Below are 55,422 nucleotides of genomic sequence, written 5' to 3'. Positions count from 1 at the left end.
GCGGGAGGAGCTGCTGCGGGCCGCCGTCGAGCAGATCGAGGTGCGCGGGGTCGCCGCCGTCCGGATCGCCGACGTGGCCTCGGCGCTCGGAGTGAGCAACGCCCTGGTGCTCTACCACTTCTCGTCCAAGGAACAACTGGTCGCCGCGGCCTTCGCGCACGCCGCCGAGGGCGACCTCGCCCATCTGCGCCGGCTCCTCGGGCGCCGCTCCACCGCCGTACGCCGCCTCAGGGCCGCCGTGCGCTGGTACGCGCCGACCGGGCAGGCCAAGGGCTGGCGGCTGTGGATCGAGGGCTGGGCGGCCTCCCTGCGCGACCCCGGGCTGCGCCGGGTCGCCGCCTCCCTCGACCAGGAGTGGAAGGCGGCACTGACCCGGGTGATCGCGGAGGGGGCCGAGGCCGGGGAGTTCCGCTGCGCGGACCCGGCGGCCGCCGCCTGGCGGCTCACCGCCTTCCTCGACGGCCTCGCCGTCCAGACGACGGCCTACGCCGGCTCCCTCTCCCGCACCGCGATGCTGCGCTGGGCCGACGCCGCCCTCGCCCGCGAGCTGAACCTGCCGGGCGAGGGCGAGGGCGAGAGGGCCGGCGAGGACACGGGTACGGGCCGGGGCGCCGGTGCCGGCGAAGACACGGGCCCGGTCCGGGGCGCCGGTGCCGGCGAGAGCACGGGCCCGGTCCGGGGCGGGGACGACGTGCCCTCCGGCACCTGACCACCGGCTCGGGCGACGGGCCTCCGGGCCGCCCTCACCGGGTCACACCAGCTCGAAGACGGCCGAGACGGTGACCTGCTCCTCGATCTCGCCGGGGGCCATCGGGACGCTCCCCTCGTCGTGGGCGATGCCGGGGGCGGCGCCGGGACCGGGGCGCGCGGACTCCCCCTCGCTGAGCGAGACGAGCCGGCCGAGCTGGTGGCCACTGAGGCGGGCGTGCTGTGCCGCCTTGTCGTACGCGTCCCGGTAGGCGGCCTCGCGTGCCTTCACCCGCAGGGCCGACGGGTCGGCGACGTCGAAGACGACACCGTTGATCCGGCCGGAGTCTCCGGTGGCGTCGTTGACTGCGCCGATGACCTGGCCGGCCCTGTCGATCTCGCGGACCTTCACGGAGAAGGACTGCCCGGCCTGGTAGCCGGTCACCTTGCTCTCGCCCGCGGCGTTCTGTGTGTAGACCGGGGACAGCGAGAGGCTGTCGGTACGGATGTCCCGCTCGGCGATCCTCTGCTTGTCCAGCACGGCGACGAGGGCCTCGGCGGCGGTGTTCTGCGCGGCCATCGCCTCCTTCGCGGTCTTGCGGGTGGCCTCGACCCCGACGGAGAGGATCGCCAGGTCGGGCGCCGCGGACGCGCGGCCGTGGCCGGTGACGGTGACCGTGGCGGGCGCCTCCGCCCGGACGGCACGCGGGGCCGTCCGCCCGGGCGCGGCGGCCAGGGCGGGCGCCACTGTGCCGGCGAGCAGCCCGCCGAGCACGGCGGTGGCGGCGAGCAGACGGGCGGTACGGGCGGCGCTTGGCCGACGGATCGTCACGGGCGGTCCCTTCGAGGCTGGGTGCCGGGGCTCCGACGGGCACATCCCAGCACCCGCCACCGCCGCCTCCCGTACGCCACTCCCGACCGCCGGCGCCCTTCACCTCTCCGTACCAGTCGCGCCTCCGCGCGTCCGGGCCGCCGCTGCCGGGCCGCCGCCCCGGGGCCGCGCGCTCAGGTCTGGACGAGCGGCTCGTACCCGTCGGGGTGCAGCCCGAAGGTCCAGGCGACGCCCTCCCGCGCGGTCCGGGTCGTGGGCGGGACCCGGAGCCAGTACGTGCGGTGGCTGCCGTCCGGCTCGGGCGTGGAGTTGACCACCTCGACCATCACCACGTCCTCGTCGTCGGCCAGCTCGATCCGCCACAGGACGCCGGTCTCGTCACGGTGCTCGTGCCGTGCGCCCGAGGCGGCGAGGTAGCGGTCGTAGCCGTAGTACTCCAGCATCACGCGCCGCAGTTCGGCGTTCTCCTCCTGCCGTATCCGCTCCGGGGTGAGACCGGCGAGCCCGGCGAGGAAGTCGGCGGGCACGGTCATCCCCCGCCAGGCGTACAGGGCGAAGCCGTCGGCGAAGGCCAGCGCGGGGCCGTCGCCCCGGTCGAGCCGCCCGGCCTCGTCCCGGTGCAGCTCGACGGGCCGCTCGCAGACCACGGCGACGTTCTCGTACGGCCACCACCAGCCCGCGTGCCGGGCAACGGCGGCCAGGCCGGCGAGGCGGTCGCCGTGGCCCTCGAAGGCGGCCAGCCAGGCGGCGTCGTGCTGACCGAGCACCGCGTCGAGCAGCACGAGCCGCAGGGCGGTCGCCTCCCGCGCGGTAGCGGCCGGACCGGCCGCCGTGCCGGGGCCCACGGCGGCAGCGGTCGCGGAGGCCGTCGCCTCCCCTGCTCCACCGGTGGGCACGGTCGCCGGGCCGGTCACAGGGCGGGACGCCGCCTCCGTCACTCCGGCCCGTATCCGATCGGCCAGGCCACGGGTGAGGTCCCAGAGCGGGGCCCCGGTCGCCAGCCAGTGGGCAGCCCAGCCCGCCGGGCCGAGGTCGTCGTGGAGACGGCGCCGCTCCTCCGCCCACGGCCGGGTGCGCACCTCGTCCCGTACCGAACGGCCCTGGCCGGCCAGCCCCCGTACGAGCGTGACGGCCGCGAGCGGCGAGGCCGCCCACAGCACGCGCGCGGGTTCGGCAAGCCCCGCCGTGCGGTAGGCGAGCCGGACGCCGGCCTCGGCGGCGGCGCGGTCGGCGGGCCCGGTGGCCGCGGCGACGGACCGCCACTTCTCCCGTGCGGTGGTGTGGTTCATCTCGGCGTGGTTCATCTCGGCGTGGTTCATCTCGGCGTGGTTCATGCCGGCGTGGTTCATGTGGAAGCCCCCAGGTCTCTCTCGGTCAGTCCGCGACGATCCGGTACGCGCCGGGCATGTACTCCCGCTGGCGCACCACCCGGTACCAGCCCTTGGGCAGCGGTATCGGGGCGTGCTCCTCGTGCACCACCCGGCCGCCCTCGGGCAGTTCGAGGAGCAGCGGGCCGAACGGCCCCGGCTCCCGGACCAACCGGCCGGGCCCGGGAATCGCGTGGGCGTGCCCGGTGACCTCGCCGAGCGCGAGGACCAGACGTCCCCGGGCGTCCCTCGGCTCCCCCGCCGCCGCCCTCACCCGCTCCGGAACGGCCGTCTCCGCGACGGGCGCGATCAGTACGTCTCCCTGCCGGTACATGGCTCTCCCCTCCCCGTTCGGCGCGGTACGGCCGAACACGAAACGACGCTAGAGGCCGGGTCTGACAATCGAGCCCGGACTCCGGCCCGGAGTCCGCGGTCGACTGTCGGAGCAGACCTCCGCCCTCCGGGCTCCTCGGAGACCCACCCTCCGGAGGGCGTTGTCGGTGCCGCTTGGTAGAACTCTTGGCATCAGCCGATCCACGCCGTCCGTTGTCGGGAGCGCAGTCATGACCGTTGGCCACTACCTCGAGGAATTCCACGGGCTGCCCGTGTTCCACTTCCAGGACACGGACTCGGACGCGCGGGTCGAACTTCCCGACGCCGCGGCGGTCGCCTGGCGGCTCTCGTCGCCGACCTACTGCGAGGACGACGACGAGCAGTGGGGTGCCCAGTTCGAGCGTTTCCTGAAGACGGTCGACGTCGGCCGGGTGCGCGCCCTGGTCGTCGGCGGCTGGGACGAGGCGTACGAGAACTCCTCGGCGGACATCGTCACGGCGCTCATCGCCGCCAACAACCGGCTGACCTCCCTGGAGGCGGTCTTCCTCGGCGACATGGCGGGCGAGGACTGCGAGATCTCCTGGATCATCCAGTCCGATGTGACCCCGCTGCTCGCCGCCTACCCGGCCCTGCGGGCGTTCGGGGTGCGCGGAGGCTCGGAGCTGGCCTTCCCCTCGATCCGGCACACCGGTCTGGAGAGCCTGGTCGTGGAGACCGGCGGTCTGGGCGCCGAGGTCGTGCGCGGGATCGCGGGCAGTGACCTGCCCGCCCTGGAGAAGCTGGAACTCTGGCTCGGCACCGACGAGTACGGCGGCGACAGCACCGCCGACGACCTGGCGCCGCTGCTCTCCGGAGCGGGGTTCCCCGCCCTTCGCTCGCTCGGCCTGTGCAACAGCGTCATCCAGGACGCCGTCGCCGCCGCCGTGGCGGGCGCCCCCGTCCTCGCCCGGATCGAGCGGCTCGACCTGTCGATGGGCGTCCTCACGGACGAGGGCGCGGCGGCCCTGCTCGACGGCCAGCCGCTGACCCACCTCAGCCACCTCGACCTCTCCCACCACTACCTGTCGGAGGTCATGCGGGAGCGGGTGCTCGCCGCGCTCGCCCCGCACGGCGTGGCCGTCGACCTCGACGACGCGCAGGAGGCGGAAGACGAAGGGGACGGCCGCGTCTGGCGGTACGTCGCGGTCGCCGAATGACCGCCCACCCGCGCCTCGTGGTCGTCGGGGATCCGGCGGGCCGCCGCGTCGCGTTCTTCCAGGACGCGCTGCGGTCCGCCGGGCTGCCCGGGGCGCGGGTGGTGTCCTGGCCCGAGGTGCTGCGCGGTGCGGCACGGTTCGCGGCGGGCGAGACCGTGCGCCTGGACTCGCCCGGCGAGGACCCCGAGGCCGACCGGCTGCTCCGGGAGGTCGACGATCCGGCACGGGTCGAGGGCACCGGCCGCTGGTACGCGCGGTTCGTCGCCGCCACCGCGGAGCTCGCCCGGTCCGTCGCCGAGGCGGGCGCCGTGCTCGTCGACGATCCCGCCGACCTGGCGGAGCTGTTCGACAAGCGGCTGAGCCACGGCCTGCTCCGCGCGGCCGGGGTACCGGTGCCCGAGTCGCCGACGTCCGGCCCCTCCGCCCCGGTCGTACGCGGCTGGGCGGACGTCAGGGCGCTGACCGCCGGGCCCGGACTGCGCCGGGTCTTCGTGAAGCTCGCGCACGGCTCCTCGGCCTCGGGGGTGCTCGCGGTCGAGACGAACGGCGCGGGCCGGGTCCAGGCCACCACCTCGGTGGAGCGCGGACCCGACGGACGGCTCTTCAACTCCCTGCGGGTGCGGCGCTATACGAGCGAGCACGAGGTCGCCGCGATCGTGGACGCCCTCGCCCCCGACGGGCTGCACGTCGAGCGCTGGCTGCCCAAGGCCGTCCAGGGCGGCCGGGCGGCCGACCTGCGGGTGGTGGTGATCGACGGGCGGGCCACCCACGCCGTGCTGCGCACCAGCCACTCCCCCATGACCAATCTCCATCTGGGCGGGACCCGGGGCGATCTGCACGCGGCCCGGGCCGCGATCGCCGCGGCCGGTGCGCGGTGGACGGACGCGCTCGACGTGTGCGAGCGGGCCGCCGCGGTCTTCCCCGGCACCCGGTGCGTGGGCGTCGACCTGCTGCCCGCGACGGGCTGGCGCCGCTTCGCCGTGGGCGAGGTCAACGCCTTCGGCGATCTGCTGCCGGGCCTCACGGGCCTGCCCGGCAGCGGCGCCGAGGGCCTCGACACGTACGCGGCCCAGGTCGCCGCCCAGTTCCCCCGCACCCACCGACTCACCAGCACCAGCACCAGCACCAGCACCAGCACCAGCACCACAGGAACGAGCACCGCGTGAACCAGCCCGACATGAACACGATCGTCGGGAGCCACGATCTGCTCCTGGTCACCCTCGACACGCTGCGGTACGACGTGGCGGCCGAGCTCGCGGCCGCGGGCCGCATCCCGCACCTGGCCCGTCATCTCCCCGGCGGCGTCTGGGAGCGGCGACACGCGCCCGGCAGCTTCACCTACGCCTCCCACCAGGCGATCTTCGCCGGATTCCTGCCGACCCCGGCCTCCCCCGGCCCGCACCCACGGCTGTTCGCGGCGCGCTTCGCCGGCAGTGAGACCACCTCCGACGGCACCTACGTCCACGACACCCCGGACTTCGTGTCCGCCCTCGCGGGCGCGGGCTACCGGACGGTCTGCGTCGGCGGTGTCGGCTTCTTCAATCAGCAGCCGCCGCTCGGCACCGTGCTCCCCGGCCTCTTCCAGGAGAGCCACTGGGAGCCGTCGTTCGGCGTGGCCTCCCCCACCTCCTTCGAGTCGCAGGTCGCGCGCGCGGAGGAGGTCGTCGCCGGGCTCCCGCACGAGCGGCGGCTGTTCCTCTTCGTCAACGTGTCGGCGCTGCACCAGCCCAACTGGTTCCATCTGCCGGGCGCCACCCGCGAGGCCGGCGACTCGCGGGCCACCCACGCCGCCGCCCTGGAGTACGTCGACCGGCACATCGGGCGGCTCTTCGCCGCGATGAGCAGCCGCCGACCGTGCCTCGCGATCGTCTGCTCCGACCACGGCACCGCGTACGGGGAGGACGGGTACACCGGTCACCGGCTCGGCCACGAGGTCGTGTGGACGGTCCCGTACGCGCAGTTCGAGCTCGCCGGTCCGGAGCGGGAGGGCGTGGCATGAGCGACAGCGCCGCCCCGCGTCCCTACCGGAGCTACGTCTACGCCTACCCGCACAAGACGGCGTACCGGCCGCTCCCCGATCCCGCGCCCTCGCTCGCCGCACTCTGGCGGGCCGAGCCGAAGGACGCGCTCTCCCTCTACGCGCACATACCGTTCTGCGAGGTCCGCTGCGGCTTCTGCAACCTCTTCACCCGGATCGGCGCCCCCGACGAGCTGGCCACGCGCTATCTCGACGCGCTCGACCGCCAGGCCACGGCCGTCCGCGAGGCCCTCGGCGACCGGGACCCGGTGCGGTTCGCGACGGCCGCGTTCGGCGGCGGCACACCCACTTTCCTGACCGCCGGCGAGCTGGAGCGGCTCTGCGACATCGCCGAGAAGCGGATGGGCGTGGATCTGCGGGCGGTGCCGCTGTCCGTGGAGACCTCCCCCGCGACGGCGACCGCCGACCGCCTCGCCCTGCTCGCCGAGCGGGGCGCGACCCGGCTCAGCATCGGGGTGCAGAGCTTCGTGGAGGCCGAGGCGCGGGCGGCCGTCCGGCCGCAGCGCCGCGCGGACGTCGAATCGGCCCTCGGCCGGATCCGGGACACCGGCGTCCCCGTGCTCAACATCGACCTGATCTACGGCATCGACGGCCAGACCGAGGAGTCCTGGCGCTCCTCGCTCGACGCCGCCCTCGCCTGGCGCCCGGAGGAGCTGTACCTCTATCCGCTGTACGTGCGGCCGCTCACCGGCCTCGGCCGGATCTCCCCCGCCGCCGACCGGGAGTGGGACGAGCAGCGGCTGCGCCTCTACCGGTACGGCCGGGACCATCTCCTCGCGCACGGCTACGAGCAGGTGTCGATGCGGATGTTCCGCCGCACGGACGCCGCACCGCTGGGCCCCGACGACTACGCCTGCCAGACCGACGGGATGATCGGCCTGGGCTGCGGGGCCCGCTCGTACACCTCGGACCTGCACTACTCCTTCGACTACGCCGTCGACATGCGGGAGATCCGTACGATCATCGACGCCTACACGGAGACCGCGGACTTCTCGCGGGCCGAGGTCGGCCGGTGGGTCGACGCGGGGGAGGCCAGGCGTCGCCATCTGCTCCAGTCGCTGCTCCAGGCCGAGGGCATGCCGGTCGCCGGGTACGAGGAGCGGTTCGGCGCCTCGCCGTTCGCGGACTTCCCGGTGGAGCTGGGCCGGTTCGAGGCCCTCGGCTGGCTGGACGAGGAGGCGCCGGCCGGGCTGCTCCGGCTGTCCGCGGAGGGCCTGGCCCACTCGGACGGCCTCGGCCCGGAGCTCTTCTCCCCCTCGGTGCGGGCCGCGATGGCCGCGTACGAGCCGAAGTAGGCGGCGACCGTGGACCTGACACCGTTGCCGATCCCGGGCCCGGGCACAGACCTGACACCGTCGCCGATCACGGGCCCCGGCATGGACCTGACCCTGCTCTACCGCGGGCCGCTCTCCTCCTGCGACTTCGACTGCCCGTACTGCCCGTTCGCCAAGCGCCGGGACAGCCGGGAGCAGCTGCGCGCGGACCGGGCGGCGCTCGAACGGTTCACCGGGTGGGCCGCCGGGCAGACCGAGGACCGGCTGCGCGTCCTCTTCACCCCGTGGGGCGAGGGCCTGGTCCGCTCCTGGTACCGGCGGGCGCTGGTCGAGCTGTCCCGGCTCCCCCATGTGGAGCGGGTGGCGATCCAGACGAATCTGAGCTGCCGGACCGACTGGCTGGCGGAGGCGGACCCGGAGAGCGTGGCGCTCTGGTGCACGTACCACCCGGGCCAGACGCCGTACGAGCGCTTCCTCGCCAAGTGCGGGGAGCTGGCGGAGCGGGGCGTCCGCTTCAGCGTCGGCGTCGTCGGGCTTCCCGAGCACGCGGAGCACGCCCGGCGGCTGCGGGCCGCCCTGCCGGCGCACGTCTACCTCTGGGTGAACGCCGCGGACGGGCACGCGTACACCGACGCGGAGGCCGCGGAGTGGACGCGGATCGACCCGCTCTTCCCGTACAGCCGTCATCCGCACCGCTCGGCGGGACTGCCGTGCCGGACCGGGGAGTCGGTGATCTCGGTGGACGGCGAGGGGACGGTACGGCGCTGCCATTTCGTCAAGGCCGAGCTGGGGAACCTGTACGACGGCTCGTACCGCGCCGCCCTCCGCCCCCGGGCCTGCCCCCTCGCCGTCTGCGACTGTCACATCGGCTATGTCCATCTGGAGACGCTGCCGCTGTACGACGTGTTCGCCGGCGGGGTCCTGGAGCGGATCCCCGCCGTCGCGCACCCGCCGGCGTTCCCCGGAACTACAGGGGCATGAGGTCGGGGCGCTTCGCCTCGACGTGGTCGCCGGAGCTCTCGCCGCGCAGCCGGCGGCCGATCCAGGGCACGAGGTACTCCCTGGCCCAGTGGATGTCGTCGCGGCGCACCTCGAGCGTGCCGCGCGGGGGTACCGGCGGCCACATCTGGTCCGGGTCGGCCGGCACCGGCATGCCGAGGACCTGGGCGGCGCGCAGGGCGACCCGGGTGTGGCCGTCGGACGAGAGGTGCAGCCGGTCGTCGTCCCAGGCGCGCCGGTCCTGCACGGACTTCAGTGACCAGAGGTCGAGGACCGGGCAGCCGTAGCGGTCCGCGATGGCCCGGACGTGCCCGTTGTACGTGGCGATCTTGCCGCGCAGGTGCTTGAGGAGCGTGACGCCGCGGGTGTCGAAGCCGGTGGTCACCATCACGGTGCCGACGGCGGAGGTGAGTTCGGCGACGGCGCGCTCGAAGCGCTCGGCGACCTCGTCGGGGTCGGTGCCGGGGCGGATGATGTCGTTGCCGCCGGCGCAGAAGGTCACCAGGTCGGGGGCGAGTTCCTTCGCCCGGGGGACCTGTTCCGCCACGATCTGGTCGAGGAGGCGCCCGCGTACGGCCAGGTTGGCGTAGCGGAAGGCGTCGTGCTCCGGCAGCTGGTCGGCGAGCAGGACCGCGAAGCGGTCCGCCCAGCCGACGTACGTCCCGTCGGGCCCGGGGTCTCCGACGCCCTCGGTGAAGCTGTCACCGATCGCCGCGTACGACCCGAATGCGTGCTTGTCTCTTGATCTCGAATCGTCTGCCACGGGAGCACATCCTTCCCCTTCGGATGTGACCTACGCGACCGTAAGGAGGGGTTGACGTCGGGTGACATATGCCACCGATAAAGAATTTGCCAAGCCGGAATAGACCGGGAACACGCCGGAGGCCCGGCACATGTGTGCCGGGCCTCGGGGTGACGACGGAGCGTCAGATGTTCACACCGTGCTGGCGCAGGGCGGCGATCGGGTCGATGTCGGAGCCGTAGTCCGGCCCGGTGCGGATCTCGAAGTGCAGGTGCGGGCCGGTGACGTTGCCGGTCGCGCCGGAGAGGCCGATCTGCTCTCCGCCGCTCACGGTCTGGCCGGCGGAGACGGAGATCGAGGAGAGGTGAGCGTACTGCGAGAAGGTGCCGTCGGCGTGCTGGATGACGACCTGGTTGCCGTACGCGCCACCGTCGCCGGCGGAGTAGACGGTGCCGGGGCCGACCGCGACGATCGTGGTTCCGGTGGAGGCCATGAAGTCGACACCGGTGTGGTAGCCGGAGGACCACATGGAGCCGGCGGCGCGGTACGGGGTGGACATGCCGCCGCTGACCGGGGCGAACCAGCCGGAGGCGGAGGTCGAGGCGCCGGAGGACCCCGAGGACTGCGCCGTCTTCGCGGCGGAGGCGTCCGCGGCCGGGGTGCTCGCGGCCGGGGCGGCGGAGCGCTCGCTGCTCCGGGAGGCGCGCGAGGTGTCGCCGTTCTTCTCGGAGCTCTTGGGGGCGGCGGCCTTGGGCGCGGCGCTCTTCGGCGCGGCGGCCTTGGCGGTGCTCTTGGCGCCGAGGGTGAGCTTCATGCCGGGCAGGATGAGCGAGGGGTTCTCGCCGACGACCTGACGGTTGTCCGCGTACAGCTTCTGCCAGCCACCGGTGAGGTGGTGCTCGGCGGCGATCTTCGACAGGTAGTCGCCCCGCACGACGGAGTACGTCTTGGGCGCGGCCTTCGCGGCGGTGGGCGCCGCCTTGGCGACGACGGGGGCCTTCACCTGGGCGGCGGCGGTGACGGCCTGGCCGGGAGCGGCGGCCGGGGCGGCCTGCTCGGCGGCGTGGGCGCCGGTGGCACCGAGGAGCGGGAGGGCGACGACGGCACCTCCCGTACCGGCGGCGGCGATTCCGCGGGTGAGGCGGTTGGACTTGATGCGGCGGTGCTTACCCTTCGCGGGCATGGCGAATTCCTCTCCGGCGCCTACGAGGTGAGCTGTCGGGTTCGGACTGGAGATGTCCGGCCGCGCTCTCACGCGGCTTCACCCCGAGCCGTCCTGCGTCGCGGGACCGGCGTACTTCCTGGGTCCCCCGCTCCTGCCACGCATGGGATGAGTGGAATTCCGGACGGTGGCAGGATTCGGCGGTCCGACCGGATTGACGGTGACGCTAGACGAGCGGGGTCGACGCGAACAAGCCAATGATTTCTCCCGGCTTTCCGGGTACGGCCTTTCACCTGGAATTCCGGTCACCCTCCGTGGATGACGGACCCTCGATTTCCTTTTTCCGTACGGCAATTGCTCCGGCCCGTCGGCCACGATCCGTCACTTCTATGACCCTGCTCACGCGCTGCGACTCATCTCGCCTGTAAACAGGGCGCGTTATACGCAAGGCCTCAATTCGGACAGATCACCCATTCCCGTCCAGGGGGGTGCGCCATCACGGCCCCACCTGGATGATTGCCCCTGGAACCGATCTCGCATCGGGCACCCGAACGTCGACCATCAGGAGCATCCGTGACGCAGCAGCTGCCGCAGGTCCCGCCCATCGAAGCGAACGAACCCGAGCTGGCCGAGGTCCGCAACTTCCGGGACGTGGGCGGCCTGCCGACGACGGACGGGCGTGCCGTGCACCCCGGCCGCCTCTACCGCAGCGGCCACCTCGCCCACGCCACCGAGGAGGACATCGTCTTCCTCGACTCGCTCGGACTGCACACCGTCTTCGACTTCCGGAACCTCGCCGACCGGAAGGTCGAGGGCCCGGACGTCGACCTGCCGGGTGTACGGAACGTGAACATACCCCTCAACGACCCGGCCGACGGAAAGGAGTTCTGGAAGCTGGTCCGCGACGGCGACATCGAGCAGCTGCGGGACATCCTCGGCGACGGCAAGGCCGCGACCCGAATGTCCGACTCGTACCGGAAGATGGTGGTCGAGCGGACCGAGGAGCACAGCCGGATCCTGCACGCGCTGGCCGAGGACAGCCTCCCCGCCCTGATGCACTGCGCGGCCGGCAAGGACCGCGCCGGGCTCTCCATCGCGATCACCCTGCTGGCCCTCGGGGTCGAGCGGGAGGCGATCGAGGCCGACTACGTGAAGTCGAACGACCCGCACCGCCGCTACAAGGTGCGCCGCAGCTCCACCGCCCCGGACGCGATGTCGCCCGAGGTGATGGAGCTGCTGAGCCCGCTGTTCGACGCGCGGGCGGAGTATCTGCGGGGCGCCTTCGAGACGATCGAGGCGACCTGGGGCTCGGTGGACGCCTACCTCACGGAGGGCCTGAAGCTGTCCCCGGAGACCCGCGAGCGGCTGCGCGAGCGGCTGCTCACGGAGGCGTGACCAGGACCTACTGGTTCTGCCCGCCGAGCATGAAGAGCAGGTAGAGGAAGCCGGCGAAGAGGTGCCCGGCGATCAGATAGGCGAAGAGGCGCAGGACGAGACCCTTGGGGAACTTGCCCTCGCCTCGCTCTTCGCCGGTGACAGCTCGTGACTTCTCGGACATCTCGGTCCTTTTCTGTCGAAGGAAGTACGCGGGATCAGCGTCGGTGCGGAGTTCCGTCGCCGAGACACAGCTCGGCGACGGGGCTCTGCATCAGGGTGTGGACGAAGAGCAGCTCGGCCCCGCCGGGGGTCGCCGCCCCGATCCGGTGCGGGGTCAGCGAGTCGAAGTGCGCGCTGTCCCCGGGATCGAGGACGTGGACGGCCTCGCCGAGCGCCAGCCGCACCCGGCCCTCCAGGACGTGGATCCACTCCTCGCCGGGGTGGACGCGCACGATGTCGGCCCGGGTGGCGTACGGCACGTGGACCCGCAGGCACTGCAGGGCGCGGCCGGCGCCGCCCGCCTGGCGGTAGATCCAGCCGTCGGCCTCGACGGGTTCGGAGCGCCCGGCGCGGACGACGGGGTCGCGCTCGGGGGGCGTCTCGCCGAGGAGCTCGGAGACCGTCGTACCGTAGATACGGGCCAGGGCCAGCAGCATCGGGAGCGAGGGCTGCCGGTTCCCCGTCTCCAGACGCGAGAGGTGGGCCGGCGAGAGGCCGGCCCGCTGGGCGGCTGCCTCCAGGGTGAGCCCCCGGCGGCGGCGCAGGGCCCGCAGCTGCGGGGCGACATCGGGCAGGACGTCGGGGCCGGCGGTGCCAGGGGCGCCGGGGGCCGGGGTGACGGGGTCCGGGGAGGTTTCCCCGGGGACGTGGTCCATGCGTCCATTCCGCCAGGATCGTGCCTCTGAGGCAAGTTTCTTGCCTCAGAGGCAAAAGCCCGGGGTCGTACGGTCAGCGCTGTGCGACGGCCTGTTTCACCAGGGTCTTCCCGAAGTCCCACATCAGCCCGCCGCCACCGTGGGCGTCGTCCATGACCGCGGTGAAGGCGGTGACGAACCGGTCCACGTCCGCCTCGTCGACGACCAGCGGCGGGATCAGCTTGATCACCTCCAGATGGTCCCCGGAGACCTGGGTGAGGATCTGGTGCCGCTGGAGCAGCGGGACGACGACCATCTGGGCGAAGAGACCCTTCCGGGCCGCCTGGAGCATGGTCCAGCGCCCGCGCAGCCCGAGCGAGGACGGCCGGCCGAACTCGATCCCGATCATCAGCCCGCGCCCGCGGATCTCGTGGAGCAGCTCGTACCGGGGCACGAGCTCCTTCAGCCGCCCGGAGAGCAGGTCGCCGATCCGGCGGGCGTGCGCGACCGTCCCCTCGTCCTCCATCACCGCGAGGACGGCGAGCCCGGCCGCCATGGCCTGCGCGTTCGATCCGAAGCTCGCCGAGTGGACCAGGACCCGGTCCATCGACGAGTAGACCTTCTTGAAGATCCAGTCCTTGCCGAGGGTGGCGCCGACCGGCACGTAACCGCCGGAGAGCGCCTTGGCTACACAGACCAGGTCGGGTTCGACGCCGTCCTCGTGCTGGTACGCGTAGAAGTCGCCGGTCCTGCCGAGGCCGGTCTGCACCTCGTCGGCGATGAGCAGCGCCCCGTGCCGGTGCAGCAGCTCCTGGGCGGCGCGCAGGAAGCCCGGTGGGGCCTCGTGGACCCCCTTGCCCTGGATCGGTTCGACGACGAAGGCGGCCACGTCGCCCTTGCCCAGCTCCCGCTCCAGGGCGTCGAGGTCGCCGAGCCCGATCGCCGTGTCGGGCAGCAGCGGGGCAAAGCCGTCCCGGAAGCCGTTCTCGCCGTTGACGGAGAGGGAGCCGGTGGTGAGCCCGTGGAAGGCGTGGGTGCAGTAGAGGACCCTGGGCCGCCCGGTGGCGTACCGGGCGAACTTCAGGGCGGTCTCCACGGCCTCCGTGCCGCTGTTGCCGAAGAAGACCCGGTCGAGATGCGGGCTGTGGGCGAGCAGCCGCTCGGCGAGGAGTCCGGGCAGCGGCTGGCAGTCGAAGCGGGTGAGGTCGGCGAGCTGGGCGTCCAGGACGTCGTGGAGGGCCTTGCGGACGACGGGGTGGTGCCGTCCGAGGCCCATCACGCCGAAGCCGGCGAGCATGTCGAGGTGGTCGACCCCGTCGGCGTCCCAGAAGTGGGCGCCCTCGGCCCGCTCGTACACCTTGTCGAAGCCGATGGTGTGGAGCATGCGCGGCAGCTGGTGGTTGAGGTAGCGGGCGTGCAGCTCGTACCGCTCGCCGCCGCGCTCGGCGAGCAGCGCCCGCAGGTCGAACTCACCCTTCACGGCCGCTCACCCGTTCCCTGGGCGGTCACCGGCTTCATGGTCGGTCACCCTTTCGCGTGCGCTCACCCGTTGTTCCCGGAGACGGTCTCCCTGACCGCGCGCAGGGATTCCTTGAGAGAACCCATGGTGGCGAGGACGGCGGTGGGCTCGTAGCCGCAGTGCGCCATGCAGTTGGCGCACCGCGGGTCCTTGCCGCGGCCGTACTTGTCCCAGTCGGTGTCCTCGATGAGTTCGCGGTACGTGGGGACGTATCCGTCGCTCATGAGATAGCAGGGTCGCTGCCAGCCGAAGAGCGAATAGTTCGGAATGGCCCAGGCGGTGCACGGGAAGTCCGCCTTTCCTTCCAGGAAGTCCAGGAAGAGCGGCGAGTGGTTGAGCCGCCAGCGGCGCCGGTTTCCGCCGGCGAAGGCCTTCTTGAAGAGCTCGCGGGTCTGCTCGACGCCGAGGAAGTGCTCCTGGTCGGGGGCCTTCTCGTACGCGTACGCGGGCGAGATCATCATCTCGTCGACCTGGAGGTCGTCGTTGAGGTAATTGAGCACCTCGATGATGGTCTGCGGGGTGTCGGTGTTGAAGAAGGTCGAATTGGTGGTGACGCGGAAACCGCGCCGCTTGGCCTCCTTGATGGCGGCCACCGCCTCGTCGAACACGCCCTCCTTGGCGACGGATTCGTCGTGCCGCTCGCGCAGGCCGTCGATGTGCACGGCGAAGGCGAAGTACGGCGAGGGCGTGAAGTTCTCCAGCTTCTTGCGCAGCAGCATCGCGTTGGTGCAGAGGAAGACGTACTTCCGCTTGGCCACCAACTGGCGAACGATCTCGTCGATCTGGGGGTGCATCAGGGGCTCGCCGCCCGCGATGGACACCATGGGGGCGCCGGACTCGAGGACGGCGCCGACCGCCTGGGCGACCGGCATGCGCTGCTTGAGGACACCTGCCGGGTGCTGGATCTTTCCGCAGCCCTCGCACTTGAGGTTGCAGGCGAACAGCGGCTCCAGCTCGACGATCAGCGGGAACTTCTCACGCTTGCGGAGCTTCTGTTCGATGAGATAGGTCCCGACCCGGATGGACTGACGGAGCGGCATGGCCATAACTCGCTCACCTCCTGGGGAGCAGCAAAGAACGGTGCCATTCGAAGAATGCGGGAAGGACGGCACGGAGAACACGGAAGGCCGATATTCCCCCGCGTACCGTGCCGATCCGGACCAGTTCATGTTCTGGAGCGTCCACGACCACCCGGACGGCCGCAACCGGGCGGGCATCCGGCCCCGTACCGCCGCGGGCCGTCGTGAGCGTCGCGGCGGACTCCATGTCGACGGCGATGGCGCCGGTGGCACGCAGCGCGGCGCGCTCGGGGCCGCGCACCACATGGTCGGAGCCGGTCAGCGGCCCGGTGTGGACGGCCCGCCCGGGCACAGCCCTGACCAGGGCCTTCACCAGGAGTTCGGTCCCGGTGCAGGAGATCGTGCCGTCGGGACCGCGGGTCTCGTCGGCGACGATCAGGTCCCCCGGGTGCATCCCCGGCGCGAGCCCCGCGCAGAAGCCGGAGGCGATGACGGCGGCGTCCTGCCATCCATGCGCGCCGAGGGCCCGGGAGACGGCCCGGCGGGCCCGGTCGGGCCCCATGCCCGTACGGAGCACCGTGACGGGCCCGGGGGCGCCGGCCCGGTCCCCGCTGCGCAGGGCGAGCTGCTCGATGCCGAGGGCGCAGGCGATCAGCAGCGGCGGCGGGGCGCCGGGGCCCGGCTCGCGCCCCATCAGCGGGCCTTGCCGGGCGAGGGCTCCCCGTACACGTAGCGTCCGAGCGCCGTGAGGGGGAAGACCTGACGGTAGAGGTGGTAGTTGATCGAGAAGTCCCAGGGGAAGCCCGTGCCCGTGAAGTACGGCTCGTCCCAGGAGCCGTCCTCGCGCTGGGTCTCGGTCAGCCAGGCGACGCCCCGGCGTACGGGTTCGGAGTCCCGCTCGCCGGCCGCGAGGAGGGCGAGCAGCGCCCAGGCGGTCTGGGAGGCGGTGGAGGCGCCGCGCCCGATCCACTCCTCGTCGTGGTACGAGCGGAGGTCCTCGCCCCAGCCGCCGTCCTCGTTCTGCACGGACCCGAGCCAGCGGACGGACCGGCGGATCGCCGGATGGGAGACGGGGAGCCCGGCCGCGGTGAGCGCGGGGAGCACCGAGCCCGTGCCGTACACGTGGTTGACGCCCCAGCGGCCGAACCAGGCTCCGTTCGGCTCCTGTGCGGCGAGCAGCCACTCGATTCCCCTGCGGGTACGGGGATCCTGGGCCAGTCCCTCGAAGGCGAGCATCTCCACCACATGGGCGGTGACGTCCGCGGAGGGCGGGTCGATCACCTCGCCGAAGTCGCAGAACGGCAGCTTGTTGGGGAGGGCGCTGGTGTTGTCCGCGTCGAACGCACCCCAGGCGCCCCCCTTCGACTGCATCCCGAGCGTCCACCGCGCGCCCCGGGCGACGGCCGCCTCCAGCCGGGCGGGGTCGGGGTGCCTGACCCTGCGGAAGGCGAGGAGCACCTCGGCGGTGTCGTCGATGTCGGGGTAGTTGTCGTTGTGGAACTCGAACGCCCAGCCGCCCGGGGGCAGTCCGGGCCGCCGTACGGCCCAGTCCCCGGTCCGGGTGATCTCCTCGTCGAGCATCCAGTCGACGGCCTTCACCAGGGCCGGGTGGTCGGGTTCGAGACCGGCGTCGGCGAGCGCGATGACGGCGAGACAGGTGTCCCAGACGGGCGACTGGCAGGCCTCGATCATCCGCGAGCCGTCCTCGCGCCACACGGCGAACCGGTCGAGCGAGGCGAGTCCGGCCCGCATGACGGGGTGCTGGAGGTCGTAGCCGAGGAGGTGGAGGGCGATGACCGAGTAGACGGCGGGCGGCTGGATGCCGCCCCAGCAGCCGTCGTTCTCCTGGCGCTCGATGATCCAGCGCGCCGCCTGGTTCATCGCGGTCCTGCGCAGGGCGCGCGGCGCCACCCGGTGGTAGACGTGCAGCGCCTTGTCGAGGCGCTGGAAGAGCCCGTCCCAGCCGGTGGCCGGGGCGAGCGGCCGGGGCGGGGAGGGCAGGTCCGCGTCGGTGTGCAGCTCGTCGAGCGGGAAGGGCGCGGGGCGGACCGGGCGCTTCGCGGAGACCACGGTGAGCGGCACGATGGTCTGCCGGGCCCAGCAGCCGAAGTCGTAGATGTTGAGCGGGAACCACTTGGGCAGGAAGAGCAGTTCCGGGGGCAGCTCGGGCAGGTCCTCCCAGCGCCACCAGCCGAAGAGGGCGAGCCAGATCCTGGTGAAGACCCGGGCGGAGGCGATGCCGCCGCCGGCGCGGACCCAGGCGGAGGCCCGGGCCATGTGCGGGGCCTCGGGCGGGTCTCCGGCGAGCCGCAGGGCCACATAGGCCTCGACGGTGGCGGAGAGGTCGCCGGGCCCGCCGTAGAAGGTGGCCCAGGCGCCGTCCTCGCGCTGCTCGCGGCGGATGTGGAGGGCCGCGGCGTGCGTGGTGTCGGCGTCGAGGATGCCCAGGAACTGTCGGAGGAGGAGGTCCTCGGCGTCCATGGTGACGTTGGTCTCCAGGTCGCCCTTCCACCAGCCCTCGGGGTCCTGTCGGGCGAGCAGATGCCCGGCGGCCCGTTCCGCCGCCCGCGCGGCGGCCCCGTCGAGGCCGGACGCGTCGGGCGGGGCGGTCCCGCCGAGCCCCGAGGCGGCGCCCCCACCACGCAGGGGCTCGTTCGTCGTGCTGGCCGCGGCTGCCCGGGGGCCCACGGCCCCGGCGCTTCCGTCGGTCGTCGCTGTCATGGCTTCCCCTTTGCGCAGTCGGTTACTTCTGCTTCTACGGGTCTGCCGTCGGCCGGCGCCGGGTGGCACCGGCCGGCGACCGCGAACTCATATCAGGGTGATGGTGATCATCTCTTCCGTACGACCACGAAGTCGGCCAGCTCGACGAGCTGTGCCCGCACCCGGGCGGGCATGTCCACCTCGTCGAGGGCCTCGATCGCGATCGTGTGCTGGCGGCGGGCCTCCTGGGAGGTCCACTCGCGTCCTCCTGCCTCCTCGATGAGGGCCGCGCGGGTGGCGAACTCCTCCTCGGAGAAGGTGTCGAAGTCGTTGGACTTGGCGTCCGCGGCGAGCAGTTCGCCGAGGCGCTCGGATGCGGGGCCGCCGGCGGCGAGCGCGGCGACGACCGGCAGGGACTTCTTGCGCTGGCGCAGATCGCTCCAGGTCTGCTTGCCGGTGGCCTCCGGGTCGCCCCAGATGCCGAGCAGGTCGTCGACGGCCTGGAAGGCGAGCCCGAGGTGGTACCCGTACTCCTCCAGCTTGTCGGCCGTGCGGTCGTCGGCCCCGCCGAGGACCGCGCCGATGGAGACCGCGCAGGCGAGCAGGGCGCCGGTCTTGTTGCCCTCCATCTCCAGGCACTCCTCGACGGTGACCCGCTCGCGGTGCTCGTAGGAGATGTCCTGGGCCTGGCCGTCGATGAGCTTGCGGCTCGCGGTGGTGAGCCGGCGGGTCGCCCGGCCGGCCTCCACCGTGCCGAGCTCCAGCAGGATCTCGTTGGCCAGGGCGAACAGGGCGTCGCCGACCAGGATGGCCTGCGCGGGGCCGTGCACCTTCCACACGGTGTCGCGGTGGCGGCGCTGCTCGTCCCCGTCCATCAGGTCGTCGTGCAGCAGCGAGAAGTTGTGGACGAGCTCCACGGCGACGGCACCGGGGATCCCGACCTCGGGGGCGACGCCCGCGGCCTCGGCCGACAGCAGGGCGAGCGCGGGGCGGACGGCCTTGCCGCTGTCCCCCTCCGCGGGATTGCCCTGCGCGTCGATCCAGCCGAAGTGGTAGGCGGCCACGGTGTCCATGGGTGGCGCGAGGCGGTCGACGGCCGCCCGCAGTACGGGGGTGGACAGGGTCCGCCCCCGCTCCAGCAGTGCGGACACGTCCGCGGTGTCGACGGCCGGATTACCCGGCGGCACAGTCGGCACGGTCTCTCCTCTTGTTCCGGTACTCACACTCATGCCGCCTCCTGCAGCGGATGGTCATGGCGGCGGCCGAGGGCGGAGAGCGCGGCACCCGCGGCGCTGAAACCACTGCGGACGGCACCCTCCATGGTCGCGGGCCAGCCGGTGGCGGTCCAGGCCCCGGCCAGGAAGAGCCCCGGTGCCTGGGTGCGGGCGCCGGGGCGGAGCCGGCCGACGCCCGGGGTGGGGGCGAACGTGGCCGTCCGCTCCCTGGTGACGAAGAAGTCGCGGATCCCGGCGCCGCGCGCGGCCGGCAGCAGCCGCTCCAGCTCGGGGAGGTACTTCGCGCGCAGGGCGGCGACGGGTTCGTCGATCTCGTCCTGGGCGGCGGACTGGGAGACGGCGAGGTACTGGCCGCCCACCGGTCGCCCACCACCACCCTGGCCCGAGTGCCCTTCGGGCCCGCCCCTCAGTAGCCCGGAGGAGTCCGTGCGGTCGAAGACCCACTGCACCGGGGAGCCGAGAGCGGTGAAGAACGGCCGCTTCAGCACCTTGCGGTCGTAGATCACGTGCAGGTTGAGGATGGGCGCGGTGGCGATGTCGAGGAGCCGGTCGGGGTCGTCGAGTGCGCCCTCGGGCAGCAGGCCGTGGGTCTCCTCCTGCGGTACGGCGAGGACGACGGCGTCCGCGACGAGCGTCTCGCCCGGCACGTCGACGGCCCAACGCCCGTCGTCGGTACGGGAGATCCGCTCGGCCTTGGTGCGGAGCGCCGTGCGCACCCCGAGGGCGTCGAGCTCCTTCGCGGCCCGGGTGTCGTGGAGTTCACCGAGCGGGACGTGGGCCCAGCCGATGTCGGCGGCACCGGGCTCGGAGAGGAGACCGGTCTTGAAGACCATCGCGGCCAGCCCCATGGAGGCCTGCGAGGCGGGGGCGTTGAGGGTGGGGATGCCGACCAGGTCCCAGAGGGCGTCGACGGTCCGCGGGGACTGGCCGTGCCGGCCGAGCCAGGTGGCGAAGTCGATGCCGTCGAGCGCCGGGTCGGCGGGGTCGAGCTTCCTCAGGGCGAGCGCGGCCCGGCCGACGGAGGCGCGCTCCGCGAGCGAGAGGTGCGGGTAGGTCGCGAGGCTGCGTGCCAGGTGCAGCGGTACGGGGAGGTTGTCGCGGCGGATCCGGCCGAGCCTCGGCCCGCGCGGGTGCGCGACGTCGAGGACGGGGACGTCGAGACGGTCCTGGAGGGGGGCGAGCCGGGCGCCGTCGACGCGGTCGAGGAACCAGCGGTAGGCGGTGCAGCAGCGCAGGTAGACGTGCTGGCCGTTGTCGACGGTGAGGTCGCCCCGGCGGAAGGAGAAGGCGAGGCCGCCGAGCCGGGGCCTGCCCTCCAGGAGGGTGACGCCGACGCCGGCTTCGGCGAGCTGGAGGGCGGCGGTGATTCCGGCGAGCCCGCCGCCGACGACGACGGCCTGCGGCTGCCGGGTGTGCTGCCCGGTTCCTTCGTGGGTCACACGGCCTCCGTTCGGTGCAGCGCGGTCAGGGGCGTCGCGGGCCGGGTCGTGCCGGCCCGGGCCGCCCACGGCAGGGACGCCGGTGCGGTGCCCGGGGTTGCCCGGCGGGCGGGGGCGGCGGCGTACGGAGGCATCAGGCACGCCTCCTGACGGCGCGCCGGGCGACGGTGCGGGTGTCCAGACCGGAGAGGCCGCGCACCGCGACGTACGCCTTCTCGCGGCCCGGCAGCGAGACACGGCCGCGCAGCACGGCCTCGGGGTCGCGTTCGATCCGGTCGAGGAGACGGCGGTAGATGCCGGCCATGGCGGCGACACAGGCGCCGCTGCGCCGGTCGAGCATGGGCAGCAGCCGGTAGCCCTCGGCGAACAGGGCGCGGGCGCGCCGTACTTCGAAGTGGACGAGCCCGGCGAAGTCGGCGCCGGCGGGCGGCTTCTCGCTGCCGAAGCCGTCACCGCAGCCGAACTTGGCGAGGTCGTCGGCGGGCAGATAGGTCCGCCCGTTCCCGGCGTCCTCGCGTACGTCCCTGAGGATGTTGGTGAGTTGGAGCGCGAGGCCCAGGGTGTCGGCGTACTCGGGGGCGCGGTCGGCGCCGGGGGCGCCGGGCTGGGTGCCGAAGACGCCGAGGGAGATCCGGCCGATCGCCCCTGCGACGCAGCGGCAGTAGACCTTGAGGTCGTCCCAGGTCTCGTAGGTCGCGCCGTGCACGTCCATGAGGACGCCGTCGATGAGTTCGTCGAGGCCGCCGAGCGGGATCGGGAAACGGCGGGCCGAGTCGGCGAGGGCGACGGCGACCGGGTCGGTGTCGTCCTCGTCGATCTTCCCCGCGCGGACCCGGTCGAGCAGCTCGCGGGTGGCCTCCAGGCGTTCCTGCTTGGCCTCGGGCGCGAGGGTGCCGTCGCCGATGTCGTCGACGCGCCGGGAGAACGCGTACAGCGCGGACATCGCCTGGCGCTTCTCGGTCGGCAGCAGCCGGATTCCGTAGGCGAAGTTCCGCGCCTGCTGTCCGGTGACCGCCTCGCAGTAGCTGTAGGCGGCCAGTACCGGTGCGGACGGCTGGGGCTGTGCCTCCACGGTCGCGCTCACCCCTCTCTCCGCGCCCGGAGCAGGACCGCTCCCACCTGGCGCATCAGGCTCGGCTTGGTGGCCTTCGGTGGGCCGGTCAGCACGTCGTATCCGGCGTCGGTGATCGCGTCGAGTGCCGCGAGTCCCCCGGCCGTGAAGCCCGCCAGGAGGAGACGGAGCCGGCCGTGGACGCTGCCGACGAGCGGGGCGCCCGCGTGGAGCAGGTCGCGGGCCCGCCCGGCCTCGAAGGCGATCAGGGCGCGGACGGAGGCGCCGGCGGTGGGCCGGGCCAGGTCGCTCTCGGTGACGTGGAACCGCTTGAGGTCCTCGGCGGGGAGGTAGACGCGGTCGTTGCCGAGGTCCTCGGCGACGTCCTGGAGGTGCTCGACGATCTGGAGGGCGGTGCAGATCTCGTCGGAGCGCCTGATCCGCTCGGGGGTGTCGGTGCCGGTGATGGCGAGGACGAGCCGCCCGACGGGGTTGGCGGAGAGCTCGCAGTAGGCGAGGAGGTCGTCGTACGTCTCGTAGCGGCCGACCTGCTGGTCCTGGCGGTTGGCGGCGATCAGGCCGAGGAACGGCTCGGGGGTGAGCCCGCACCGGCGCACGGTCGGCGCCAGGCCCTGGAGGAGGGGGTGGCGGGGAGTGCCGTCGAAGACGCGGCGGAGGTCGGCCTCGAAGGCGTCGAGGAAGGCGAGCCGGTCCTGTGCCGTCGCCGGGTCGAGGCCGAGGTGGCGGGCGTCGGATCCGCCGGGGGCGAGGTCGCCGTCGCCGATGTCGTCGACGAGGCGGGCGAAGCCGTAGACCGCCATCAGGTCGTCGCGCCAGGCCCGGGGCAGGAAGAAGGGGGCCACGGGGAAGTTCTCGTCCGCGGCCTTGCCGAGGGTGGCGCGCGAGGAGGCGTCGTTGCGCGCCTGCCGGGTGTCCGTCACAGGTCACTGCCCGACGGAGGGACGGCGAGACCCTCGTGGAGCTGGAGATTCTGCGTCATGGCCGTCACGTCTCCCGTTCTACACTGCCGAGTCAATCCATCCTATTTCGGACACGCCGCCGACCCCTGCCCGTAGAGCCGTCGCCCGGAGGCCCGATGGTCGTGGGGTATCGCCCTACTTGCCGCGAAACAGACCGGTCCAGCTTACGTTGTACGACGGCCGTCGCCATTCCGGGGTGCCGGGCGCCCCGCACCGCACCCGTACGAGTCGTCAACCTCCCTGCACCGCAAGGGAGTTCGGTCTCCGACGGAGGTCAGAGGGCGCGCGTACCGGAGACGACCATGGCGAGGGTGGTCTCGACGACGGCGTTCCTGCGCTGCACGGGAAGGCGCCGAAGAGGCCCTTCGAGCAGGAGAAGTGACAGCCCGTGCACGGCCGACCACGCCGCGGCACCCGCGGCGTGGCGGACGGCCGGGCGCGGGGCGCCGACACGGGCGAGGCCCTCGAGGGCGTCCCGGAGCAGGGTGAAGGCGCGGATCTCGGGTTCGGGCACCTGCCGCTCCGGCATCGGCCCGGCCGTTCCGTCCGGGCGGGGCACGCAGAACGCGGCCCGGTAGAGGCCGGGCTGGTCGACGGCGAAGCCGACGTACCCCCGGCAGAGGGCGGCGAGCCGGCGCTCCGCCGCGAGGGCGGGGTCGTCGGCCCCGGGCTCGCGGCCCGCGGCCCGTTCCATGGCGTCGGCGAGCACGCACTGGGCGTGGGTCCTGACGGTGCGGAGGAGTTCCCCGCGCCCGTCGAAGTGCCGGTAGGCGGCGGTGGGCGAGACGCCCACCCGGCGGGCCGCCTCGCGCAGGACGACCCGTTCGGGGCCGCCCTCGGTGGCGAGGTCGACGGCGGCGCAGATCAGCGCGTTGCGCAGATCGCCGTGGTGGTAGGTCTTTCCCCCCGAGATCGCTGCCATGGGCTCATCCTGCCCGATGTTGCCAGCATGAACATTCCAGGTGCCGGCACGACGCGCGGAAAGAAAGGGGCCGGTGCGCAGCACCTTCGAGCAGGGTGGTGGTGGGAGACGGGTGAGCGGAACCGCCCCCACCGGAAAAGGCGGGGGCGGCACGACGCCGGGGGGCGGGATCAGCGGGCGGTCTCCCGCTCGTACGCCCTGAGGACCTCGTCCGTGGGGCCGTCCATCAGGAGCTGCCCCTTCTCCAGCCAGAGCACCCGGTCGCAGGTGTCCCGGATGGACTTGTTGCTGTGGCTCACCAGGAAGACCGTGCCGGCCTCCTTGCGGAGTTCGCGGATGCGCTCCTCGGAGCGGATCTGGAACTTGCGGTCACCGGTCGCCAGCGCCTCGTCGATGAGGAGGACGTCGTGGTTCTTGGCGGCCGCGATGGCGAAGCGGAGCCGGGCGCCCATGCCGGAGGAGTACGTGCGCATGGGCAGGCTGATGAAGTCGCCCTTCTCGTTGATGCCGGAGAAGTCGACGATCCCGTCGTAGCGCGAGCGCACCTCCTCGCGGCTCATGCCCATGGCGAGGCCGCCCAGGATCACGTTGCGCTCACCGGTGAGGTCGTTCATGAGCGCCGCGTTGACGCCCAGGAGCGAGGGCTGACCGTCCGTGTAGACCTTGCCGCTCTCGGTGGGGAGCAGCCCGGCGACGGCGCGCAGGAGCGTGGACTTGCCGGAGCCGTTGGAGCCGATGAGGCCGATGGCCTCGCCGCGGTAGGCGGTGAAGGTGACGCCGCGGACCGCGTGGACCTTGCGGACGCCCCTGTTGACCTCGGCCTTGCCGCGGCCGACGATCCGGCTGAGCGCCGCCGTGGCGCCGCCCTTGCCGCCGCCACCGGTGTTGACCCGGTAGACGATGTGGACGTCGTCGCAGATCACGGTGGGAACGTCGGACCGGTTGGTGTTCGTGTCGATGTCAGCCACGGCCGTACCTCTCCTCGGCCTTCCAGAAGTAGACGAAACCGCCGATGCCGAAGACGAGGGCCCAGCCGAGGGCGGTCGCCCAGACGTGCGCCGGCAGGTTGTGCGAGCTGTATCCCTCGATGAGGGCGTAGCGGATCAGGTCCATGTAGACGGCCGCCGGGTTGTACATGAGGATGTCGGCGATCCACGCGGGCTTGTCGCGGAGCATCACCGGGATCGAGAACATCACGCCGGACGCGTACATCCAGGTCCGCATGACGAACGGCATCAGCTGGGCGAGGTCGGGCGTCTTGGAGCCCATCCTGGCCATGATCATGGCGAGTCCGACGTTGAACACGAACTGCAGGAACAGCGCCGGGATCACCAGCAGCCAGCGGAGCGACGGGTAGCTGCCGAAGGCGACGGCGACCGCCACGAGCACGATCATCGAGAACAGCAGCTGCTGCAGCTGCTGCAGCGAGAAGGAGATCGGCAGCGAGGCGCGCGGGAAGTGCAGGGCCCGGACCAGGCCCAGGTTCCCGGAGATCGCCCGGACGCCGGCCATGACCGAGCTCTGGGTGAAGGTGAACACGAAGATGCCGGTGACCAGGAACGGGATGTAGACGTCCTTGGACATGCCCTGACCGGCACCCAGGATGAGCCCGAAGATCAGGTAGTAGACCAGGGCGTTCAGCAGCGGGGTCGCCACCTGCCACACCTGGCCCAGCTTCGCCTGGCTGTACTGGGCGGTCAGCTTGGCCGAGGAGAAGGCCAGGATGAAGTGCCGGCGGCTCCACAGCTCGCGGACGTACTCGAACAGTCCGGGCCGGGCGCCGCTGACCGACAGCCCGTACTTCTCGGCGAGCGCGGCCGGGGCCAGGCCCTCGTCGACGGACGGGCGCGCGCTCGTCGCGACCGCCCCGCCCTGCTGTGTGTCACTCACAAGTCGAAACTTTCGTGTTCAAGATGCGCGGCACGTCGGTACCACGATGTCAGACGACCGGGGGGCGACCCAGCCGGGTCAGCCGCCACACCGTACGCCACCTCATGGGGCGGCGCGGTCCGCAGGGGGTCTTCCAGCCTTCACGGAACCCGCCGAACCATGCCTTCAGCGCGGAGAGCGAGGGCCGACGGGCCAGGGTGAGCAGAAGCCAGACGCCGAGATACGCCGGCACCAGGGGCGCGGGCAGATTGCGGCGTGCCAGCCAGACTCGGTTGCGGGCCACGTTGAAGTGGTACGAGGCGTGCCGGGAGGGTGCTGTGGTGGGGTGCAGCAGCACCATGTCCGCACGGTAGTCGATCATCCAGTCGGCGTCGAGCGCGCGCCAGGCGAGGTCGGTCTCCTCATGGGCGTAGAAGAACTCGCCCGGCAGATCGCCGACTTCGGCGAACACCTTGGTGCGCACGGCGTTGGCGCCGCCGAGGAAGGTCGTCACCCGTGAGGAGCGCAGCGGGTCGGAGGCGCGGAGCCTCGGCACGTGCCGGCGCTGGGTGACCCCGGTCTCCGGATCGGCGATCCGGAAGGTGATGATGCCGAGGTGCGGATCGGCGGTGAAGGCCTGCCGGATCAGTTCGGCGGTGTCCGTGTGCGCGAGCCGCCCGTCGTCGTCCAGGAAGAGCAGGACGTCGACGTCGGTGCCGCCGGGGCCGAAGGCCTCGATGCCGATGTTCCGGCCGGCGGGGATGCCGACGTTGTCCGGCAGGTCGACGGTCCGCACCCAGTCGGGCACCCCGGATACCGGGGTGCCCTGCCCGACGACGACGACCTCGACGCGGTCGCCCTCCTGTCCGGCGACCGAGTCGATCAGCGCGCGCAGGTCGTCGGGGCGGTTGCCCATCGTGATGACGACGGCTCCCACCCTGAGCGGCGTGCTCACGGCCGGCCTCACTTCAGCCTGCTCGAAACCATGATCGATACGAGGTGCAGCACGGTCTGGAGCAGCGCGATGCCGGCGAGGACGGCGACACCGAGACGGGTGAAGAAGAGGTCGCCCCTGACCTGGTCCGCGATGGCCAGGACCACGATGAGCAGCGAGGCCTCGATGCCGAGGACGAGCCGGTGGAACTTCAGCGCACCGGCCGCCCGGCGGGCCAGCGCCATGCCGGAGGAGCGCGGCTCGGAGGCCGACTCCTTGACCGGCGGCAGACCGCCCTGGTGCCGGGCGACGCCGACGAGGTCGGTCTCGGCCTTGATCAGGATGGCGCCGAGGGCGGCCAGGGTGCCGAGGAAGGCCCAGAGCCAGTCGATCCGGCCCGAGCCCCACAGGTCGGCGGCGCGCAGGCCGAAGCCGACGAGCACCGCCGCGTCGCACAGGTAGGCGCCGACCCGGTCCAGGTACACGCCGGCCAGCGAGAACTGCTTCTTCCAGCGGGCCACCTCGCCGTCGACGCAGTCGAGCAGCAGGTAGAGCTGGACCATGAGCGCGCCGAGCAGCGCCCCGGGGATCCCGGGCACCAGCAGGGCCGGTGCCGCGAGGACGCCCGCGAGGGTCATCACGTACGTGAGCTGGTTCGGCGTGATCCTGGTGCCGACGAGCCGCCGGGTGATCCTGAGCGAGATCTCCCGCATGTACAGGCGGCCGCCCCAGTGCTCTCCGCTGCGCCGGTCCTTCACACCCGGGGGGTGGACGACCGGGCGGAGCTCAGCTACCGATGGCTTTGGCATAGTCGGCGTACGCGTCCCTGATCTGGTCGTCGGAAAGTTCGAGGTGTTCGAGGATCGTGAAGCGGCCCGGCCGGGTCTGCGGGGCGAAGGACACCGCCTGGACGAACTCGTCCACGCTGAAGCCCATCTCCTCCGGCGTGACGGGAAGCCCGTGCCGGCGCAGCGTCTCGACCATCCGACCGGACCCCTCGTGGGCTCCGCGCAGGTGCATGGCGAAGGCCGCGCCGAGACCGCACTGCTCGCCGTGGCTGGCGGCGCGGGCCGGGAAGAGCAGGTCGAACGCGTGGCTGATCTCGTGGCAGGCGCCCGAGGAGGGGCGGCTGTCCCCGCTGATCGACATCGCGATGCCGGACATCACCAGGCCCTCGGAGAGGGTGACGAGGAAGTCGTCGTCGCCGACGCCGCCGGGGTGGCGGAGCACGGCCTCTCCGGCGCTGCGGGCCATGGCGGCCGCGAGGCCGTCGACGGGCTCGCCGGTCACCTCGTGGGAGAGCTCCCAGTCGGCGATGGCGGAGAGGTTGGAGATGGCGTCGCCGATGCCGGAGCGCACGAAGCGGACCGGGGCGTCCCTGATCACGTCCAGGTCGATGACGAGGGCGATCGGGGTGGGCACACCGTACGAACCCCGGCCGTTGTCGTTGTCCAGGGTCGAGATCGGGGAGCAGATCCCGTCGTGCGAGAGGTTGGTGGCGATGGCCACCAGCGGCAGCCCGACCCGGGCCGCCGCGTACTTCGTCACGTCGATGATCTTGCCGCCGCCGAGGGCGACCACGGCGTCGTACCGCTTGCCGCGCATGGCGTCGGCGAGCTTCACGGCCTCGTCGATGGTGCCGCCGGCGACCGGGTACCAGTCGGCGCCGGGCAGCTCGGGGGCGAAGTGGTCACGCAGCTTGAGGCCCGAGCCGCCGCTGATGGCGACGGCGATCTTGCCGTTGCTGGAGATCCGCTGGTCCGCGAGGAGCGCGGACAGGTCGTCCAGCGCTCCCCTGCGGATGTCGACGACGACCGGTGAAGGAATCAGCCGGGTCAGTACTGGCACGCGATCTCACGGCCCTTCGCGAGGTCGTCGTGGTTGTCGATCTCGACCCACTTGACGTCACCGATGGGCTCGACGTCGACGGTGAAGCCGCGGTTGACCAGCTCCTGGTAGCCGTCCTCGTAGTACAGGTCGGGGTCACGCTCGAAGGTGGCCTTGAGGGCGTCGGCGAGCTCCTCGGCGGCCTCGGCCTCGATGAGGGTGACACCGATGTACTCGCCGGTGGCGGTGGCCGGGTCCATCAGCTTGGTGATCCGCTGGACGCCCTTGCCCTCGGCGGTGATGACCTTCATCTCCTCGTCGGCGAGGTTCTTCACCGTGTCGAGGGCGAGGATGATCTTCTTGCCGTCGCCGCGGGCGGCGAGCAGGGTCTTCTCGACGGAGACCGGGTGGACGGTGTCACCGTTGGCGAGGATCACACCGCGCTTGAGGACCTCGCGGGCGCACCACAGGGAGTAGGCGTTGTTCCACTCCTCGGCCTTGTCGTTGTCGACGAGGGTGAGCTTCAGGCCGTACTTCGCCTCGAGGGCCTCCTTGCGGTCGTAGACGGCCTCCTTGCGGTAGCCGACGACGATCGCGACCTCGGTGAGGCCGATCTCGGCGAAGTTCTTCAGCGTGAGGTCGAGGACGGTGGTCTCACCGTCGACGGGCACGAGGGCCTTCGGAAGCGTGTCGGTGTAGGGGCGCAGACGCCGTCCGGCACCGGCTGCCAGTACGAGACCGATCATGCTGTTTCTCCTTCGTCATGTACGGCTGGTGCTCCGGAGGACACCCAGAAACGGATGGACTCCACGAGCACCACAAGCGCGATGGTGACCGCCAGGGCGGTGAGCGCCAGGGTGAAGTCGTTGCCACGGCTCGCCAGCAGGGCGGCGAGGACGGTCACCAGCAACGTGCGGCCCTCGTGACCGCCGATCGTGCGCACCAGCCACGTGGGCGGCGCGCCGGTGCCGCCGCGGATGCGGTACACCGTGTCGTAGTGATGGTAGGCGACGGCGGCCACCAGCCCGTAGGCCGCGGGCAAGGCCCCGTTCACCTCGGAGCGGGCCGCGAGGATCAGGATCGTGCCGTACTCGGCGGCCCGGAAGAGCGGGGGGAGCAGCCAGTCGAGGGCGCCCTTGAGGGGGCGGGCGACGGCCGCGCCGGCGAACACCACGTAGAAGACGGCGGCGACGACGGTCTGGTCGGACCCGAAGGGGCGGCCGAGGGCCGCGGCGAGCATCGCGCCCGTGGCGATCAGCGCGAGGACCAGCGGCGGCAGCATCAGGATGCCGGTGCGGCCGAGGATCCGGTTCGTCAGCGCGGCGAGCGGCCCGGAGTCCGCGAGGTCCGCCAGGGCCTGCGCGGCCCGGTCGGTGCGCTTCGCCTTGCGGGTCAGGGAGCGCAGGACGCGCCCCGCCGTGGTGTAGCAGGCCCCGAAGGCGCAGCCGATGATCAGGGCCCAGAAGACGATCCGCGGGTTGGTGACGGCGGTGAGGACCGCGATCATGGCCCAGCGCTCGCCGATCGGCAGGATGATCATCCGGCGGGCCCAGACGGTCCAGCCGAGGCTGTCGAGCCGGTCGGAGAGGGCCGCGGTGGGGCTGGTGTTGGCCGTGGCGTCGTGGTTGGCCTCGTTGAACGAGAAGTCCACGACGTGCCGGCAGGTCATGAGGACCATCGCGCCGAGGGCGAGCGCCCAGACGTCGTCGCCGTTGCGGGCCGCGCCGAGGGCGAGGCCGGCGTAGAAGGCGTACTCCTTGGCGCGGTCGAAGGTGGCGTCGAGCCAGGCGCCCATCGTCGAGTACTTCAGCGCGTACCGGGCGAGCTGCCCGTCGGTGCAGTCGAGGACGAAGGAGACGAGGAGCAGGACGCCGGCGGCGATGTATCCGCCGCGCTCGCCGGTCGCCGCGCAGCCGGCCGCGATCAGCGCCGTGAGCAGCGAGGCGGTGGTGACCTGGTTGGGGGTCAGTCCGCGGCGCGCGCACCAGCGGGCGATGTAGCGCGAGTACGGGCTGATGAAGAAGGTGGTGAAGAAGCCGTCGTGGGCCTTCACGGCGGAGCGGAGGCGTACGGCCTCGTCGTCGACGGCGTCCACGGCGGCGCGGGCCTCGTGGCGGGCCTCGGCGTCGGTGGGCACCGTGGCGACGAGGGTGCCGAGCTGCGGCCGGTGCACGGCGACGCCATCGGCGTCGAGGGCGTCGGCGAGCGTCCCGGTGAGGTCGTCGCCGTCGGTGCCGGGGGCCGCGGCGGCGGTCAGGGCGCGGGCGAGCGCGGGGCGGGCCCCGTTCTGCACGGTGAGCGCGCCGGGTGCGGCGGCCGCGGGGAACCGGGGGTCGGTGAGGGCGAGGCGCAGCGCGTGCACATGGCCGACGAACCGGGGGTCGACGAGCGCGACGCGCTCGCCCGCGGGGACCGCGGCGAGCAGGGCCCCGGTCTCATCGGGGCGGGCGGCGGTCCGGACGTCGAAGCCGAGCGACCGCAGATCTCCGTCGAGCGAGGATCCGGGTGCCGGCGGGCCGGTGAGGATGGCGGTCGACAGACGAACTCACTCCTTGGAGCTGACGGAGGGGCCGGCGGGACCATGGCGGCCCCGAGCGCGGCGGTGCGGCCCGGCGCGGGGCGGCGACACGTCGGCTGAGGCTATCGGATGAAACAGAGCGTGAGTTCACCGAGGCTTTGCGGGCCGGACTCCCCCGGGCCCACCCGCGTCCGCACCGGCACGTGTGGTCCCGTGGAGATCATCATGGGCGATCGGCGGCCCGCCTCACAAAACGGCGGCCGTGGCCTCCGGCGGGGACCCCGGCCGACGCCCCGGCGCGGTTCCCGGCGACATCTTCCCGCCACCACCGGTCCGGATTACATCGCCGCAGGTCAGAGCATATGACAACGGTGTTCAGTACCGTGTTGCACATACCCCCCACCCGTAGTTGACTTGCGACTCGGGGCACGTACGAACAGACGATCTGGAGGCCATGTCATGGGGGCTGGACACGACCACGGGCACAGTCACGGCGGCCCTGCGCCGACGGGTACGGCCGGGGCCGCGTACAAGAACCGGTTGCGCATCGCGCTCGGCATCACGCTCTCCGTGATGGTGATCGAAATCATCGGCGGCGTGCTCTCCGACTCGCTCGCGCTGATCGCCGACGCGGCGCACATGGCGACCGACGCGGTCGGCCTCGCGATGGCCCTGCTCGCGATCCACTTCGCCAACCGGCCCCCTTCGGGGAACCGCACCTTCGGCTTCGCGCGGGCCGAGATCCTCGCGGCGCTCGCCAACTGTCTGCTGCTCCTCGGCGTCGGCGGCTATGTGCTGTACGAGGCGATCCAGCGGTTCTTCGAGCCGGCCGAGACCAAGGGCGGTCTGGCGATCGCGGTCGCGGCGATCGGCCTGATCGCCAACGTGATCTCGCTGTCCCTGCTCATGCGGGGCCAGAAGGACAGCCTCAATGTGCGCGGGGCGTATCTGGAGGTGCTCGCGGACGCTCTGGGCTCGGTCACCGTGATCGTCGCGGCCGGCATCATCCTGGTCACGGGCTGGCAGTACGCCGATCCGATCGCCTCGATCCTGATCGGCCTGATGATCGTCCCCCGCACGGTCAAGCTGCTGCGCGAGACGCTTGACGTCCTCCTGGAGGCCGCGCCCAAGGGCGTCGACATGATGGAGGTACGGGCCCACATCCTGGCCCTGCCGGGCGTCGAGGACGTCCACGACCTGCACGCCTGGACGATCACCTCGGGGATGCCGGTGCTCTCGGCGCACGTGGTCGTGGACCAGGACGCGCTCGACTCGGTCGGGCACGAGAAGATGCTGCACTCCCTCCAGGGGTGCCTGGGCTCGCACTTCGACGTGGAGCACTGCACCTTCCAGCTGGAGCCGGTGGGGCACGCGGAGCACGAGGCGAAACTCTGCCTGTGAGAACCGGGCCACCTGTTAGCCTTTTCGTACGAACGCGTGGAGAGAGGAGCTGAGGTTGATGACCGTCGCGATGGAGGCTGCCCCGAGCGGCAGCACCCGGTCCTTCCTCAGCTTCCGGGTCTCCGGCTGACCTGATCCCGGTTCCCACCGGTCCGTCACGTCGTCGGCCGGAGCCCTCTCACAAAGGGTTTCCCACGTTGTCCGACAACGCTTCGCACGACTCCTTCTTCGCCCTGCACCACGGTCTTCCGCGGCAGGGCCCCGGCTCCGACGCCACCACGCGTCGGCTCCTCGCGCTCACCGGCTCGCTGCCCGAGCGTCCGCGGGTGCTCGACCTGGGTTGCGGCCCCGGCCGTTCCGCGCTGCTCCTGGCGGCCGAGACGGGCGCCGAGGTGACCGCCGTCGATCTCCACGAACCGTTCCTCGCGGAACTGCGGCAGTCCGCCGCCGACCGCGGACTCGACGGCTCGATCCACACCCACCGCGCCGACATGGGCGCACTGCCGTTCCCGGACGGCTCCTTCGACCTGGTCTGGGCCGAGAGCTCGGTCTTCGTCCTGGGCTTCGACCGGGCGCTCGCCGAGTGGCGCAGGCTGCTGGCACCCGGAGGCACCCTGGTGCTCACCGAGTGCGTCTGGACCACCGGGGAGCCCGGGCCGGCGGCCCGCGCCTTCTGGGAGGAGCACTACCCGCTCCGTACCGTCGCCGAGCTCTCGGCGGCGGCGGTCGCGGCCGGCTATCACGTCCTGGGGACCGTCCCCCAGCCCGAGAGCGACTGGGCCGAGTACTACGGTCCGCTCGCCGCGCACGCCGACGCGGCGGACACCACCGTGCCCGGTATGGCCGAGGCGGTGGCGGGGGCCCGCGCAGAGATCGCGATGCGGCGCGAGCACGGCTCCGACTACGGGTACGCGGGATTCGTCCTGCGGCCCGCGGATCCGCGCTGGCGCACCCGTCCGGAGACCGCCGAGGAGGCCTCGGTGGTCCGGCCGCTCGTGGCGGCCGCCTTCGGCTCGGAGGCGGAGGCCGAGCTGGTCGACGCGCTCCGGCGGGACCCCGGGGCCTGGCTCCCGGGCCTGTCGTACGTGGCCGAGGCCCCGGACGGCTCCATCGCGGCGCACGCCCTGATCACCCGCTGCCTGGTGGACGGCGCCCCCGCGGCGGCGCTCGCTCCGGTCGCGGTGGCGCCCGCGTACCAGCGGACGGGGGCCGGAAAGGCGGTCGTCCGGGCGGTGCTCGACGCCGCGCGGCTGCGGGGCGAGCCGCTCGTGCTCGTCCTGGGGCACCCGGAGTACTACCCGAAGTTCGGGTTCGTACGGGCGTCCGAGTATGGAATCAAGCCAGGTTTCGAGGTTCCGGACGAGGCCATGATGGCTCTCGTTCTGGACGACTCCGTGCCCGTTCCGCCCGGCACCATCGCATATCCGGCGGCTTTCGGGGTCTAGTCGCCCCCTGTCGTCACTCCGCTCCCGCCGCGCCGGTTGTACTCCGGTGCGGTGGGAGCGGCCACGTCCGGCCGCCGAAGTACGGACAAGCCGCTTTTGTACGGCAGACTGAGGTGGCCCCACCGGGGCGAGGACCGAAGCGAAGGATGGGTATGCCGACCACACCAGCCACCGCGGCTCAGATCTCGCCGGAGATGCCGGAGATCATGTCGAACGGTGTCCAGCCGTCCGAGGCCCCGGCGCCGATCATGCTCGAACTGGTCGACGAGGACGGGACGACCATCGGTACGGCGGAGAAGCTCGCCGCCCACCAGGCGCCCGGGCTGCTGCACCGCGCCTTCTCCGTCTTCTTGTTCGACGAGTCGGGCCGGCTGCTGCTCCAGCGTCGGGCGCTCGGCAAGTACCACTCCCCCGGCGTCTGGTCGAACACCTGCTGCGGCCACCCGTACCCGGGCGAGGCGCCGTTCGCCGCCGCCGCCCGGCGGACCTTCGAGGAGCTCGGCGTCTCGCCCACGCTGCTCGCGGAGGCCGGCACCGTCCGCTACAACCACCCGGACCCGGCTTCCGGCCTGGTGGAGCAGGAGTTCAACCACCTCTTCGTCGGCCTGGTCCAGGCCGCGCCGCGGCCGGACCCGGAGGAGATCGAGGACACCGTCTTCGTCACCGCCGCCGAGCTGGCCGAACGCCATGCCGCCGCGCCCTTCTCCGCCTGGTTCATGACGGTGCTCGACGCGGCGCGTCCGGCGGTCAGGGAACTGACGGGTCCGTCCGGGGGCTGGTGACGACCGGCTGGTGGATCGCCGCTCCCGGCCCCGGTGCCATCGGGGCCAGGGGCAGCGCCGCCCAGATGATCTTGCCGCCGCTCGCGGTGTGCTCGACGTCGCACGCGCCGCCGGACTCCTGGGCGATCTCGCGGACAAGGAGCAGTCCCCGGCCGCCCGTCTGCCCGTAGTCCGCCTCGAGGGCCTTGGGGCGGTACGGGTGGTTGTCCTCGACGGACACCCGGATCCACTCGGGCCCGATGGCCACCTCCACCGCTATCTCCGGGGACAGCAGCGCCGCGTGCCGTACGGCGTTGGTCACCAGCTCGGAGACGATCAGCAGCAGGCCGTCCATGATCTCCTCATGGACGGGGACGCCCTGGCGGACCAGCAGGTCGCGTACGGCGTGCCGGGCCTGCGGGACGGAGACGTCGACCGCGGCAGCGGTGAAGCGCCAGACTCCTTCGTAGGACGGTTGCCGGGCGGGGCCACCTCCGTGGTTCTCCACGGTACGGTTCCCACCCTCGTGCTCGATTCTCGCCACGGATCGAGTCTTGGCAATGCGCGCAGGCGGACCGGCCTACTGACCAGAAGTCGACACTTATCGGCTGCTTTCCGATCGGGTGAGTATGCCGATGTCAGTTGTTCGACTGATCGGGCTCAGTTTCTGACTGCTCCGCGGGCGCGCTGGACACGGGCGTCGGCGTCACCATACTGACGATCCGCCGCCCGCCCACTCCGATGGCGATCAGACCGAGGCCGTCGAAGAGCAGCGCGAGCGAGAAGAAGACCCCGAGAACGTACCGGCTGCTGTCCGGCCAGTCGAACAGGACGAGCAGACCGAGCAGCAGGCCGAAGGCGCCCTGGAGCAGGGTCCAGCCGAACTGCGGCCCGCGCACCACGACACTGCCGACCAGCCGGAAGAGACCGCCGGTGAGGAAGAGCAGGGCGGCGAACATCGTCAGCGCCTCGGCCGAGCCCTCCGGGTGACGGATCACCACGACACCGGCCGCGATGTTCAGGGCGGCCACCACCACGGCGAGCCAGAAGTAGCTGGTGCCACGCGACTGGATCGCCTGGAGGAGCCCGACGACTCCGCCGATCAGCAGCAGCCAGCCGAAGAGCAGCATCGAGGTCAGGGTGGCGAGGCCGGTGTAGACCAGACCGACGACACCGCCGATGACGAGCAGGACGCCGAGCACGGCCAGCCAGCTGAAGCTCCGGTTGAGCCGCTTCCCCTCGCGTGCCATCTCACGGACCGGGTCCGGGACCACGTCCGGCTCATGGGCGTCCTTGGCCATGCGGTGCCTCCTCGGGACGACCCCTTCCTGATCGTACGTTCGGGTACGGCGGATAGCATCCGGCCCATGGAGCCGCAGCTGAAGGACAGCGTCACGGACGGCGTCGCCACCGTCGTCATCGCCAACCCCGCCAAGCGCAACGCGATGAGCGCCGGCATGTGGCGGGCACTGCCCGGCGTGCTGGACCGGCTCGCCGCCGACCCCGCCGTCCGGGTGCTGGTCCTGACGGGTGAGGGCGACACCTTCTGCGCCGGGGCCGACATCTCGGCGCTCCGCGAGCCCGGGGACGAGCAGCAGGCGCTGGCGGTACGGGCCGAGGAGGCGCTCGCCGCGTTCCCCCGGCCGACCCTGGCGGCCGTCCGGGGCTTCTGCGTCGGCGGCGGCAGCCAGCTCGCCGCCGCCTGCGACCTGCGGTTCGCCGAGGAGGGCGCCCGCTTCGGGATCACCCCGTCGAAGCTCGGCATCGTCTACTCGTCCTCCTCGACCCGGCGGCTCGCCGCCCTCGTGGGTCCTTCGACCGCCAAGTACCTGCTGTTCTCCGGTGAGTTGATCGACGCGGAGCGGGCCCTGCGGACCGGGTTCGTGGACGAGCTGCACCCGGTGGGCGAGCTGGACAAGCGGGTCTCCGAGTTCGCCCGGGTGCTCGCCTCGCGCTCGCTGCTGACCCAGTCGGCGGCCAAGGAGTTCGCCGACGGGCGCCTGGACCGGGACGCCCACTGGGCGGAGCAGGCACGCGGCAGCGGCGACACCGCGGAGGGGGTCGCCGCCTTCCTGGAACGCCGGACGCCCCGCTTCACCTACGGGAGCTGAGGCCCGGCGGGCCTTCGCTCAGCGCCCCTGGGGGAGCTCCTCCGGCTTCACGCCCCGCCACCGCGCGACGATCTCGGCCGGGGCCTTCTCCGGCGAGCCCGCGTCGTACGGCGGCTGCGGGTCGTACTCGGTGAGCAGCTGGATGGTCTGGGCGGCCTCGTCCCCGGCGATCCGGCCGATCAGGTGCAGCGCCATGTCGATGCCCGAGGAGACCCCGGCCGCGGTGACGTACTTGCCGTCGAAGACGACCCGCTCGCCGGTGGGCTCGATGCCCAGCTCCTTGAGCTCCTCGATGGCGAGCCAGTGGGTGGTGGCGCGGCGGCCGTCGAGGAGGCCGGCGGCGGCCAGGATCAGGGAGCCGGTGCAGACCGAGGTCGTCCAGGTGCTGGTCTCGTCGGCCGTACGGAGCCAGGCCTGGATCTCCGGGTCGTCCATGGCGCCGCGCGAGTCGGGGCCGCCGGGGACGAGCACGATGTCGGGCCGCGGGACCTCGGCGAGGGTCTTGTCGGCGACGAGGGCGAGGCTGCCCTGGTCGTTGCGGACGGGGCCGCTCTCCTTGGCGACGAAGACGGTCTCGGCCCCGGGGATGCGGGCGAGGAGCTCGTACGGGCCGACGGCGTCGAGTGTGGTGAAGCCCTGGTAGAGCAGGACGGCGATCTGCATGCTGCTGCCTTTCAGCTGACGGGTGAGTGGAAGCGGCGGCGGTAGTCGGCGGGAGCTGTGCCGAGGGCCTTGGTGAAGGCGCGGCGCATCGCCTCGGGGGTGCCGTAGCCCGAGGCGCGGGCGACCTCCTCGACGCCGCGGGAGGTCTCCTCCAGGAGGCGGCGGGCGTGTTCGAGCCGTACCCGGTCGACGTAGCGGCCGGGGGTCGTGCCCGTCTCGGCCTGGAAGGCGCGGGCGAAGTGGCGGGGCGAGAGCCGGGCGCGGGTGGCGAGGGCCTCCACGGAGAGGTCGCCGTCGGGGTGCTCGGTGATCCACTGCTGGAGGTCGCGCAGCGGCTCCCGGCGGGCGGTCTGGGCGGCGAGCTGGACGCTGAACTGGGCCTGGTTGCCGGGGCGGCGCAGAAAGACGACCAGGTGCCGGGCGACGGTGAGGGCGATGTCCCGGCCGAGGTCCTCCTCGACCAGGGCGAGGGCCAGGTCGATGCCGGCGGTGACCCCGGCGGAGGTGGAGAGCCGTCCGTCCCGGACGAAGATGGGGTCCGGGTCCACCTCGACCTCGGGGTAGCAGCGGGCCAGGTGGTCGCAGGCCACCCAGTGGGTGGTCGCCCGGTGACCGTCGAGGAGCCCCGCCTCGGCGAGGAGCAACGCCCCCGTGCAGACGGAGACCAGACGCCCGGCCTTCGGGGCGTGGGTGCGGAGCCAGTCGATCAGGGCCGGAGCGGGTTCCCGGGTGCCCTCGCCGCCGGGGACCACGAGGGTGTGCGGTGCGCCGTCGGCGACCGCCTCGGCGAGGGTGGTGTCGGGGAGCAGACGCAGTCCGCTGTGGGTACGGACGGGACCGCCGTCCAGGGAGGCGGTGCGGATCGGGTACGCGTCCGGGTCGCCGGAGGCGCGGCCGGCACCGGCGAACACCTCGTAGGGGCCGGTGACGTCGAGGCTCTGCACGCCGTCGAAGAGGACGACGAGAACGGGTCGCTGCGTCATGCCTCCATCCTGGGAGGAGCCCGGGACGGCCGCAATGACGCCGATCCCACCTTTTCTGCCATGGTCTGCCGGGGCACGAGCCCGGAAGCGGCCCCGGGAACGAGTTCTGGAACGGCCACTGGAACGGCCAGTGGAACAGCCGGTACCGGTCTCTGGCGCGGTCCCGACCGTTCCCGTCGTACCGACCAGTCGGTAACCTTCGGGCATGACGACGACTGCTCTGCCGCCCCGCGCGGGACGCCGCTGCCACAACGCCCTCAACCCGCTGCACTCCACGCTCTACTTCTCGCCCGACCTGGACCGCGAGTTCGGCGCCCTGGGCTTCACCGACCAGACCGCGATGCGGCTCGCCTCGCGCAGCGCAGCCCTCGGCGCGGTGGGCCCCGGCACGGTCGCCGCGACCTTCTACAACTACCACCACGAGCTGCTCGCCCGGCACCTCCCGGCCGTCTGGGAGACCGCCTCCCCCGCCCAGGTCCTGGACGCGCGGCTGCGCACCGCCGACGCCACCCTGCGCCGGCTGCTCGGCGAGGAGACGGTCGCCTCCGCGGAGATGGCCGAGGCGGCGGAGCTCGCGCTGCGCGCCACCGAGGCCTGCACCCGGCACGCCCGGCCGCTCTACTCGGCCCACGCGGACCTGCCGGTGCCCGAGGAGCCCCACCTCGCCTACTGGCACGCCGCCACCCTGCTGCGCGAGCACCGGGGCGACGGGCACCTCGCGGCCCTGCTCTCGGCCGGCCTCGACCCCGTCGAGGCCCTGGTGTCCCACACCGCCACCGGCAAGGGCATGACCCCGCGCTGGGTGCTCGGCTCCCGCGGCTGGCGGCGCGCCGACTGGGAGGCCGCGGCGGAGCGGCTGCGCGGGCGCGGGCTGCTCGACGCCGAAGGCGAGCTGACCGAGGCGGGTGCGGCCCTCCGCGACGAGCTCGAGGAGCACACCGACCGGCTCGACGCCGCGCCGTACGAGCACCTCGGCGCGGCCGGGGTCGAGCGGCTCACCGAGCTGGGGCGCGGCTTCCTGGTCACGGCCGCCGTCGCGGGCGCCTTCCCGGCGGATCTCGTCGGCAAGGAGTGACCGCGGGGGCGCCCGGAGGCCCCCGGGACGCGCGCGGGACGGGCCGGTTACCGCGTACGGGTGACCGACCCGGCACAATGCACTCGCAAGCTTGAGGCACGAGAAGGCGAGTCGGGACACCGTGACGACGTCCATCGAAGCAAGGATCGCCGAGGAACTCGGCGTACGCGAGCGACAGGTGAAGGCAGCCGTCGAGCTGCTCGACGGCGGTTCGACCGTGCCGTTCATCGCCCGCTACCGCAAGGAAGCGACGGAGATGCTCGACGACGCGCAGCTCCGCACCCTGGAGGAGCGGCTGCGCTATCTGCGCGAGCTGGAGGACCGCCGGTCGGCGATCCTCGACTCGGTACGCGAGCAGGGCAAGCTGACGGAGGAGCTCGAGGCCCGCATCCGGGCGGCCGACACCAAGGCGCGTCTGGAGGACATCTACCTGCCCTTCAAGCCGAAGCGCCGGACGAAGGCCCAGATCGCCCGTGAGGCCGGTCTGGGGCCGCTGGCGGAGGGGCTGCTGGCCGACCCGTCCGTGGAGCCGGCGGCCGCCGCCGCGGCCTTCGTGGACGCGGACAAGGGCGTCGCCGACGCCGCCGCGGCCCTGGAGGGCGCGCGGGCGATCCTCGCCGAGACGTTCTCCGAGGACGCCGACCTCATCGGCGAGCTGCGTGAGCGCATGTGGGGCCGCGGCCGGCTGGTGGCGAAGGTCCGTGAGGGACAGGAGGAGGCGGGGTCCAAGTTCGCCGACTACTTCGACTTCACCGAGCCCTTCACGGCCCTGCCCTCGCACCGCGTGCTGGCCATGCTGCGCGGCGAGAAGGAGGACGTACTCAGCCTCGACCTGGAGCCGGAGGAGCCCTCCGAGCTCCCCGGCCCCTCCTCGTACGAGGGGATCGTCGCGGGTCGCTTCGGCGTCGCCGACCGGGGGCGCCCCGGAGACAAGTGGCTCCAGGACACGGTCCGTTGGGCCTGGCGGACCCGCATCCTCGTGCACCTCGGGATCGACCTGCGGCTGCGGCTGCGGACGGCCGCCGAGGACGAGGCGGTCCGGGTCTTCGCGGCGAACCTGCGCGACCTGCTGCTCGCCGCGCCGGCCGGCACCCGGGCGACGCTCGGCCTCGACCCCGGCTTCCGTACCGGCGTGAAGGTCGCCGTGGTCGACGCGACCGGCAAGGTCGTCGCCACCGACACGATCTACCCGCACGTGCCGGCCAACAAGTGGGACCAGGCGCTGGACAGGCTGGCGCGTCTCGCGAAGGAGCACGCGGTCGAGCTGGTCGCGATCGGCAACGGCACGGCCTCCCGCGAGACCGACAAGCTGGCGGCCGAACTCCTCGCCAAGCACCCCGAGTTGAAGCTGACCAAGGTGATGGTCTCGGAGGCCGGCGCCTCGGTCTACTCGGCCTCCGCGTTCGCCTCGCAGGAACTCCCGGGCCTCGACGTGTCGTTGCGCGGTGCGGTCTCCATCGCCCGCCGTCTCCAGGACCCGCTCGCCGAGCTGGTGAAGATCGACCCGAAGTCCATCGGCGTCGGCCAGTACCAGCACGACCTGGCCGAGGTGAAGCTCTCCCGCTCGCTCGACGCGGTCGTCGAGGACTGTGTGAACGGTGTCGGCGTCGACGTCAACACCGCCTCCACGCCGCTCCTTTCGCGGGTCTCCGGCATCAGCTCGGGGCTCGCGGAGAACATCGTCGCGCACCGGGACGCCAACGGCCCCTTCCGCTCCCGCCGGGCGCTCAAGGACGTGGCCCGGCTGGGCCCGAAGGCGTACGAGCAGTGCGCGGGCTTCCTGCGCATCCGGGGCGGCGACGACCCGCTCGACTCCTCCTCGGTGCACCCGGAGGCGTACCCGGTGGTGCGCCGGATGGTGAAGGCGACGGGCGGCGAGGTCGCGGCGCTCGTCGGCGACACCGGGACGCTGCGCTCGCTGCGGGCCGACGACTTCGTGGACGAGACCTTCGGTCTGCCGACCGTGACGGACATCCTGCGCGAGCTGGAGAAGCCGGGCCGCGACCCGCGTCCGGCGTTCCGGACCGCGACCTTCGCGGAGGGCGTCGAGAAGATCGGCGACCTGGTGTCCGGGATGGTCCTTGAGGGCGTCGTCACCAATGTGGCCGCCTTCGGGGCGTTCGTGGACATCGGTGTGCACCAGGACGGTCTGGTGCACGTCTCCGCGATGTCGAAGACCTTCGTGAAGGACCCGCGCGACGTGGTGAAGCCCGGCGACGTGGTCAAGGTGAAGGTCCTCGACGTCGACATCCCGCGCAAGCGGATCTCGCTGACGCTGCGGCTCGACGACCAGTCCGGTGCGGAGGCCTCGGACGGGGCTCCCAAGCGCGAGCGCGGCGACCGGGGCGAGCGCTCCGGCCGGCCGCCGCAGCAGCGGCAGGGCGGCGGTGGCGGCGGTGGCGGTGGCCGCCGGGCCGAGCGCGGGGACCGTGGCGGTCAGGGCGACCGCGGCGGCCGGAACGGGCAGGGCGGCCAGGGCGGCCAGGGTGGCCAGGGCGGTCGCGGCGGGCAGCCCGAGCGGGGTGGCCGGGACCGGGCGTCCGCTCCCGCGCCCGCGAACAGCGCGATGGCCGACGCCCTCCGCAAGGCGGGTCTGCTGGGCGAGGGCGGCGGCAAGCGCCGCTGACGGGACACGTCGTCGTAGTCGTCCCCGTGTGCCCCCTTCGGGCCACGGGGACTGCGGCGGCTACCGGTGGACCCCGAGCCGGTCGCGCTGCCCCCGCTACGGCAGGAAGCGCAGGGCCCAGTCGGCGCGGTTGGCGACGGAGAGGTCGTCGTCCTCCGTCAGCGGCTGGAGGAGGTCCCGGGCCGCCTTCGGGTCGGCCTGGACCAGATCGACGATCTCGGTGGCCAGACCGTCCTGGTCGTCACCGAGGTCGACGGCGGAGGCGCGGATCAGGGTCGGCAGGGCCTCCGGGCCCCCGATCGCCGCGACGACGCCGCCGAGGAGCTCACGGGCGTAGGCGTTCCGCTCGGTGAGGGCGCGATCCAGCTCCGCCTGGAGACGCGGCAGGAGACCGGCGTCGCCCGAGGCGGCGATCTCGTCGGCGAGGTCGATCGTCTCGTCCACGTCGGCGTCGAGATCGTCCAGCATCTCGGTCAGCCGGGTCAGTAGGTCGGTCATGGTGCCTCCTGGAATGCGCCGTCCACGAGAACGGGGACGGTCGTCGAGCTGTCGGTCTCGGCGGCCACGGCCACGTCCTGCGGAAAGCCGTACTCGTACAGTTCACGACCCGAGTCACAGCCGTGCAAGGCGGCGACCGGGTCCTCGGTGGCCGCCCACAGCGTGGCCGCCGCGGTCGCCTCCGGGGTGAGGATGTGCGGGCCCGCGGCCCGCAGCCCGGCGAGGACGGCGCCAGCACCGAGCAGGTCCTCGAGCGCCGGGCGCAGCGAACCGTCCGGCCACCGCTCGCCGGACGCGATGACCGTGACCGGGCGTTCGGCGGAGCCGTACCCCTGCCGCGTGAGCCAGCGGACGACGGCCGAGTGGTTGCGCAGGGACGCGGCGACGACGACCGCGTCACCGGCCTCCGCCGCGATGGTGGAGCCGTTCGGCGAGGGCAGGACCAGGCGCGGCGGCGTCGGGGCGGCGCGCAGGGCCGCCGGGGAGAGCGACCACGGGTGCTCGGGGGTCGCCTCGCGGCGCCCGACGGCGAGCGTCGCGCCGACGCTCTCCGCGTACGCGACGGCCGTCGCGTCCCGCCACCGGTACGGGTGGACGGCCGCGCCGGCCTCGACGGCGACGCCTACGGCGGTGGTGAAGGACAGCACGTCGACGACGACCACGCAGCCGGCCGAGGGGGCGAGGACCCTCGCCTCGACGGGTCCCCAGCCGAACGAGACCGTCATCGCGGGCCCCGGCCGACGCACGGGACCGGCGTCGCGGCCCGCCGTGCCGCACACACGGCCGTCGTCGCGAGCCCCCGGCCCGCCGTGTGCGAGGCGGTCATCAGAGCTCGGTGACCTTGCCGTCGGCGACCTCGACGCGCCGCGTGGTGCGGACCGCGTCGAGCATCCGCCGGTCGTGGGTGACGAGCAGCAGGGTGCCGGTGTACGAGTCGAGCGCGGACTCCAGCTGCTCGATGGCCGGCAGGTCCAGGTGGTTCGTCGGCTCGTCGAGGACGAGCAGGTTCACGCCCCGGCCCTGGAGCAGGGCGAGCGCGGCGCGGGTCCGCTCGCCCGGGGAGAGCGTGGTGGCGGGCCGCATCACATGGACGGCCTTGAGGCCGAACTTGGCCAGCAGGGTACGGACCTCGGCGGGCTCCGTCTCCGGCACGGCCGCGCAGAACGCCTCCAGGAGCGTCTCCGTACCGTGGAAGAGCTTGCGGGCCTGGTCGACCTCCCCGACGACGACGCCCGAGCCGAGGACCGCGTCCCCGGAGTCGAGCGGCAGCCGGCCGAGCAGGGCGGCGAGCAGGGTCGACTTCCCGGCGCCGTTGGCCCCGGTGACGGCGACCCGGTCGGCCCAGTCGATCTGCAGCGTGACGGGGCCGAAGGAGAAGTCGCCGCGGCGCACCTCGGCCTCGCGGAGGGTCGCGACGACCGAGCCGGAGCGCGGAGCGGCCGCGATCTCCATGCGGAGCTCCCACTCCTTGCGGGGCTCGTCGACGACGTCGAGGCGCTCGATCATGCGCTGGGTCTGGCGGGCCTTCGCGGCCTGCTTCTCGCTGGCCTCGCTGCGCGCGTTGCGGCCGAGCTTGTCGCTGTCGGTGGACTTGCGGCGGGCGTTCTTGACGCCCTTGTCCATCCAGGACCGCTGCATGTGGCCGCGCGCTTCGAGGGCCGCCTTCTTGCCCGCGTACTCGTCGAAGTCCTCGCGCGCGTGCCGCCTGGCCCTGTCCCGCTCCTCCAGGTAGGCCTCGTAACCGCCGCCGTACAGCGTGATCTGCTGCTGGGCGAGGTCGAGTTCGAGGACCTTGGTGACCGTACGGGTGAGGAACTCGCGGTCGTGGCTGATGACGACCGTGCCGGCGCGCAGCCCCTTCACGAAGCCTTCGAGGCGCTCGAGCCCGTCGAGGTCGAGGTCGTTGGTGGGCTCGTCGAGCAGGAAGACGTCGTAGCGGGAGAGCAGCAGGGAGGCGAGGCCGGCACGGGCGGCCTGACCGCCGGAGAGGGAGGTCATCGGCTGGTCGAGGCCGACGGTGAGGCCGAGCGAGTCGGCGACCTCGTCGGCGCGCTCGTCGAGGTCGGCGCCGCCGAGGTTCAGCCAGCGCTCCAGGGTGATCGCGTACGCGTCGTCGGCGCCGGGCGTGCCGTCGACGAGGCCCTGGGTGGCCTCGTCCATCGCCGTCTGGGCGGCGGCGACGCCGGTGCGCCGGGCGAGGAACTCCCGCACGGTCTCCCCCGCGCGCCGCTCCGGCTCCTGCGGGAGGTGGCCGACGGCGGCGGTGGGCGGGGAGAGCCGGAGCTCCCCCTCCTCCGGGGTGTCGAGCCCGGCGAGCAGCCGCAGCAGGGTCGACTTGCCGGCGCCGTTGACGCCGACGAGGCCGATGACGTCGCCGGGGGCGACGACGAGGTCGAGCGCGGCGAAGAGGGTGCGTTCGCCGTGGCCGGCGGCGAGGTCCTTGGCGACGAGGGTTGCAGTCATCAGGGTACGAATCCTAGGCGACGGCGGACCGGCTCCGCCCCGGTCGGGGACGTGGGGCGGGTGCCTCCGGCCGAGACTCCGTCCGGGGCGGCCTGCGGGACCACGGACGGAGCCCCGTGCGGGGCTTCCACGGGCCGGGTGCGGGACTCCACGGGACGCCTACCTGCGGGCCTCCGCCCGGGGCCCCGTGGAGGCCTCCGTCCGGGGCTCGACCCGGGGCCGCGCGCGGGCCTCCGGCCGGGGGGCGATCGGGGGGGCCGTCCGGAGCTCGGTCCGGGGCTCCGTTCCGAGGCGCCGCAGGACGGTCCGGTACGTCGCCCGGTGGAAGCGGTACGGGCCCACGCCGGGGTAGCCCTCGCGGGCCGGGTCCGCGGTGGGGCCGGTCTGCCAGGCGAAGTCGCGCCAGACGACGTCCTCGCCGTCGTGCTCGACCACGGCGGTGACGGCTCCGCAGCCGAGGTCCTCGCAGTCGGGGCAGGAGTAGATCACCCGGCGGCCGCCCGTGAGCGAGCCCGCGGGGCCGGCGTCCGCGTCCGGGTCGAGGAGCCCGTGGACGTGCTCGGCGCGGAGGGCGGGCGGGAGGTCGCCGGCCAGCGGCGAGACCGTGTCGACGCCCTCGGCCTCGTCGAGCCGGTGGAGCAGCGCTCTGCCGTCGACGACGAGGTCGAGGTCCTCGGGGCGGGGGCGGGGCCGGGCGAAGGCCCCGGGGAGGACACCACCGCCGTCCGGGAGGACGGCGGGGGCGAGGTCGAGAGTCGTGTACACGGCCGGCATGCCTCCAGCATTCCCCGGTCGGGGTCCTCGTTCCATGGCTGGTCCGTCCCGGAAATGTCCCGGTCCCGGTACGGTCCGGGGCATGGAGAGCGACGTGATCGTGGTGGGTGGCGGGGTCGTCGGTCTGACGACCGCGGTGACGCTGGCGGAGCGCGGCCTTCGGGTGCGGGTCTGGTCGCGGGACGAGGTGACGGCGACGACCTCGGCGGTGGCCGGGGCCCTGTGGTGGCCGTACCGGATCGAGCCCGAGGAGGAGGCGGGCGCCTGGGCGTTGGTCTCGTTGCGGGTGTACGGCGAGCTGGCCGCCGATCCGGAGCGCACGGGGGTGCGGTGGGTGGCCGGGGTCCACGCGGACACCGTCCTGGACGGGCTGGGCTCCTGGGCGCGGGAGGTGCCGGGCCTTCGGCAGCTGGCGCCCGAGGAGGTGCCGGGGCCGTACGACGTGGGTCTCGCGGCACGGTTGCCGCTGATCGACATGCCGGTCCATCTGGCCTGGCTGCGGGACCGGTTCGAGGCGGCCGGCGGGGTCTTCGAGCGGCGTACGGTCGGCGGCTTCGGGGAGGCGGCGGCCGGGGCGCGGGTGGTCGTCGACTGCACGGGGGCTGCGGCGCGGGAACTCGTACCGGATCCCGGACTGCGACCGGTGCGGGGGCAGTTGGTCCTGGTGGAGAACCCGGGGATCGAGGAGTGGTTCACCTCGGCGGACGCGGGGGCCGGCGAGACGACGTACTTCTTCCCGCAGCCGGGGCGGCTGGTCCTGGGCGGGACGGCCGAGGAGGACGACGAGCGGACGGAGCCCGATCCGGCGACGGCGGCGGCGATCGTGGCGCGGTGCGCGCGGGTGCGGCCGGAGATCGCGGGGGCGCGGGTGCTCGGCCACCGGGTGGGCCTGCGTCCGGCGCGGGTGGGCGGAGTCCGGATCGAGGCGGTGCCGCTGCCGGGCGGCGGGCGTCTGGTGCACCACTACGGGCACGGGGGCGCGGGCGTCACGGTGGCCTGGGGCTGCGCGGAGCGGGCGGCGGAGCTGGCGGAGGCGTGAGAACGGCCGCGGGGCGGGTGCTGCCCTTTCGGACAGCACCCGCCCCGCGTTTGCTCACCGGATCGCTTTCCCGGCGTGTGTTCCTACTTCCAGAGCGGGGGCTTGTTGTTGTTCTCCGCGTCCTCGCACTGGCGGGCGCGCGTCTCCAGGGCGTTGGCGCGGGCGAGGGCGTTGCGGGCCTCCGCGTGGGCACCGAGACCCCTGAGCTGCGCGGCGCGGTTGCGCTCCTTCTGGGCGTCGTGCCTCAGCTGGCTGATGTTGCAGGTCATCTTGGCTGCGGCCGCGGGCTCGGCGGTCACCGTCTGCCCGAGCAGCACGCCGCCGGCGAGCAGCGTCGTGGCGAGCACGGACGTGAGGACGCGACGTGCGGTCGTGGTGGTGCGCATGGTGTTCTCCAACTTCCAGGCCGTGGGGACCTGTTCGAGGCATGGTCAGTACCAATCGGTAACTTTACCTCGGCAAACGATGGATTCACGCCACTCCGGCCTGTACGGCACGTGATCGTCAACACTCCTCCACAGGACTGCCACTGACGAGGTGATAGGTGGCCCGCCCGTCCAGGAGCAGTGCCACGAGCGCGCGCCGCGACTGGGCGAGGGGGACGAACACCCCCTCGCCCTCCGGCCGCACGGCGACGCCGTGCAGGGCGAGTTCGTCGCCCGCCTCCGCGTACTGCGCGGCGGACAGCCGATAGCCGCAGGGAGGGTCGGCGAGGATCTCCGACGGCTCCGGCGGGTCGTTGTCGGCGCCGCCGAGGAAGACCGGGCCACGGTCGGCGTATCCGGCGCGCCGGGCAGCGGAGGTGACCGCCGTGAGCGGCCCGCGCCGCTCGTCGAGGTAGTCGAAGGCCCCTTCCAGGGCGGCGTGTTGGGTGGCGACACGGCGCCGGTGGTTACGCGCCGGGTCGTTCTGCTCGGCCTCGTCGAAGGCGTCCACCCGGGTCTCCACGAGCAGGCCCACGGAGTGCTTGATCCCGGCGGTGTTCCGCAGGATCCGCTCCTGGCCGTCGCCCGCGACCTGCTTGAGCGGCTTGCCGGTGAGGGGGTCGGTCCAGATGCCGTAGATGCCGCTGCTGTACCCGGCGAGCCCGGCGGCGGGTCGGACGTACTCCTCGGAGAGGGTCCGGGACTCGTCGTGGACGTGCGGGTCCGCGTCGAGGCTGCGCGGCCAGAGGGCGAGCAGGTCCTTGTCGTAGTACCGGGGGGTGGCACCGTACTCGTGCAGGTCGTAGACGAGTTCGGGCCGCCGGTCGCGGATGACCGCGGCGACCGCGCGCGCCTCGGCGGTGCGCAGGGCGAGGTGGTCGCGGTTGACGTCGACACCGTCGGCGTTGCCCCGGGTGTCGGCCTCCCGGCCGTCGGGGTTGGCGGTGGGCACGACGAGGAGGGTCGTCCGGGCGAGGAAGCGCAGGGTCTCCCGGTCCCGGGCGTGGGCGAGGTCGCGCACCGTGCTCAGACAGGCCTCCCGGCCCGCGGGTTCGTCACCGTGCTGGCTGCAGACGAGCAGCACGGCGGTGCGGCCCGTACCGAGGGTGGCGAGCCGGAGCGGGCGGCCCTGGGCGGTGGTGCCGATGACCCGCAGCGACAGACGTGCGCTGCCCCGGTCGACGGCCGCGAGGAAGTCCCGTTCCTCGGCCTCGGTGGTCCATCGGGCGCCCCGGCTCGTCTCGAATCCGGTGCGCGGCAGCGGCTTCACGGGCGCGCTGTCCGCCGCCTTCGCCGGGACGGTGACGAGGGGCAGGGCGAGGGCGGCGGCGCCCGCCACGAGGGCGACGGCGCGCCGGGAACTCCGGTGTCCGGTACGGGGGTTCATCGGGCGGCTCCGAATCCCGGCAGGCGCGGGCCGGCGACGGCGGCCGGCGGTACGGCGCCGCTCAGCGAGGGGGCGGCGGGGGTGAGCGAGGGCACGGCCTGGTACGGACCCGAGGTGGCCCGGCCGAAGGCCTCGGCGCCGCCGACGAGCGGCAGCTTCGCCCAGGTGCGGGCGAGGTCGAGGGTCAGGGTCGGGGTGGTCGACGGAGGGTCGAGCAGGTCCTTGTCGGTGCCGCCGACGATCAGGGCGAGACGGTGTCCGGCCGGGACGACGTGGTCGGTGGCGGCGAGGTCCAGGGTCATCGTGTACGCCCTGCCGGGGGTCAGCGGGCGCTCCTCGCGCGGGTCGGCCCAGGTGCCGAGATCGGCCCAGCCCCGGCTGACGACCGTGTAGCCGACGTGCGCCGTGCGCGCCTCCGTCTCCTTGAAGCAGGCGCTGTCGCCGGGGGTGCTCGCGCCCCAGCAGGTGCGTGCGGTGAGGGTGGTGATGCCCTCGCCCGCGGCCCCGTAGTCGCGGATCGTGTCCGGTCCGAGGTCCACGAGGACGGCGGAGAGATGTGCGGTGGCGGTGGTCGGGGTGGCGGTGACCGTCACCTTCGAGGAGCCGGAGATCCGCAGGTCGCGGGAGAGGGGACGGGTGACGAACCCGGCCTTCTCGGGGGTCGCTCCGTCGATCCGGGCCGCCCAGTCGAGCTCGCCCAGACCGGGGTCGTCGGTGAAGGCCGCGGTGGAGCCGGGGGCGGCGGGGGCGCGGCCGAGGACGCCGGGCCCGGGTGCCGCGCCGGGGGCGGGGCGCAGGGTGGTGCCTGCGGTGCCGCGCGGCGGCCACTGGCGGTCGGTGGTCCAGCGGTCCGGGGCGCGCTCGATGTCGGCGACCGGTTCGCGGTCGATGCCGTTCTCGTAGCCGAGGAGGTAGTGGTCGAACCAGCGATGCAGGGTGCGGACCCAGTCGGCGCGCCGGAAGTCGAAGGGGTCGACGTGGCCGGTCTGGGAGAGCCAGATCTTCCGTTCGACTCCCTGGGCGCCGAGGGCGTCCCACCACTGTCCGAACTGGTTGGCGCGCACGTTGAGGTCCTGCTGCCCGTGCACGACGAAGACGCTGGCCTTCACCTTGGCCGCGTTCCGTACGTGGTCCCGCTCGGTCCAGGCGGCCGTGCGGTCTCCGCTGTACGGGGTGCCGGCGGTGATGCGGTCCTGGACGGCGCCGCAGCGGGCCTGCGCCTCGGGGCTGTTGACGTACTCGGAGAGCCAGCTCGGGTTGGCGTTGTAGAGCGGGGCTCCCTGGGAGTGGAAGTAGTCGTACCAGGAGGAGATGGCGCCGATCGGGACGATCGTTTTCAGCCCTTCGACGCCGGTGGCGGCGACGCCGTTGGCGATGGTGCCGTCCCAGCTCTTGCCGATCATGCCGACGTTCCCGGTGCTCCAGGTGGTGGCGCGGGACCGGGTGTCCCCCGTGCGGGAGCTGTAGCCGCGGGCGCGGCCGTTCAGCCAGTCGACGACGGCCTTGGCCGACTGGACGTCGGAGCGGCCGCCGACGTCGTCGCAGCCGTCGGAGCGGTTGGTGCCGGCGAGGTCGACGGCGACGAAGGCGTAGCCGCGCGGGACGAAGAAGTTGTCGTAGAACAGCGGGAACTGGACGGGGTCTCCGTCCGCGTCGTAGGTCTTCTTCTGGCTCTCGTTCCCGCGTCCGCAGCAGGCGTAGTACGGGCTGGCGTCCATGATGACCGGGATCTTCCGGCCGGCCGCGGCGGTCTCCCGGGGGCGGACGATGTCGACGGCGACCCGGTCCGTGCGCCCGTCGCCGTCGCCGTCGAGTCCGGTGTCGACCCAGACGGACTCGCGGATGGCGTCGGCGTACGAGTGGACGGGCCGGGACTCCCGTACCGCCGGCGCGAGGGACGCGGGCAGCGCGGCGGACCCGGTGGGCGCGGCGGGCTCCGGCTGGGCTCCGGCGGGCGTGACCAGGGTCGCGAGCAGGGCGGCCGTGGCCGCGGCCACGAGGGTTCCGTACGGCAGTCGGGCTCCGCGGGTTCTCCGCATTCGCATCGGCATGGGCGGGAACGTACCCCGGTCAACTCCCGTGCAAAAGAGTGCCGGAGGCAATCAGGGGGGATTCCGGTTGATTCCTGTGCCGGATGGGTTCATGTCGGCCGAATGGCGATCGTGTGACAGGGGGTCCTCTGGACGTGACGGTGCGTCGGGGCACTGAATAGTGTCCGGACTAAGGACCGACGACCACCCGCGCGTCTTACTTTCTTATGACTTGGGGAGCACCTGTGCACCGCAGAATCATCGTTCCGAGCGCCCTCGCGGCCTCCCTGCTGCTGGCGATCCCGGCATCGGCGGCCGACTTCACCCCTGGGGCCCCGGGCATCGGCGACTCCTACTACCCCACCAGTGGCAACGGCGGCTACGACGTCTCCCACTACGACCTGCGCCTGACGTACCAGCCCGCCACGGACCTGCTGGAGGGCACGGCGACGATCGTCGCCACCACCAAGCAGAACCTCTCCCGGTTCAACCTCGACCTCGGCCTGAAGGTCAGCGAGGTCCGGGTCAACGGCCGCGTGGCGAAGTTCGCCACCTCGGGCTCCCACGAGCTGGAGGTCACCCCGGCCACCCCGCTGGAGAAGAACAAGCCCCTCTCGATCGTCGTCCGCTACGCGGGCAAGCCCTCCGAGGTGAAGATCGACGGCTGGACGGCCTGGGCCCGCACCCCCGACGGCGGCGTCGCCGCGCAGGAGCCGGACTCGGCCGCCTGGTGGTTCCCGTCCAACGACCACCCGCTGGACAAGGCCACCTTCGACGTCTCCGTCTCGGTGCCGGACGGCACCCAGGCCATCAGCAACGGCGTGCTGCAGTCGCAGTCCTCGCGCCTCGGCTGGACCCGCTTCAACTGGCGCTCCAACAAGCCGCAGGCGACGTATCTGGCCACACTGGCCGTCGGCAAGTTCGACATCACGACGGACAGGACGGCGAACGGGCTGCCGGTCCTCAACGCGTACAGCAAGGACCTCGGCGACAACGACGGCGCCGCACGCGCCTCGATCGAGCGCACGACGGAGGTCGCGGAGTGGCTGGAGGGGGTCTTCGGGCCGTACCCCTTCAACGCCCTCGGCGGATACGTGCCGAACGTGACGAGCGGCTTCGCCCTGGAGACGCAGACCCGTCCGTTCTACAGCCCGCGGCAGTTCGCCAACGGCGCGAACGTGTCGGTGGTCGTCCACGAGCTGGCGCACCAGTGGTACGGCGACAGCGTGTCCGTCCGCGACTGGAAGGACATCTGGGTCAACGAGGGCTTCGCCCGCTACAGCCAGTGGCTGTGGTCGGAGAAGGAGGGCGAGGGCACGGCCCAGGAGCTGGCGGACTACGTGTACGCCACGCGGACGGCCGAGGACCCGTTCTGGACGGTGAAGCCGGGTGACCCGGGCGCGGAGAACCAGTTCCACATCGCCGTCTACGACCGGGGCGCGCTGGCACTCCAGGCGCTGCGCAACGAGATCGGCGACGAGGACTTCTTCGCGATCCTGAAGGGCTGGCCGCAGCGGTTCGCCTACGGCAACGCGCGGGTCGCCGACTTCGTGCGGTACGCCGAGAAGGTCTCCGGCAAGCCGCTGGCCGAGCTCTTCGACACCTGGCTGTACGAGCCGTCGAAGCCGGCCGCTTCGACCGCGGCGGCGGCCGGTCTGTCCGCGCCGGCCGCGGCGCCGGCCGGCACGTCGTCGTCCGCGCGTGCGGCGGCGCCGAGGACCGCGCAGCCGAAGCCGGCCCAGCCGAAGTCCTGGAAGAAGATCGCGGCGACGAACACGGTCCACGAGTCGGAGCGCCACGGCGGCCACTGAGCGGTGCGGTGACCGGTGCCTACGGCCGCTCCGGCGGTAGGCACCGGCCACCCGGGCCGTACCGTCACCCCGGCCGCACGGTCACCCGGGCCGTACGGTCACCCCGGCCGTACGGTCGCTCCTGCGGTACCGGCCCACGGTCACCCCGGCCGTTCGTCAGCGCTTCGCGCGGCGGGCGGCCTCTCGGGCTTTCCGGGCCAGCGGCAGATAGCGCAGCCGCTCCGGCAGGACGGGGACCACCACCCGGACCACCCGGGCGAACCGGCGCAGCGCGCGCTCCTGCTCGTCCGTCCATGCGAGCCCGATGGCCTCCCGGGCGTCCGGCGGCATCATGCCGACGGTGAGGAAGGCGCGCAGCCGCAGGAACGGGCGGCGCAGGACCGGCCAGAGCAGCCGGAGGGCGAGCCGGACCGGCAGCGGACCCCGGTCGGGGGCGGGCACGGGCTGGTCGGGGTCGAGCAGCTCCCGGACGACGACGGTGGCCTCCAGCTCGTCCGTGAGGACCTTCCGGTAGTACGGCCAGAACTCCTCGATCGTCTGCGGCATGTCCCGGTCGTGGATGCCGAGGATCCTGCCGACCTGGAGCCACTCGGCGTACAGCTGCCGTTGCTGTGCCTCGGTGAGGGGGCGGGCGAGGAGGCGGAGGCCGTGCGCGTAGACGGGGAAGCCGGTCGCGTGCACCCAGGAGTAGTAGGCGGGGGCCAGGGCGTGGTAGCGGCGCCCGTGGGCGTCGGTGCCCTGGATGTCGCGGTGCAGCTGCCGGAGGCGGCGTCCCTCCCGCGCGGCGTCCTCGCCGCCGTAGATCCACAGCTGGACCGAGCGCAGGGAGCGTTCACCGCGGCCCCAGGGGTCGGTGCGGAAGACCGAGTGGGCGTCGACGCCGGCGCCGATGGCGGGGTGGGCGACCTGCATCGTGAGGGCGGCGGGAAGCATCAGGAGCGCCCGGATGTCTCCGGCGACGCTCCACAGCACGCCGCCGACGGGCGGCGGCACCGGATCGCCGTCGGGGATCCGGACACCGGACTTCGTCTCTTCCATGGGGTCTCTCCTCACACTCCAGGCTGCACCCACGACGAAGGGGCCGTCACCCGGGCGTTTCGGCCCCTGGTGACGGCCCCTTCCGGGGAGTACGGGTCAGCCGCGGTCGGCGCCGACCGGCTCGCCGACGATACGGGCGGCGAGGGCGTGGGCCCAGGCGTCGACATCGGCGTTGAGCTCGCGCTCGGCGGCGGCGCGCTCCTCGGCGATCTTCGCCGAACCGGCGGCGATGATCGACTCGCGCTCGGCGTTGCCCTCGGCGCGGGCGGCGGCGATGGCGACCGAGCCCTCCTCGACGGCCTTGGAGCGGATACGGGCGGCCTCGTGGCGGGCCTCGGCCAGCTCGGCCTCGTACTGCTCGCGGATCTGCGTGGCCTCGGAGCGCAGGTCGTCGGCGCGCTCGGTGCCGCCGTCGATGGCGTCCTCGCGCTCGTCGAGGGTGCGCCGGATCTTCGGCAGGATGCCCTTCGCCAGAATGAGGAAGGTGAGGGCGAACAGCACCAGGCCGAGGATGAGCTCCGCCCAGACAGGGTTGAGCGGACCGAGGTCCATATTGAAGACAGTCGAGTTCGAAGCGAGGGTCATGCGCGCATTCTACCTGCTAGAAAAAGCGACAATTCGGGCTACCCGGCGAGAGTTGTCGCGTTCGTGCGGACCCGGCCAGATTCCCGGCATCCAAAGGCTACCGGAAGGTAACCCCGGCTGATTGTATGTGCCGCGCCAGCACAACCCCCCACACCCTCATGGGAGTTCCTGTGTCGTTCGCCGCGCTCCGCCGCGCCCCCGGCGCCGCCCTGTCCCTGGCCCTCGCCGCCGCCACCCTGGCCGCGACCGCTCCGAGCGCGACCGCCGCCTCCGCCGGGGCGGCCGCCGAGGCCCCGCGACTGAAGGTGCTCACGTACAACGCGTTCCTGTTCTCGAAGTCGCTCTACCCGAACTGGGGCCAGGACCACCGGGCCAAGGCGATCCCCGCCGCCCCCTGGTACCAGGGCCAGGACGTCGTCGTCGTCCAGGAGGCCTTCGACAACTCCGCCTCGGACGCCCTCAAGGCGAACTCCGCCGGCCAGTACCCGTACCAGACCCCGATCGTGGGCCGCAGCAAGAGCGGCTGGGACGCCACCGGCGGCTCGTACTCCTCGACCACCCCCGAGGACGGCGGGGTGACGATCCTCAGCAAGTGGCCGATCATCCGCAAGGAGCAGCACGTCTACAAGGACGCCTGCGGCGCCGACTGGTGGTCGAACAAGGGCTTCGCGTACGCCGTGCTCGACGTGAACGGCAGCAGGGTCCACGTCGTCGGCACCCACGCCCAGTCCACCGACCCGGGCTGCTCGGCGGGCGAGGCGGCGCAGATGCGCAGCCGGCAGTTCAAGGCGATCGACGCCTTCCTCGACGCCAAGAACATACCCGCGAACGAGCAGGTGATCGTCGCCGGTGACATGAACGTCGACTCGCACACGCCCGAGTACGGCACGATGCTCGCCGACGCCGGCCTGGCGGGGGCCGACGCCCGCACCGGCCACCCGTACTCCTTCGACACCGACCTGAACTCGATCGCCTCCGAGCGCTACCCGGACGACCCGCGCGAGGACCTCGACTACGTCCTCTACCGCTCGGGGAACGCCCGGCCCGCGAACTGGACCAACCACGTGGTCCTGGAGAAGAGCGCCCCGTGGACGGTCTCCAGCTGGGGCACGAGCTACACGTACACCAACCTCTCCGACCACTACCCGGTCACCGGCTTCTGAGCCGACCGGCGGGCGGCCGGCGCCGGGCGTCACGTCAGTACCCGTATCCGCCGCCGAAGAGGCTGTAGAGCCAGACACCGAGGACTCCGGCGACGCAGAGCATCACGACGAGGGAACCCAGGCTCGTGTGCCGCTCCCTGCGGGGCCGGCCGGGTCGGGCGGCACGCGCCGCGCGACCCGGCTTTCCCTGCCTGCCCGGCATCCCGGACCCGGCCGTCCGCCCCGCACGCGCCGCCTGCGCCGGGGCGGGCTCGGCGACCGCGGCGACCT

Annotated in this window: 53 protein-coding genes, 1 pseudogene and 1 riboswitch (2 of these 55 only partly in view); of the genes and pseudogenes, 16 read left to right on the top strand and 38 right to left on the bottom strand. The window is 72.8% G+C overall.

Annotated elements, in window-relative coordinates:
* Window positions 1-556: pseudogene (locus E0F75_RS27555) on the top strand (TetR/AcrR family transcriptional regulator); its annotated part reaches 32 nt to the left of the window's first position; the annotation flags it as partial.
* 195 nt (window positions 557-751) lie between these two features.
* Here E0F75_RS27555 and E0F75_RS27550 read toward each other — a convergent pair.
* From E0F75_RS27550 to E0F75_RS27540, 3 genes are all read right to left on the bottom strand, one after another.
* Window positions 752-1,519 (bottom strand): SIMPL domain-containing protein, encoded by a 768-nt coding sequence (locus E0F75_RS27550; protein ID WP_229313643.1) that lies wholly within the window; start codon window positions 1,517-1,519, stop codon window positions 752-754.
* 173 nt (window positions 1,520-1,692) lie between these two features.
* Complete coding sequence (locus tag E0F75_RS27545) at window positions 1,693-2,808, bottom strand: DUF6745 domain-containing protein (protein ID WP_374115439.1); 1,116 nt, start codon at window positions 2,806-2,808, stop codon at window positions 1,693-1,695.
* A gap of 85 nt (window positions 2,809-2,893) precedes the next feature.
* Window positions 2,894-3,220: a hypothetical protein gene (locus E0F75_RS27540; protein ID WP_229313642.1), complete on the bottom strand. Its 327-nt coding sequence runs from the start codon at window positions 3,218-3,220 to the stop codon at window positions 2,894-2,896.
* A gap of 229 nt (window positions 3,221-3,449) precedes the next feature.
* Between E0F75_RS27540 and E0F75_RS27535 the strand changes: the two genes are divergently transcribed.
* The 5 genes from E0F75_RS27535 to E0F75_RS27515 all read left to right on the top strand — a co-directional run bounded on the left by E0F75_RS27535 (window position 3,450) and on the right by E0F75_RS27515 (window position 8,708).
* The gene (locus tag E0F75_RS27535) at window positions 3,450-4,415 is read left to right on the top strand and encodes an STM4015 family protein (RefSeq protein WP_229313641.1); all 966 of its coding nucleotides are present in this window, start codon (window positions 3,450-3,452) and stop codon (window positions 4,413-4,415) included.
* A complete protein-coding gene (locus tag E0F75_RS27530) occupies window positions 4,412-5,581 on the top strand; it encodes an STM4014 family protein (protein ID WP_229313640.1) in 1,170 nt (389 codons plus the stop codon). Before E0F75_RS27535 ends, E0F75_RS27530 begins: the two co-directional genes overlap by 4 nt.
* 11 nt (window positions 5,582-5,592) lie before the next feature.
* Window positions 5,593-6,414 carry an STM4013/SEN3800 family hydrolase gene (locus E0F75_RS27525; RefSeq protein ID WP_229313691.1) on the top strand — a complete coding sequence of 274 codons (822 nt, stop codon included), beginning with the start codon at window positions 5,593-5,595 and terminating at the stop codon, window positions 6,412-6,414.
* Complete coding sequence (locus E0F75_RS27520; RefSeq protein ID WP_229313639.1) at window positions 6,411-7,748, top strand: STM4012 family radical SAM protein; 1,338 nt, start codon at window positions 6,411-6,413, stop codon at window positions 7,746-7,748. The genes E0F75_RS27525 and E0F75_RS27520 overlap by 4 nt, the downstream gene beginning before the upstream one ends.
* An 81-nt stretch (window positions 7,749-7,829) precedes the next feature.
* Window positions 7,830-8,708 (top strand): STM4011 family radical SAM protein, encoded by an 879-nt coding sequence (locus E0F75_RS27515; protein ID WP_229313638.1) that lies wholly within the window; start codon window positions 7,830-7,832, stop codon window positions 8,706-8,708.
* Here the strand turns inward: E0F75_RS27515 and E0F75_RS27510 are convergent.
* Both E0F75_RS27510 and E0F75_RS27505 read right to left on the bottom strand, forming a co-directional pair.
* Window positions 8,695-9,489, bottom strand: coding sequence for an SGNH/GDSL hydrolase family protein (locus E0F75_RS27510; protein WP_229313637.1), 795 nt, complete (start codon window positions 9,487-9,489; stop codon window positions 8,695-8,697). The two genes, E0F75_RS27515 and E0F75_RS27510, sit on opposite strands and share 14 nt — an antisense overlap.
* A gap of 163 nt (window positions 9,490-9,652) precedes the next feature.
* Window positions 9,653-10,651, bottom strand: coding sequence for a LysM peptidoglycan-binding domain-containing M23 family metallopeptidase (locus E0F75_RS27505; protein WP_229313636.1), 999 nt, complete (start codon window positions 10,649-10,651; stop codon window positions 9,653-9,655).
* Window positions 10,652-10,655: 4 nt separating this feature from the next.
* Window positions 10,656-10,843: riboswitch (cyclic di-AMP (ydaO/yuaA leader) on the bottom strand.
* Window positions 10,844-11,203: 360 nt separating this feature from the next.
* Here E0F75_RS27505 and E0F75_RS27500 point away from each other — a divergent pair.
* Entirely contained in the window at window positions 11,204-12,025 is an 822-nt protein-coding gene (locus E0F75_RS27500) for a tyrosine-protein phosphatase (RefSeq protein WP_229313635.1), read from the top strand.
* 7 nt (window positions 12,026-12,032) lie between these two features.
* On the opposite strand, the gene E0F75_RS27495 is transcribed toward E0F75_RS27500, so the two are convergent.
* From E0F75_RS27495 to E0F75_RS27405, 19 genes are all read right to left on the bottom strand, one after another.
* Window positions 12,033-12,188: a DUF6126 family protein gene (locus tag E0F75_RS27495; protein WP_198955821.1), complete on the bottom strand. Its 156-nt coding sequence runs from the start codon at window positions 12,186-12,188 to the stop codon at window positions 12,033-12,035.
* Window positions 12,189-12,222: 34 nt separating this feature from the next.
* Window positions 12,223-12,882: a helix-turn-helix domain-containing protein gene (locus tag E0F75_RS27490; protein ID WP_229313634.1), complete on the bottom strand. Its 660-nt coding sequence runs from the start codon at window positions 12,880-12,882 to the stop codon at window positions 12,223-12,225.
* 73 nt (window positions 12,883-12,955) lie between these two features.
* Window positions 12,956-14,341 (bottom strand): aspartate aminotransferase family protein, encoded by a 1,386-nt coding sequence (locus E0F75_RS27485; RefSeq protein WP_229313633.1) that lies wholly within the window; start codon window positions 14,339-14,341, stop codon window positions 12,956-12,958.
* 62 nt (window positions 14,342-14,403) lie between these two features.
* Entirely contained in the window at window positions 14,404-15,426 is a 1,023-nt protein-coding gene (gene hpnH / locus E0F75_RS27480) for an adenosyl-hopene transferase HpnH (protein WP_055600469.1), read from the bottom strand.
* Between the two features lie 7 nt (window positions 15,427-15,433).
* Window positions 15,434-16,093, bottom strand: a complete 660-nt coding sequence (locus E0F75_RS27475) for a 1-hydroxy-2-methyl-2-butenyl 4-diphosphate reductase (protein WP_229313632.1) — start codon at window positions 16,091-16,093, stop codon at window positions 15,434-15,436.
* On the bottom strand, window positions 16,093-18,120 hold the full coding sequence (gene shc, locus E0F75_RS27470) for a squalene--hopene cyclase (RefSeq protein WP_229313631.1): 2,028 nt from the start codon (window positions 18,118-18,120) through the stop codon (window positions 16,093-16,095). Before shc ends, E0F75_RS27475 begins: the two co-directional genes overlap by 1 nt.
* 107 nt (window positions 18,121-18,227) lie before the next feature.
* A complete protein-coding gene (locus tag E0F75_RS27465) occupies window positions 18,228-19,328 on the bottom strand; it encodes a polyprenyl synthetase family protein (RefSeq protein ID WP_229313630.1) in 1,101 nt (366 codons plus the stop codon).
* Entirely contained in the window at window positions 19,325-20,773 is a 1,449-nt protein-coding gene (hpnE, locus tag E0F75_RS27460) for a hydroxysqualene dehydroxylase HpnE (RefSeq protein ID WP_229313629.1), read from the bottom strand. The genes E0F75_RS27465 and hpnE overlap by 4 nt, the downstream gene beginning before the upstream one ends.
* Window positions 20,770-20,907 (bottom strand): hypothetical protein, encoded by a 138-nt coding sequence (locus E0F75_RS27455; RefSeq protein WP_229313628.1) that lies wholly within the window; start codon window positions 20,905-20,907, stop codon window positions 20,770-20,772. Before E0F75_RS27455 ends, hpnE begins: the two co-directional genes overlap by 4 nt.
* Window positions 20,907-21,857, bottom strand: coding sequence for a presqualene diphosphate synthase HpnD (hpnD, locus tag E0F75_RS27450; RefSeq protein WP_229313627.1), 951 nt, complete (start codon window positions 21,855-21,857; stop codon window positions 20,907-20,909). Before hpnD ends, E0F75_RS27455 begins: the two co-directional genes overlap by 1 nt.
* Window positions 21,854-22,765 carry a squalene synthase HpnC gene (gene hpnC, locus E0F75_RS27445; RefSeq protein WP_229313626.1) on the bottom strand — a complete coding sequence of 304 codons (912 nt, stop codon included), beginning with the start codon at window positions 22,763-22,765 and terminating at the stop codon, window positions 21,854-21,856. The genes hpnD and hpnC overlap by 4 nt, the downstream gene beginning before the upstream one ends.
* Window positions 22,766-23,078: 313 nt before the next feature.
* Window positions 23,079-23,726 carry a TetR/AcrR family transcriptional regulator gene (locus E0F75_RS27440; protein WP_229313625.1) on the bottom strand — a complete coding sequence of 216 codons (648 nt, stop codon included), beginning with the start codon at window positions 23,724-23,726 and terminating at the stop codon, window positions 23,079-23,081.
* Between the two features lie 170 nt (window positions 23,727-23,896).
* On the bottom strand, window positions 23,897-24,685 hold the full coding sequence (locus E0F75_RS27435; protein ID WP_229313690.1) for an ABC transporter ATP-binding protein: 789 nt from the start codon (window positions 24,683-24,685) through the stop codon (window positions 23,897-23,899).
* 1 nt (window position 24,686) lies between these two features.
* Entirely contained in the window at window positions 24,687-25,616 is a 930-nt protein-coding gene (locus E0F75_RS27430; protein ID WP_229313624.1) for an ABC transporter permease, read from the bottom strand.
* 49 nt (window positions 25,617-25,665) lie between these two features.
* Window positions 25,666-26,511, bottom strand: a complete 846-nt coding sequence (locus tag E0F75_RS27425; RefSeq protein ID WP_229313689.1) for a glycosyltransferase family 2 protein — start codon at window positions 26,509-26,511, stop codon at window positions 25,666-25,668.
* Window positions 26,512-26,558: 47 nt separating this feature from the next.
* Complete coding sequence (locus E0F75_RS27420; protein ID WP_229313623.1) at window positions 26,559-27,338, bottom strand: CDP-alcohol phosphatidyltransferase family protein; 780 nt, start codon at window positions 27,336-27,338, stop codon at window positions 26,559-26,561.
* Window positions 27,316-28,377 (bottom strand): iron-containing alcohol dehydrogenase family protein, encoded by a 1,062-nt coding sequence (locus E0F75_RS27415; RefSeq protein ID WP_229313622.1) that lies wholly within the window; start codon window positions 28,375-28,377, stop codon window positions 27,316-27,318. The genes E0F75_RS27420 and E0F75_RS27415 overlap by 23 nt, the downstream gene beginning before the upstream one ends.
* Window positions 28,365-29,102: a sugar phosphate nucleotidyltransferase gene (locus E0F75_RS27410; RefSeq protein WP_055600458.1), complete on the bottom strand. Its 738-nt coding sequence runs from the start codon at window positions 29,100-29,102 to the stop codon at window positions 28,365-28,367. Before E0F75_RS27410 ends, E0F75_RS27415 begins: the two co-directional genes overlap by 13 nt.
* Window positions 29,099-30,895 (bottom strand): DUF5941 domain-containing protein, encoded by a 1,797-nt coding sequence (locus E0F75_RS27405; protein ID WP_229313688.1) that lies wholly within the window; start codon window positions 30,893-30,895, stop codon window positions 29,099-29,101. Before E0F75_RS27405 ends, E0F75_RS27410 begins: the two co-directional genes overlap by 4 nt.
* Before the next feature lie 438 nt (window positions 30,896-31,333).
* Here E0F75_RS27405 and E0F75_RS27400 point away from each other — a divergent pair, with 438 nt between their 5' ends.
* From E0F75_RS27400 to idi, 3 genes are all read left to right on the top strand, one after another.
* Complete coding sequence (locus tag E0F75_RS27400) at window positions 31,334-32,275, top strand: cation diffusion facilitator family transporter (protein ID WP_229313621.1); 942 nt, start codon at window positions 31,334-31,336, stop codon at window positions 32,273-32,275.
* A gap of 197 nt (window positions 32,276-32,472) precedes the next feature.
* Window positions 32,473-33,720, top strand: coding sequence for a bifunctional class I SAM-dependent methyltransferase/N-acetyltransferase (locus tag E0F75_RS27395; RefSeq protein ID WP_229313620.1), 1,248 nt, complete (start codon window positions 32,473-32,475; stop codon window positions 33,718-33,720).
* Between the two features lie 152 nt (window positions 33,721-33,872).
* The gene (gene idi / locus E0F75_RS27390; protein ID WP_073904326.1) at window positions 33,873-34,502 is read left to right on the top strand and encodes an isopentenyl-diphosphate Delta-isomerase; all 630 of its coding nucleotides are present in this window, start codon (window positions 33,873-33,875) and stop codon (window positions 34,500-34,502) included.
* On the opposite strand, the gene E0F75_RS27385 is transcribed toward idi, so the two are convergent.
* Window positions 34,468-35,025, bottom strand: coding sequence for an ATP-binding protein (locus E0F75_RS27385; protein ID WP_374115437.1), 558 nt, complete (start codon window positions 35,023-35,025; stop codon window positions 34,468-34,470). The two genes, idi and E0F75_RS27385, sit on opposite strands and share 35 nt — an antisense overlap.
* A gap of 94 nt (window positions 35,026-35,119) precedes the next feature.
* Window positions 35,120-35,782, bottom strand: a complete 663-nt coding sequence (locus E0F75_RS27380) for an HdeD family acid-resistance protein (protein ID WP_229313619.1) — start codon at window positions 35,780-35,782, stop codon at window positions 35,120-35,122.
* 66 nt (window positions 35,783-35,848) lie between these two features.
* On the opposite strand from E0F75_RS27380, the gene E0F75_RS27375 reads away from it, so the two are divergent.
* Window positions 35,849-36,592, top strand: coding sequence for an enoyl-CoA hydratase/isomerase family protein (locus E0F75_RS27375; RefSeq protein ID WP_229313618.1), 744 nt, complete (start codon window positions 35,849-35,851; stop codon window positions 36,590-36,592).
* An 18-nt stretch (window positions 36,593-36,610) separates the two neighbouring features.
* Here E0F75_RS27375 and E0F75_RS27370 read toward each other — a convergent pair whose 3' ends face one another.
* Window positions 36,611-37,255 (bottom strand): DJ-1/PfpI family protein, encoded by a 645-nt coding sequence (locus tag E0F75_RS27370; RefSeq protein WP_229313617.1) that lies wholly within the window; start codon window positions 37,253-37,255, stop codon window positions 36,611-36,613.
* Between the two features lie 11 nt (window positions 37,256-37,266).
* A complete protein-coding gene (locus tag E0F75_RS27365; protein WP_229313616.1) occupies window positions 37,267-38,238 on the bottom strand; it encodes a GlxA family transcriptional regulator in 972 nt (323 codons plus the stop codon).
* Window positions 38,239-38,443: 205 nt separating this feature from the next.
* Between E0F75_RS27365 and E0F75_RS27360 the strand changes: the two genes are divergently transcribed.
* Together E0F75_RS27360 and E0F75_RS27355 are read left to right on the top strand one after the other, a co-directional pair.
* On the top strand, window positions 38,444-39,313 hold the full coding sequence (locus E0F75_RS27360) for a hypothetical protein (RefSeq protein WP_229313615.1): 870 nt from the start codon (window positions 38,444-38,446) through the stop codon (window positions 39,311-39,313).
* Between the two features lie 121 nt (window positions 39,314-39,434).
* Entirely contained in the window at window positions 39,435-41,939 is a 2,505-nt protein-coding gene (locus E0F75_RS27355) for a Tex family protein (RefSeq protein WP_229313614.1), read from the top strand.
* A 96-nt stretch (window positions 41,940-42,035) separates the two neighbouring features.
* Here the strand turns inward: E0F75_RS27355 and E0F75_RS27350 are convergent, their stop codons facing one another.
* From E0F75_RS27350 to E0F75_RS27335, 4 genes are all read right to left on the bottom strand, one after another.
* Window positions 42,036-42,437, bottom strand: coding sequence for a hypothetical protein (locus E0F75_RS27350; protein ID WP_030313656.1), 402 nt, complete (start codon window positions 42,435-42,437; stop codon window positions 42,036-42,038).
* Window positions 42,434-43,162, bottom strand: a complete 729-nt coding sequence (locus tag E0F75_RS27345; protein WP_229313613.1) for a 2-phosphosulfolactate phosphatase — start codon at window positions 43,160-43,162, stop codon at window positions 42,434-42,436. The genes E0F75_RS27350 and E0F75_RS27345 overlap by 4 nt, the downstream gene beginning before the upstream one ends.
* A 100-nt stretch (window positions 43,163-43,262) precedes the next feature.
* On the bottom strand, window positions 43,263-44,900 hold the full coding sequence (locus E0F75_RS27340; protein ID WP_229313612.1) for an ABC-F family ATP-binding cassette domain-containing protein: 1,638 nt from the start codon (window positions 44,898-44,900) through the stop codon (window positions 43,263-43,265).
* 159 nt (window positions 44,901-45,059) lie between these two features.
* Window positions 45,060-45,674, bottom strand: coding sequence for a hypothetical protein (locus E0F75_RS27335; protein WP_229313611.1), 615 nt, complete (start codon window positions 45,672-45,674; stop codon window positions 45,060-45,062).
* Between the two features lie 82 nt (window positions 45,675-45,756).
* Here E0F75_RS27335 and E0F75_RS27330 point away from each other — a divergent pair, with 82 nt between their 5' ends.
* Complete coding sequence (locus E0F75_RS27330; RefSeq protein WP_229313610.1) at window positions 45,757-46,713, top strand: FAD-dependent oxidoreductase; 957 nt, start codon at window positions 45,757-45,759, stop codon at window positions 46,711-46,713.
* An 83-nt stretch (window positions 46,714-46,796) separates the two neighbouring features.
* Here E0F75_RS27330 and E0F75_RS27325 read toward each other — a convergent pair whose 3' ends face one another.
* The 3 genes from E0F75_RS27325 to E0F75_RS27315 all read right to left on the bottom strand — a co-directional run bounded on the left by E0F75_RS27325 (window position 46,797) and on the right by E0F75_RS27315 (window position 50,576).
* Entirely contained in the window at window positions 46,797-47,099 is a 303-nt protein-coding gene (locus E0F75_RS27325; RefSeq protein WP_229313609.1) for a hypothetical protein, read from the bottom strand.
* A 118-nt stretch (window positions 47,100-47,217) separates the two neighbouring features.
* On the bottom strand, window positions 47,218-48,525 hold the full coding sequence (locus E0F75_RS27320; RefSeq protein ID WP_229313608.1) for a M14 family metallocarboxypeptidase: 1,308 nt from the start codon (window positions 48,523-48,525) through the stop codon (window positions 47,218-47,220).
* Entirely contained in the window at window positions 48,522-50,576 is a 2,055-nt protein-coding gene (locus E0F75_RS27315; RefSeq protein ID WP_374115436.1) for a Xaa-Pro dipeptidyl-peptidase, read from the bottom strand. The genes E0F75_RS27320 and E0F75_RS27315 overlap by 4 nt, the downstream gene beginning before the upstream one ends.
* A 224-nt stretch (window positions 50,577-50,800) precedes the next feature.
* On the opposite strand from E0F75_RS27315, the gene E0F75_RS27310 reads away from it, so the two are divergent.
* Entirely contained in the window at window positions 50,801-52,366 is a 1,566-nt protein-coding gene (locus E0F75_RS27310) for a M1 family metallopeptidase (RefSeq protein WP_229313607.1), read from the top strand.
* Window positions 52,367-52,522: 156 nt separating this feature from the next.
* Here the strand turns inward: E0F75_RS27310 and E0F75_RS27305 are convergent, their stop codons facing one another.
* Window positions 52,523-53,404 carry an oxygenase MpaB family protein gene (locus E0F75_RS27305; protein ID WP_229313606.1) on the bottom strand — a complete coding sequence of 294 codons (882 nt, stop codon included), beginning with the start codon at window positions 53,402-53,404 and terminating at the stop codon, window positions 52,523-52,525.
* A 96-nt stretch (window positions 53,405-53,500) separates the two neighbouring features.
* A complete protein-coding gene (locus E0F75_RS27300) occupies window positions 53,501-53,989 on the bottom strand; it encodes a hypothetical protein (RefSeq protein WP_073904294.1) in 489 nt (162 codons plus the stop codon).
* 158 nt (window positions 53,990-54,147) lie between these two features.
* Here E0F75_RS27300 and sph point away from each other — a divergent pair, with 158 nt between their 5' ends.
* Entirely contained in the window at window positions 54,148-55,152 is a 1,005-nt protein-coding gene (sph, locus tag E0F75_RS27295; protein ID WP_229313605.1) for a sphingomyelin phosphodiesterase, read from the top strand.
* A 34-nt stretch (window positions 55,153-55,186) separates the two neighbouring features.
* Here sph and E0F75_RS27290 read toward each other — a convergent pair whose 3' ends face one another.
* On the bottom strand, window positions 55,187-55,422 hold the end of the coding sequence (locus E0F75_RS27290; RefSeq protein ID WP_229313604.1) for a hypothetical protein. Its footprint extends 277 nt past the window's final position; the window shows 236 of its 513 coding nt (coding positions 278-513); its start codon lies off the right edge, out of view; it ends in the stop codon at window positions 55,187-55,189.

Origin of the sequence: Streptomyces sp. CB02980 (genome assembly GCF_014451325.2) — a bacterium.
Taxonomy (GTDB): domain Bacteria; phylum Actinomycetota; class Actinomycetes; order Streptomycetales; family Streptomycetaceae; genus Streptomyces.
Note: the sequence above shows the minus strand (reverse complement) of the source record. Positions and strands in the feature narration are given on the sequence as shown.

Coding starts and splice junctions, on each gene's coding strand:
- E0F75_RS27495 (WP_198955821.1), bottom strand. CDS start 12,188: ATGTCCGAGAAGTCACGAGCTGTCACCGGCGAAGAGCGAGGCGAGGGC.
- E0F75_RS27330 (WP_229313610.1), top strand. CDS start 45,757: ATGGAGAGCGACGTGATCGTGGTGGGTGGCGGGGTCGTCGGTCTGACG.
- shc (WP_229313631.1), bottom strand. CDS start 18,120: ATGACAGCGACGACCGACGGAAGCGCCGGGGCCGTGGGCCCCCGGGCA.
- E0F75_RS27335 (WP_229313611.1), bottom strand. CDS start 45,674: ATGCCGGCCGTGTACACGACTCTCGACCTCGCCCCCGCCGTCCTCCCG.
- E0F75_RS27475 (WP_229313632.1), bottom strand. CDS start 16,093: ATGGGGCGCGAGCCGGGCCCCGGCGCCCCGCCGCCGCTGCTGATCGCC.
- E0F75_RS27515 (WP_229313638.1), top strand. CDS start 7,830: ATGGACCTGACCCTGCTCTACCGCGGGCCGCTCTCCTCCTGCGACTTC.
- E0F75_RS27345 (WP_229313613.1), bottom strand. CDS start 43,162: ATGACGGTCTCGTTCGGCTGGGGACCCGTCGAGGCGAGGGTCCTCGCC.
- E0F75_RS27340 (WP_229313612.1), bottom strand. CDS start 44,900: ATGACTGCAACCCTCGTCGCCAAGGACCTCGCCGCCGGCCACGGCGAA.
- E0F75_RS27535 (WP_229313641.1), top strand. CDS start 3,450: ATGACCGTTGGCCACTACCTCGAGGAATTCCACGGGCTGCCCGTGTTC.
- E0F75_RS27365 (WP_229313616.1), bottom strand. CDS start 38,238: ATGACGCAGCGACCCGTTCTCGTCGTCCTCTTCGACGGCGTGCAGAGC.
- E0F75_RS27490 (WP_229313634.1), bottom strand. CDS start 12,882: ATGGACCACGTCCCCGGGGAAACCTCCCCGGACCCCGTCACCCCGGCC.
- idi (WP_073904326.1), top strand. CDS start 33,873: ATGCCGACCACACCAGCCACCGCGGCTCAGATCTCGCCGGAGATGCCG.
- E0F75_RS27370 (WP_229313617.1), bottom strand. CDS start 37,255: ATGCAGATCGCCGTCCTGCTCTACCAGGGCTTCACCACACTCGACGCC.
- E0F75_RS27315 (WP_374115436.1), bottom strand. CDS start 50,576: ATGCCGATGCGAATGCGGAGAACCCGCGGAGCCCGACTGCCGTACGGA.
- E0F75_RS27505 (WP_229313636.1), bottom strand. CDS start 10,651: ATGCCCGCGAAGGGTAAGCACCGCCGCATCAAGTCCAACCGCCTCACC.
- E0F75_RS27520 (WP_229313639.1), top strand. CDS start 6,411: ATGAGCGACAGCGCCGCCCCGCGTCCCTACCGGAGCTACGTCTACGCC.
- E0F75_RS27410 (WP_055600458.1), bottom strand. CDS start 29,102: ATGATCGGTCTCGTACTGGCAGCCGGTGCCGGACGGCGTCTGCGCCCC.
- E0F75_RS27465 (WP_229313630.1), bottom strand. CDS start 19,328: ATGAGTGTGAGTACCGGAACAAGAGGAGAGACCGTGCCGACTGTGCCG.
- hpnH (WP_055600469.1), bottom strand. CDS start 15,426: ATGGCCATGCCGCTCCGTCAGTCCATCCGGGTCGGGACCTATCTCATC.
- E0F75_RS27305 (WP_229313606.1), bottom strand. CDS start 53,404: ATGGAAGAGACGAAGTCCGGTGTCCGGATCCCCGACGGCGATCCGGTG.
- E0F75_RS27380 (WP_229313619.1), bottom strand. CDS start 35,782: ATGGCCAAGGACGCCCATGAGCCGGACGTGGTCCCGGACCCGGTCCGT.
- E0F75_RS27530 (WP_229313640.1), top strand. CDS start 4,412: ATGACCGCCCACCCGCGCCTCGTGGTCGTCGGGGATCCGGCGGGCCGC.
- E0F75_RS27350 (WP_030313656.1), bottom strand. CDS start 42,437: ATGACCGACCTACTGACCCGGCTGACCGAGATGCTGGACGATCTCGAC.
- E0F75_RS27300 (WP_073904294.1), bottom strand. CDS start 53,989: ATGACCCTCGCTTCGAACTCGACTGTCTTCAATATGGACCTCGGTCCG.
- E0F75_RS27545 (WP_374115439.1), bottom strand. CDS start 2,808: ATGAACCACACCACCGCACGGGAGAAGTGGCGGTCCGTCGCCGCGGCC.
- E0F75_RS27440 (WP_229313625.1), bottom strand. CDS start 23,726: ATGGCAGCGATCTCGGGGGGAAAGACCTACCACCACGGCGATCTGCGC.
- E0F75_RS27525 (WP_229313691.1), top strand. CDS start 5,593: ATGAACACGATCGTCGGGAGCCACGATCTGCTCCTGGTCACCCTCGAC.
- E0F75_RS27420 (WP_229313623.1), bottom strand. CDS start 27,338: ATGCCAAAGCCATCGGTAGCTGAGCTCCGCCCGGTCGTCCACCCCCCG.
- E0F75_RS27400 (WP_229313621.1), top strand. CDS start 31,334: ATGGGGGCTGGACACGACCACGGGCACAGTCACGGCGGCCCTGCGCCG.
- E0F75_RS27360 (WP_229313615.1), top strand. CDS start 38,444: ATGACGACGACTGCTCTGCCGCCCCGCGCGGGACGCCGCTGCCACAAC.
- E0F75_RS27325 (WP_229313609.1), bottom strand. CDS start 47,099: ATGCGCACCACCACGACCGCACGTCGCGTCCTCACGTCCGTGCTCGCC.
- E0F75_RS27540 (WP_229313642.1), bottom strand. CDS start 3,220: ATGTACCGGCAGGGAGACGTACTGATCGCGCCCGTCGCGGAGACGGCC.
- E0F75_RS27455 (WP_229313628.1), bottom strand. CDS start 20,907: ATGCCTCCGTACGCCGCCGCCCCCGCCCGCCGGGCAACCCCGGGCACC.
- E0F75_RS27375 (WP_229313618.1), top strand. CDS start 35,849: ATGGAGCCGCAGCTGAAGGACAGCGTCACGGACGGCGTCGCCACCGTC.
- E0F75_RS27425 (WP_229313689.1), bottom strand. CDS start 26,511: ATGGGCAACCGCCCCGACGACCTGCGCGCGCTGATCGACTCGGTCGCC.
- E0F75_RS27320 (WP_229313608.1), bottom strand. CDS start 48,525: ATGAACCCCCGTACCGGACACCGGAGTTCCCGGCGCGCCGTCGCCCTC.
- sph (WP_229313605.1), top strand. CDS start 54,148: ATGGGAGTTCCTGTGTCGTTCGCCGCGCTCCGCCGCGCCCCCGGCGCC.